Consider the following 55,732-nt stretch of genomic DNA (forward strand, 5'->3'; position numbering starts at 1 on the left):
AAGAACAGCCCCATGACGACGATCGCCGTGAGCACCCAGAAGAACAGGTAGCCATGCCTCCAGCCCAGCTCCGGCATATTGCCTGCCTCCCGGTCGAAGTTCATGCCGTAGACACCGGCGAGGAACGACAGCGGCATGAAGAAGACCGTGATCACCGCCAGCGTCTTCATCACTTCGGACATCCGGTTGGAGGCCTGCATCAGGTAGACTTCCATCAGGCCGTTGCACATCTCGCGGTAGCTTTCGAGCAGGTCGAGCACGGCGATGGAATGGTCGAAGCAGTCGCGCAGATAGGTGCGGGTGTCGGCGCTGATGACTGGCGTCTCGGGGCGCATCACCGCGAGGATGGTCTCGCGCTCCGCCCATTGCAGGCGGTGAAACGTCACGAGCGCGCGCCGGGCCTGATGGATATGGCTCAGCGTCGTCTTGGTCGGATGACCGAGCGCCTCGTCCTCCAGGAGCTCGAGGTGGTTGGCCAACGCTTCGATCAGCGGGAATTTGCGGTCCACGACAAGGTCGATCAGCGCATAGACAAGGTAGTCGATGTCCAGGGTGCGCAGCCGGGAGCCAGTCACCTGCAGGCGATCCCGCACCGGCTTGAAGATGTCGAGCTTGTGGTCGTGAAACGAGATGACGTAGTTGTCGCCAAAGAAGATGCTGACCTGACGCACCCGGATCTCGCCGTCCTCGTAGGCCGGGTCGTTGAGCACGATGAAGCCCTGGCCATCGTAGATGTCGAGCTTGCTCCTTTGGTGGGCATGGAACACGTCTTCCAGGGCGAGCGGATGCAGATTGAAGGCCGTGCCGAGGTCGTGCAGCATCTCCGAGCTGGCGCGGCCGGCGACATCGATCCAGGTGTGGCCGGGCGTGCCGAGATGAAACTGGCACTCGTCGACTTCGACGCCGTGCAGGACCTCGCATTCTTCCGGCGTGTATTCGACCAGCGTGAAATCGAGCGCCTCGTCGACGACAGGCGCACGCCCTGTCAAGAGGCCCGGCGCGGTCCCCGGAGGCGTATGACGGTGAACGAGGGCATCCATGGGGCTGCGCTTCCCGGAGGCGGTCAGACCTCCTTCATCACCTGCACCTCCGGGCGGCCGGCGAGATAGTCGCCGAGCTTGCGTCCCAGTTCCTTGAAATGCGGTGCTGCGCGATGAGCATCCAGCGCTGCCTGATCGGTGTAGCGCTCCAGCATGACATAGACGTTGACGTCGTCGGTCTTGTGCAGGGCATAGAGCTTGTTGCCCGGCTCGTCGGCCTGAACCTTGGCCTGCAACGCCTTCATGGTCGCCTCGAAGTCGGCGTTGGTCCCGGCCTTGACGGTGAGCTTCGCGATGACGCCGATCATGTGGCTTTCCCCTCTATTGCGGTCGTTTCCTCACAAGGTACTTGTGTTCGCCGTCACATACCAGCACACCGGCCTGATTGTGAATCGTGAGCTTCATGGTCACGACACCCGTCGCGCGACCCCCTTTCAGCTCGGTGACCTCCAGCATCGGATAAAGCGTGTCGCCACAATAGACGGCTTTCAGGAAACGTGAAGACTGCTCCAGGAATCCAACGAGCGAGTCGCCGATGAAATGCGGGAAGATGCCGCCGCCGGCGGCCCCCTGAATGGCCACCTGCAGGCCATGGGCCAACAGATCGCGGTGGCCACGGGCCTTGCAGTATTCGCGATCGTAGTGGATCGGATGATTGTCGCCACTCGCCGACTGGAAGGCAGCGAAAAGTGCTTCAGTCTGCGTGCGCGAGTTGATGTAGAACCTGCGCCCAACCTCGAGGTCCTCGAACCAGTGCGTCGGACCGAATCGATGTTCGGCGGGATCGAAAGGCTTGCCCGATTGCTCGCTCATGCTACGGCCGTCTTCGCCTTGCGTCCGAAGCCGTCGAACAGGTCGAGCATGCGCTCGCGCCAAGCCCAGACGATGTCCTCCTTGTCCAGGAGCTCGAGATCCCTCGCGAAGGAGCGCGGCCATAGAAGGCTGCCGAACAGGATGTAGTCGGCATAGGCCGGCGCAGTGCCGGAAAGGAACGGCTGCTCCTTCATCACACGGCGGACTGGCTCGAGCGCCTGCCGGAAAGCCACCACACCCTTCTCGCGGGCGTTCTTCTGGACGGTGGCAAAGTCGGTCGTGCCGAGCCGCTTGCCACGCGATTCGATGATGTAGTCTCTGTCCTGCGGTCGCACGGTCTGCGGCATGTCGCCCACGACCATTGGAAAGATCAGGATGTGAAGCGAGGTATCCGCCCAGCCGTTGACGAAGCGTGCATGAGCCTTGGCCGGATCGTCGGGGAACAGCGGCTTCCCGGGATAGGCCTTCTCGAGATGCAGGGCGATCGCCCAGCTATCCTTCACGACATGCGTGCCGTCATGGATCACCGGCACGGTCTGGGACTGCGCAAAGGCGATCTTGTCCTTCTCGGTGAAGCCCATCGGCTCGTCGCGCCAGACGAGCCCCTTGTGCTTGAGCGCAAGCTTGGTCCGCCAGCAGAAGGGACTGGGGCGAACGTCGTTGTCGAAGACCAGATCGTAGAGCGTGATCACGCCAACCTCACTTGCCGTCGAGCATCCTGACAATGCCGGAGAAGTCCTTGGCGCCGTTGCCGCCGTTCACGAACAGGCTGAAGAGCTGCGCTGCCTCGGCACCGAGCGGCGTCGTCGCGCCGGCGGCCGACGCCGCCTGCTGTGCGAGCATCAGGTCCTTCAGCATCATCGCTGCCGTGAAACCCGGCTGGTAGTCGCGATTGGCCGGTGACGTCGGCACCGGTCCTGGCACCGGGCAGTAATTGGTGAGCGACCAGCACTGGCCGGACGCCGTCGAGGCCACGTCGAACAGCTTCTGCGCATCGAGTCCGAGGCGCTTGGCCAGCATGAAACCCTCGCTGACGGCGATCATCGAGACGCCGAGGATCATGTTGTTGCAGATCTTGGCGGCCTGGCCGTTGCCGCTGCCGCCGGCATGGACGATGTTCTTGCCCATCTTCTCCAGGATCGGCCGCGCCTTGGCGAAGGACGAGTCGGAACCACCGACCATGAAGGTTAGTGTACCCGCGGTCGCGCCGCCTACGCCGCCCGACACCGGGGCATCGATCATCTCGTGGCCGCCTTTCCGGGCCAGCGCTCCGACATGACGCGCGCTTTCGACGTCGATGGTGGAGCAGTCGATCAGCAACACCCCCTTCTTGACATTGGGCAGCACATCCTTCTCGTAGACCTCGCGCACATGCTTGCCTGCCGGCAGCATGGTGACGACGATCTCCGCGTCCTTGACGGCTTCGGCGGCGCTCTTGGCTTTGTGCGCCCCCTTCTCGACCGCCGCTGCGACGGCCGCATCCGACAGATCGAACGCCGTCACCTGATGCTGGGCCTTGCAAAGATTGGCCGCCATCGGGCCACCCATGTTGCCGAGACCGATAAAGGCGATCTTCGCCATGGCTTCCTCCTCGTCCGCTAGTCGAAGAACAGGTCGTTCGACACCGGCTTGAAATGTTCGTCGACCATCGCCTGCGTGACGCCTTCGATGTTCGAAGGGTTCCATTTGGGCTTCTGGTCCTTGTCGATCAGCAGCGCGCGCACGCCTTCGAAGAAGTCATGCCCCTCCTGCATACAGCGCTGCGACATGCGGTATTCGATCGTCATGGTGTCCTCGAACGACCGGTTGGCGCAACGCCTGAGCTGCTCCAAAGTGATGGCCATCGAGGTCGGCGAAAGCTTCATCAGCGCGGCGAGTTGCCTGTCGGCCCATTCGCCGTGCCGCTTCTTCAGCTTGGCGACGATTTCAGACAGCGATTCGGCCGAAAAGCACCGGTCGATGTCCTGCATCAGCGCCGGCAGCGCCGGTACGCCGGGATCCTCGGCAAAGCGGCCAACAATCTTGTCGACCTTCCTGTTGCCATCGGGACCGGAAAGATCGGCCGCCGCCAGCGCCGCCTGCAGCTCGCCGAGCTTTGCGCTCGGCACATGAGCTTGGACGATGCCAGCCCACACGGCATCGGCGGCCTTCAGGCGATGGCTGGTGAGCGCCAGGAACGTTCCGAGCGCCCCCGGCAGGCGCGACAGGAAGTAGCCGCCGCCGACATCGGGAAAGAGTCCGATGGTGGTCTCGGGCATGGCGAACAGGAACTTCTCGGTGGCAATCGAATGCGTGCCATGCACCGAAAGGCCCACGCCTCCGCCCATGTCGATGCCGTCGATCATGGAGATCCACGGCTTGGCGAAGCGGTAGATGCGCCGGTTGACGATATATTCATCGCGAAAGAAATCGCGGCGCGTAGTGCCCGAGGGATTGTCGCGCATCTCGCGATAGAGGCCGGTGACGTCGCCGCCCGCGCAAAAGGCGCGATCGCCCGCCCCGCGCAGGATCACGGCCTTGATGGCGTCATCCTTCTCCCATCGCGGCAGGACCCTTTCCATTTCCAGGATCATGCGGTGCGACAGCGAGTTCAGCGCCTTCGGCCGGTTGAGCGTGATGACGCCCAGGCCGTCCTTTACCTCGAATAGTATTTCCGCTTCCGCCATTCCACTCGCTATCCCATCAACAGACGCCGCGAAATGATCACGCGCATGATCTCGTTGGTGCCCTCGAGGATCTGATGAACGCGCAAGTCACGCAGATAGCGCTCGATGGGAAAGTCCTTCAAGTAGCCGTAGCCGCCATGCAGTTGCAGCGCCTCGTTGACGACGCGGAACCCGACATCGGTCGCGAAGCGCTTCCCCATCGCGGCCGCCTGTGTCGCCTCGGGCGACTTGGCGTCGAGCAGCGCCGCCGCGCGCCAGATCAGGAGGCGCGCGGCATCGAGTTCGGTCGCCATGTCGGCGAGCTTGAACTGCGTCGCCTGGAAATCGGCGATCGGTTTGCCGAACTGCTTGCGCTCGACGACGTAGCGCGAGGCCGTCTCGAGGCAGGCGCGCGCACCGCCCAGCGAGCAGGCGCCGATATTGATGCGCCCGCCGTCGAGTCCCATCATCGCGATCTTGAAGCCATGCCCTTCCGGGCCAAGCCGATTGGCGACCGGCACTTTGCAATTCTCGAAGATCACCGATGCTGTCGGCTGACTGTTCCAGCCGAGCTTCTGCTCCTGCTTGCCGAACGAAAGACCCGGCGTGCCGTTCTCGACCACGAGCGTCGAGACACCACCCGCACCCGGTCCGCCGGTGCGCAGCATCACCACGTAGATGTCGCTGCGGCCGCCGCCCGAGATGAAGGCCTTGGTGCCGTTCAGGATGTAGTGACCGCCCTCGAGCTCGGCCCGCGTTGCGAGTGCCGCGGCATCGGAGCCGGCGCCCGGCTCGGTCAGGCAGTAACTCGCGAAATGCTCCATCGAGCAAAGCCTGGGCAGGAAGCGCCGGCGCTGCTCATCGTCGCCGAAACCGTCGATCATCCAGGCAGCCATGTTGTGGAGGGAGATGTAGGCCGCCGTGCTGGGGCAGGCGGCCGCCAGCTCTTCGATGATCAGCGCGGCATCGAGCCGGTCGAGCCCGCTGCCGCCGACATCCTCCTTCACATAGATGCCGCCGAAGCCCAGTGCCGCCGCCTCGCGCAAGACCGCGTCCGGGAAAATCTTCTCGGCATCCCAGCGCGCGGCCTGGGGCAGCATCCGCTCGGTCGCGAACTGGCGGGCGGTGTCGCGGAAGGCCTCCTGATCCGCGGAAAGTGTGAAATCCATGCGCGGCGGATCATATCGGGGGGCCCCCCCCTGTCAACGAACCCGCGGGACGCCTAAGGTTCCGCCATGAAATGGCAAAACCTGACCGAGAGCGAGGCGGCGGCGCTTCCGGAAGCACGGCTTGGCGGCGACCTTCTCGTCGTTCTGCTCCTGGCCGCCCTCCTTTTCGTGCTCGAACTTGCTGGTTGGCTCTTCGCTCTCGATCGGCTGCTCGGAATCGGCTCGCGGTACACCGTGGCGGTGAGTTTTGCCGGCCTGCTTTCGCTCGTGTTTGTCGTGATGACCCTGCTGCGTCTGCGCCAGACACCGGTCATCGTCTGCGCCGGCCTCGTCGTCTGGATCCTGTATCGAGGCGGCGTCGCCGTGAGCTACGGCGCGGTGGCGCACTGGCCGCTGTTCGTGGACATGACGGGCGAGCTCATCCTCGCGACGGGCTTCTGCGCCTACATGGCGACCGGCCTGCGACCCAATGCCTATTATCGGCGTCGCATCCGCGCCCTCTGAGCGGCTATAAGACCGGCCATGTCGAAACGTTTCACGACCCTCGGCCGATTCCCTACCACACGGCTGCGCCGCAACCGCCGTGAAGACTGGTCGCGTCGGCTGGTCGCCGAAACCAGGCTCTCGGTCGACGACCTGATCTGGCCGGCCTTCGTTCAGGAAGGCTGGAACCAGCGGACACCGGTCGAGTCCATGCCCGGCGTCGACCGCCTCAGCGTCGATCTTTTCGTCGAAGCCAGCAAGCAGGCCCGTGACCTCGGCATTCCGGCGCTTGCGATCTTTCCCGAGACCGACCCCAAGGCCAAGACCCCGGATGGCCGCGAGGCTTACAACCCGGGCAATCTCGTTTGCCGGGCCATCACCGCGGTCAAGAAGGCTGTTCCGGACATCGGCATCGTCTGCGACGTTGCGCTCGATCCCTTCAACAGCGACGGCCATGACGGCATCGTGCGCGACGGTTACGTGCAGAACGACGAAACGCTCGACGCGCTCGTCAAGCAGGCAATCGTACAGACCGAGGCCGGCGCCGACATCCAGGCGCCGTCCGACATGATGGACGGCCGGATCGGCGCGATCCGCAAGGCGCTCGACGACAAGGGCTACGTACATACCCGGATCATGTCCTATGCCGCCAAGTACGCCTCGGCGTTCTACAATCCTTTCCGCGATGCTATCGGCAGCTCGGGCGCGTTGAAGGGCGACAAGAAGACCTACCAGATGGACTATGCCAACTCCGACGAGGCGCTGCGCGAGGTCGGCTTCGATATCGAGGAAGGCGCCGACATGGTGATGGTGAAGCCCGGCTTGCCCTATCTCGATATCGTTCGCCGGGTGAAGGACGCCTTCGGCGTGCCGACCTACGCCTACCAGGTGAGCGGCGAGTACGCGATGCTGAAGGGCGCGGCCGAGCGCGGCTGGCTCGACTGGAACAAGGTGCTGATCGAGACGCTGACCGGTTTCAAGCGGGCTGGTTGCGACGGGATCCTCACCTACGGCGCGATCGACGCGGCGAAACTGCTCGAGAACCGATGAACGTTCGAGCATGATCGAGCGTCCATCGGCGCGGCTCATCCTGCTCGATCCGCAGGATCGCCTGTTCCTGTTCAAGGTCCACAATCCGGCCGTCTACGACCCGGCGGACCCGTTCCACGACCCGTTCTGGGTGATGATCGGCGGCATGGTCGATCCCGGCGAGGACTATGCCGAGGCGGCGGTGCGCGAGGCGCGGGAGGAAACCGGCCTCGTCGTCGAAGCCGACGTGCGCTGGGTCTGGTCGCGCGAGCGCGTCATGCAATGGCGCGAACGCAAGGTGCTCCATCGCGAACGGTTCTTCCTCGGTCGTGTGGAAACGACGGCCATCGACACGTCGGGCCTCGACGAGCGCGAGAAGAGCTGGACCCTCGCCCATCGCTGGTGGCCGCTCGACGAGATCGCGACGTCGCCCGAGCGTTTCGAGCCGACCGACCTCGGGCTGCGACTGAAGCGTCTGCTGCGCGACGGCCCGCCCGCCGAGCCGATCGTTCTCGAGTGAATGGCCGCGGCGAAATTCGTTAGACGGGCGCGCCTGTTTCGAACAGTCGGCGCAGATCGCCAACGCCTGCCATATCGCGCATCCAGGCGAATGAGCCCTGCTCCTTCATGGCGTGTCCGGCCTGGACGAACGTCGCGAGCGCCAGGCGCGAAAGCGCCCCGCCGACACTGATCCGCTTGGCACCGGCCTCGGCCAGATCCGCTGCAGTGACACCCGGATCGAGCCAGCCGGTCACCACATTGAACGGGCGTTTCACGGCCCCAACCATCTGGCGCACCTCCGCCAGGTTTCGCAGGCCGGGCGCGTAGAGCACGTCGGCGCCCGCCTCCTGATAGGCACGCAAGCGACGGATCGTGTCGCCGAAATCGTGGCGCCCGTGCAACAGATTTTCGGCACGCGCCGTGAGCATGAACGGCACCGGAAGCGAGTGTGCCACCTCGGCCGCGGCACGGACCCGCGCCACCGCCAAGTCGAAGTCATATATGCCGTCCTTTGGATCGCCGGTCGCGTCTTCGATCGATCCGCCGACGGCGCCCGCTTCGGCGGCGAGGCGGATCGCGCCGGCGGCCTCTGCCGGTGCATGGGCAAAGCAATTCTCGAGATCGACACTGACGGGAAGATCGGTCGCCTCGGCGATGGCGCGGCAGTTTGCGATCACCTCGTCTCGGGTCACCCTGCTGTCGGCACGGCCCAGGCCGTTGGCCACCCCCAAGCTCGTCGTCGCCAGAGCCTCGAACCCCAACGCCGCCAATATCCTGGCGGTGCCGGCGTCCCACGGATTGGGAATGATGAAGGCGCCCCGCCGTTCATGCAGGGTACGGAACATCGAGGCTTTCTCGGCCTGGCTGCGCATCGCGTCTCTCCATGCTTCTTGCATCGAGTTCAACATTCCTGCGCTGGCATGTTCCTGTAAAATGCATAGTACTTGCCATCAGGATCAGAAATACTGATCCAATGGACTTCGAAGAGATCTGCACCTTCACGACGATTGCCGCGCTCGGGAGCTTCACTGCCACCGGGCAGAGATTGCACCGCTCGCAGCCCGCCATCAGCCGGCGACTGGCGCTGCTCGAACAGGAGTTGGGCGCGCCCTTGCTCGAACGGATTCGCGGACGCGCGCAGCTCACGGAAGCGGGCCACGCCTTCCTCCCGCATGCGGAAGCAGCGCTCGCAGCGCTGCGGGACGGCCGCGACGCCGTGCGCGATCTCAGCTCCGGCCAATCGGGCGCAATCTCACTGGCTCTGGTGGGCACTCTTGCGGATACCCATATCATCGATGCCTTGCATCGCTTCGCACGTCGGTCGAAGGACGTCCGCCTCGAACTTCGCACCGCCTCGAGTACGGAGGTCACGGATCTGGTGCGTCGCGGCGAGGCCGATCTTGGATTGCGCTATTTCGCCATCGATCGGCCCGAACTCGTGTCATTGAACGCCGGGTCCGAAGAAATGCTGGTCGTCGCGGCGCCCACCCATTCTCTCGCCGGTTGCCGCATCCGCAATGCCCGCCCGCTCGCGCGCGAACGGTGGATCGGCTTTCCGCCGGCGGCTGGAGAGCGAGATTCGTCTGGCAATGTCCTGGTTCGCCAGTTGATCCGCGCCGGCCTCGACGCCACCGCAGTGACCTTGATCGACAGCCTCACCGCGCAGAAGCGGCTGGCGCAGGCCGGCTTCGGCTTGGCGCTCGTCCCCGAAAGCAGCGTCCGCGACGAATTGCGCCGAGGAGTTTTGGTCGCCCTCGACATTCCCGTGATGGCGACCTCCATTCCCATCACCGCGATCCATCGCCGCCGGGGCTATCTCAGTCGCGCCGCCAAGCTGTTGCTGTCGTTGCTGACGTCGCCAAGGCAACGCTCGAAGGTCTAACGCTCGGCTGCGAATCGGCGCACGCATAGGTGCCGAAGAAGGTCGCGACAACAAGGTCGCTCCAAGGGCGATGGTCGCCAGCGCCATGGAAGCCGACATGGCCGCCGCGGTCGGTCAGCACCGGGATGAGCGCCTTGTTCCCCGCCCAATCGTAGCTGCTGTAGAGCGGTCCCGGAATCCATGGGTCGTCGAGCGAGGCAAGCACCAGCGTCGGAACACGGATAGCAGGCATGAATCGCACCGGCTTGCAGCGTTCATAGTAGTCCTCGGCGCCGTCAAAGCCATGGCGTGGCGCGATGAAGCCTTCATCGTAGTGCCAGATCGTCTCGGCACCGAGGACGTTCGCGCGCTCCTTTCGCGAGAGCTGTGCCCCCTCGCCCGTCGCCTCGCGTTTCATCTCGGCAAGGATGTAGCGATGGTAGAGTCTATTGCGCGGCCGCATCATGTTCCGACAGGTGGCCGAGAGGTCGATGGGTGCCGACACGCTGGCGGCGGCGACGAACGGTGCGGCGGCACCTTCCTCACCGAGATACTTCAGCAGCATCGCGCCGCCCAGCGAATAGCCAACCACCGCCAGTCCTTGTCGGGTCAGCTCGGTCGGCAGCAACGACACGAGCTCGCGCAGATCCTGGCTGCGGCCGGCGTAGTAGTGGCCGCGGCACGTCGCCCGCGACGGCCCGGCTCCGCGAAGATTGAGACGCAGCACGCAGTAGCCGCGCTCCGTCAGCAGCCGTGCCTGACTCTGAACGTAGAGGCTCTGCTCCCAGCCGGTCAACCCATGGATCAGGAGGACGAGCGGTCGCGCCGGTTGCGCCGTCGCCGGACGATCGAGCGAGGCAAGCAGCACATCGCCGTCATGCAGGCGAAAGGAAAGCCGCTCGCTGCAGCATGAGTTCGGCGCAAACGGCGCGGCCCGCAAGCGGCCGGCCAGCGTTTGCAGGTCCGCACCCCACCAGGGAAAGCGCTGTCGAAAAGGCGGCAGATCGAAGCTCACGCCGCCATGCTATCAATTCGCTCGAGGAATTTCTCCAGCGCGAGGTCGCACCATGGGCGGTTGCTGGCGTCACCGTGGAATCCCACGTGACCGCCGGTCGGAGTCAGCACCGGCAGCAGCCAGCGATTGTCGTCCCACCTGAAGGCCTGATAGTGGGTAATCGGAATCCAGGGATCGTCGCAGGCCGCCAGGACCATGGTCGGGACGCGGATCTCCGGCATGTAGCGCAGCGGCGCACAGAGGTCGTAGTAATCGTTGCCGCCACGATAGCCGTAGCGCGGTGCGATGAAGCTGTCGTCGTATTCCGGCACGGTGCGCGCGTTGCGCACGGCCTCGCGCTCTTGAGCCGAGAGCCGTGCTCCTTCGCCCAGCGTCTCGGCCTTCACGCCATTCAGGATATAGGCGTGATAAAGCCGATTGCGCGGCCGCATCATTTGCTTGGCGGTCGCGATGAGGTCGATGGGCGCGCATACGCTGGCAGCCGCGCGCAGCGGCGCGAACGCACCTTCCTCGCCGAGATATTTGAGCAACATGGCTCCGCCCAGCGAATAGCCGATGGCGACGATGCCGTTCCTTGTCAGCTCCTCCGGGAGCTGCCACAGCACGCGACGAAAATCGGCAGTACGGCCGACGTGATAGATTTCGCTGCAATAGGGCCGCGACGGGCCTGCCCCTCTCACATTGAGGCGAAGCACGCGATAGCCACAATCGAGAAGATGGCGCGCCGCGCTCAGTACGTACACGCTGGTCTCGCAGCCTGTCATGCCGTGGATCAGGATGATGAGCGGATGGCCATCGATCGGCTCCGCCGGCTGGTCCAGCATGCCGAGGAGGATATCGCCGGTGCGATCGGCCATCGGAAAGCAGACACGCTCGCTCTGATGCGGCGACAGATCCGACAGCGACGTTCGCAGCAGTACAGAAAGCGTTTGCAGATCCGCACCCCACCATGGAAAGCGTGGCCTGAACGGCGGCAAATCCAGGGATTCGATAGACGGGGGCACGGCAGATCCGTATTCAGCTTTGTCAGTTATGAAAACGCGCTCTTCTTCGCAGAGTTCCGCCACGCTTGGCGTCGTCTACGCCGTCGGCGCGGCGATCGTCTTCAGCACTGCCGGAATCATCGTACGGCGTATCGCGTTGCCCGCATGGGATGTGTCGTTCTGGCGCTCTATCCTGCTGGTTGCCACGATATTGCCCCTGATCCTGCTGCAATGGCGCCGTGTTTTGATCGATATCCGCAGTGCCGGCTCCGCATTGGTGCTGAGCGCGTTCATGCTCGCGGGCAGCTTCATCGCCTTTATTCTTGCCCTCGGGCTCGCGCCGGTCGCCAATGTACTGATCGTCTTTGGCGCAACGCCTTTCGTCACGGCTCTGCTCGCCCGCCTGTTCCTCGGCGAACCGATCCACCGCCACACCATCGCGGCAATGACGGCGGCCGTTGTCGGCCTTGGCCTGAGCGTGGCCGGATCGCTGAAAGCGGGTGCCCTGCTCGGCATGACGGTGAGCGCCGGCGTGACTCTGTGCATGAGTTTCAACTATGTGATCGTGCGGCATCGTCGCGACATCGGCATGGTTCCCGCGCTGGCGCTGGCCGGCGCCATTTCGGCCATCGTGGCCTTCCCCTTTGCCGATCCTGCCGCTGCAACGGGCTCAGACCTTGCCTGGCTGGTGGCGCTCGGGCCGGGCCAGTTGGCTGCCGGGCTGCTTCTTTACCTGGCGAGCCTCAAGCGCATTCCAGCCGGGCGTGCGGCCCTCCTCGGTCTCCTCGAGCTGGTGCTGGGCCCGATCTGGGTGTGGGCAATCGAGGGCGAGCGGCCGAGCGACCTCACGCTTGCCGGCGGCGCCATCGTGATCGGCGCGGCCGCGGCAAACGTCTGGCTGGATTCGCGGCGGCCCACTGGCTAAGAACCCGCCATGACCCAGAAGACCAAAGGCCCGCTGTCGGGCATCACCGTCGTCGATCTCTCGCGCATTCTCGCCGGTCCCTACTGCACCTTGCTGATGGCCGAAATGGGCGCGCGGGTGATCAAGGTCGAATCGCCCAAAGGCGGCGACGACGCGCGTGCCTATGGGCCGTTCGTGAAAGGCAAGTCCACTTATTTCGCGTCCGTCAATCGCGGCAAGGAAAGTATCGCGCTCGACCTCAAGAGCGAGGCGGACCGCGCCATCTTCGAGAACCTCCTCGCCAAGGCCGACGTGGTGGTCGAGAATTTCCGGCCCGGAACGATGGAGAAGCTGGGCTATGGGTGGGATGCGCTGCATGCCAGGTACCGGCAGCTGATCTATGCCTCGGCGTCCGGCTTCGGTCACACGGGTCCCAATTCGCGGGATCCCGCCTACGACATGGTGGTTCAGGGCATCGGCGGCATCATGAGTATCACCGGCTCGGAAGGCGGCGAGCCGGTGCGGGTCGGCATGTCGATCGGCGACATCGGGGCCGGCCTCTATACGGCAGTTGCGGTCAATGCGGCGCTGGTCCATCGCCTGAAGACGGGCGAAGCGACCAAGGTCGATATCGGCATGTTCGACTGCCAGATCGCCCTCCTCGAGAACGCGGTCATGCGCTACACCGTCGAGGGCGAGGTACCGGGTCCGCTCGGTGCGCGCCATCCCACCATCGTGCCGTTCCAGGCATTCAAGACCGCCGACGGCGCCATCATCATCTCCGCCGGCAATGACGGCCTGTTCGCCAAGATGTGCAATGCGCTCGGTCTCCCGGCGATGGCGGCGGATCCCGAGTACAAGACCAATGCGTTGCGGCAGAAGAACCATGGCAGGCTGCAAGGCGAGATCGAAGGCCTGCTGCGAACGAAGCCCACAGCGCACTGGCTGTCGGTGCTGTCGAAGGCCGACATTCCCTGCGGTCCCATCAACAACGTCAGGCAGGCGCTGGCCCACCCGCAGGTGGCGGCACGCAACATGCTGGTCGAGGTGCCGGACGGCAGTGGCGGCATGCTGAGGCTCGCCGGCAACCCGCTCAAGATGTCGGCCTTCGACGATCCGACGACCCGGCCGCCGGCGCCCGATCTCGACGCCGACCGTGAGGCGATCCTCTCCTTCATCGGCCGCTAGACGTGGGGGCTTCCGCGGCCCGCAGACCGGCATCGTTTGCCGCGCGGCTCGGCGTCGGGTTTGCCAAGTTGCTGGGCGCGCTCGCGGTGGCGCTCGTCGTGTTCGCGGTCGGCATCTATTTCCAGGTGCGCGGCGCGCTGCCGCCTTACAGCGGCAAATTCCAGGTACAGGGACTAAGGGCCCCGGTCGAGATCCTGCGCGATAAGAACGCCGTGCCGCACATCATCGCCGGCTCGATCGAGGACGCCATCTTCGGGCTCGGCTTCGTGCATGCCCAGGATCGTTTCTGGCAGATGGAATTCATGCGCCGTCTGGGCCAGGGTCGTCTGTCGGAAATCCTGCCGCCTGCGCTCGTCGGACAGGGCATTGTCGCGACCGACCGCACCATGCGCGGCCTCGGCCTCTATCGGGCCGCGCAGGACAGTGTCGCCGCCTTATCGCCAAGTGCACGCGCCATCCTCGACTCCTATGCCGCCGGCGTGAATGCCTGGCTGGCTGACGACGATCGCCGGTTCGGCCTCGAGCTCACATTGGTGCACCTGCTTACCGCCGGCCGCTACGAGCCCGAAAAATGGCAGCCGGCTGATTCGATCGTCTGGCAGAAGTTGATGGCGCTGACGCTCGATGGCAACTGGCGCGCCGAACTCCTGCGGTCGCTGGAACTACGCAAGATCGGCGAGGACGGCGTGAAATTCCTGATCGAGCCGTCCGGCGAGAGCCGCGATGCAACGCTCTCACTGGTCAACGAGGCACTCCAGGGGCTCGACCTCGAGCGGCTCTACCGCGCCACCGACAACATTGCGACGCGCAAGCGCGAGGCCTCGAACGAATGGGTGCTGTCGGGCGCCCACTCCGTGTCGGGCAAACCCCTTCTGGCCAACGATCCGCATCTAGGCTTCGGCTTCCCGGGGCTCTGGTACCTTGCACGTCTGGTCGGACCCGGATTCGACATCCGCGGCGCTTCTGCCCCAGGCGGCCCGGGTATCGTGCTCGGCCACAACGCCAGCATCGGCTGGGGCTTCACCACGACCAATCTCGACAGCCAGGATCTCTTTATCGAGCGCATCGATCCGACCGATCCCAACCGCTACCTGACGCCGGACGGCGCGCGGCCGTTCGGCGGACGCGACGAGACGATCAACGTCCTCTGGGGCCAGCCCGTCCAGATGCACATCCGCAGCACGCGGCACGGCGTTGTGATCAACGACTTCATGAGTCGCTCCGACGAAATTGCCGCGCCGGGCCACGTGCTTGCGCTTCAGGCGACGGCGCTCGATGGCGCCGATACCTCGATCGAAGGCTTCATCCGGATCGGCCTTGCCCAGAACTGGGACGATTTCCTGACCGCGACACGCAAGATCATCACCCCGATGCAAAACATCGTCTATGCCGATACGTCGGGAAATATCGGCCTCGTGGCACCCGGCCGCGTGCCGATCCGGCGCAAGGGCGACGGCTCCCTGCCCTCGCCCGGCTGGGCCGGTGACTACGACTGGGCAAGCTTCGTGCCGTTCGACGAGCTGCCGCGCACCTTCAATCCCGCGAGCGGCATCATCGTCAACGCCAACGCACGCCTGGTGCCCGACGACTATCGCCATTTCATCAGCCGCGACTGGGCCGAACCCTATCGCCAGCGCCGCGCCAACCAGCTCCTGCGCGAGGTCGAACGCCATCCGGTCTACGGGATGATCGCGATCCAGGCGGACAACCTGTCGCCGGACGCCGCGGAGATCCTGCCCGTGCTGCTGAAGGTGCCGCCACGCAACGCACGTGCCGCCACGGTGCAGGACATGATGAGCCGCTGGAACCGGTTCATGCTGGCGGATCGGCCCGAGCCCCTGATCTATACTGCCTGGCTGTTCGAACTGCAGCGCGAGCTTCTGGCCGACGAACTGGGCGACGATCTTTATAGCGATATGGCCGCGCCGAACGTACCGCTGTTGCTACGGATCCTGCGCGATCGGCCGCAATGGTGCGACGATCGTAGCACCACGGCCGTCGAAACTTGCGGCGACATTATCGCGAGATCGCTCGATGCGGCGCTGAACGGCATCAGCGACCAGCAGGGCAACGACATCGATACGTGGCGATGGGGCCAAGCGCACGACGCCGCCCATAGGCACCCGCTGTTCGACGGGATACCCGTCCTGCGCGATCTCGCCTCGGTGCGCTATCCCGCGGACGGCGGCGCCCAGACCCTGAACCGCGCCACGCCCGCCTTCCGGGGCCCTCGACCGTTCGAGGCTATACACGGCGCGACCTATCGCGCGGTGTATGACTTCAGCGACCTCGACAATAGTCGCTTCGCCATTCCGCTCGGCCAGTCAGGCAACATGTTCTCCCGCTGGGCGCACAGCTTCCTCACGGGCTGGCGCAATTTCGGCTATGTCTCGATCGCTGGAACTCCGGCGGAACTCGAACGCAGCTCCGTCGGCACGATCAACCTCAGCCCGGCCCACTGATCCGACGACACCACGCCGGGCTGCTACCTCGGCTTGTCGCCGGCCAGCGTGATGCGATGCATCACGCGGCGGAAGCCGTGATAGTCGTTGATCGGATTGTGCATCGCGCATCGATTGTCCCAGAAGGCAAGCGAGCCGGGCTCCCAGCGGAAGCGGCAGGTGAATTCCGGCTGAACCTGGTGCTGCCACAAGAACCGCAATAGCGACAGGCTTTCCGCCTCGGTCCAACCCTTGATGCAGGCGGTGTGGGCGTCGCTCGTATAGAGCGCCCTGCGCCCCGTCTCGGGATGGGTGCGCACGATCGGATGCTCGGCTTGCAACATCTTGGGTGTCGCCCCGGCACCGGCTTGCCTGAGAGCATCCTCCCGCGTGCGTGTTACATCCGCCTTGGACGACGAGCTGATGCCGATGAGCCCCTCGAGCGTTCGCTTGAGTCCATCGGACAACGCCTCGAAAGCGAGATACTGGTTGGCGAACATCGTGTCTCCCCCATAGGGCGGCACTTCGCGCGCCAGCAGCATGCTGCCCATCGGCGGCTCGGGCAGATAGGTGGTGTCGGAATGCCAGATGCCGCCGAAATTGTTGCGCTCGTGCTCGAGCTTCACCACCGGCGTGACCATGGGCGCATCGGGTAGACCCTTGAGCTGCGGATACTCGATCGGCGTGCCGAAGCGGCGGGCAAAGGCAAGCTGCTGTTGCGGCGTCGCCTTCTGACCGCGCAGGAAGATGACGAGATGGTCGAGGAAGGCACGGCGGACCTCGGCAACCACATCGTCGTCGAGGTCGCGCACCATGTCGACGCCGGAAATCTCGGCGCCCAGTGCCCCCGCGATCGGCCTCACCTCGATATGCCGGTAATTGCGCATGGCCTTTACCCCTTCGTCCACGACGGCGCAGTCTTCCTCATGAAGGCCTCGATGCCCTCGCTCGCCTGCGGCCGGCGCAGCAGGGCGACCAGGCTGTGAGCGGCATCGTCCAGGACTGACCGATCGTCGGATGCAGCGGTCGAGAGCACCAGGCGTTTCACTGCCGCCAGCGCTTGAGGTTCGAGTTTCAGGGTGTCCTCTATCACGCCTTTCAACGTCCGATTGAGATCCGCCGTCGTCGTGCAGACATGCCGGCCGACGCCCAGCCGATGGGCTTCGGCGGCATCGATGACCCGTGCCGTCAGCGCGAGATCGCGGGTCGGGCCTTCGCCGATGCGGCGCACGATGAAGGGCAGAATCTGCGAGGGAATGAATCCGGCCTTCGGTTCGGGCAAGCCGAACCGGGCGCTCTCGTGCAGGATCACCACATCGGAACAGCAGACCATGCCGAAGCCTCCGCCGACTGCCGAACCCTCGACCACCGAGACCGTGGGCTGCGGCACGCGGTTCAGCGCCAACAAGGCATCGCCGAACTGGCGATAGCTTGCGACCAGCGGATCGACGACACCGTCGGCCGGCTCCGGCGGCATGTCCGCCATGACCGCGAGATCGCCGCCGGCCGAGAAATGGCCGCCTGCCCCGCGCAGTACCAATACGCGACATTCGCCGTCGCTTGCGACGCGCTTGAAGGCGTCTTCGAGCTCCAGCATCATCGCCTGCGTGAGCGCATTGCGCCGCTCCGGCCGGTTCAGCACCAGCCGTGCCACCGCGCCCTCGCGCGTCAAGGTGATGTTGGAGTAGTCGGCCATGGGCAAAGTGTCGACGAGCGACTATCCTTGCGCAAGATGAAGCGTCTCGTCATTTCGCTGATCGCGCTGCTGAACTGTGCCGCCTTCGACTGGTCCGACGTGAAGACACCGGCGCCGGGTCCGACGCAATCGATCGGCTTCTACTCGGCCGGCTGCATCCAGGGAGCCAGGCCTCTTCCCTTCGACGGCGTCGGCTACGAAGCGATCCGTATCAGCCGCAACCGCTACTGGGGCCAGCCCGTCACCCTGCAATTCATCGAGACTCTGGGCGCCAGGATGCACGCCGCCGGCCAGGCGCCACTTCTGATCGGCGACATCGGCCAGCCGCGCGGTGGGCCGGCGCCGACCGGCCATGCCAGCCACCAGGACGGCCTCGACGCCGACATCTGGTTCGAGCGCCAGGCGGGCCCGCGGCTGGCGCCGACCGAACGCGAGCATCCGCGTCTGCGGTCGCTGGTGCGCGACGACATGAGCATCGACGACGGGGTTTTCGGCCCGCAGCATGTGCAGCTCCTGAAAGTTGCCGCCGAGATGCCTCATCTTGACCGCCTGTTCGTGAACCGGTGGATCAAGGCCAGGCTTTGCCACACCGTCACCGGCGACCGCAGCTGGCTGCGCAAGCTCGTGCCCTGGTACGGGCACGATGCCCACTTCCATGTGCGGCTTTACTGCCCGCCTGGCAATCCGCAATGCCAGCCGCAGGCCGACTATGCCCGCGATGACGGGTGCGGTGCCGCCCTCGACTGGTGGCTCCAACAGCCGCCCGTCGTGTTCCCTGCCGACGACGTTCCGCCGACCAAGCCCTATCGCCCGAAGCTGCCGGCCGCATGCGCCGCCATCTTGCATGCACCCTCGCAAGACCTCCCCGTCACGATGACGGGCAAGTAGCGACGAGCCCGGAGGGTCTTTACAAATCGATATCGACGATGACCGGCGCATGGTCGCTGAGACCGGCGGTACACCAGCTTTCAAACGTGCCGATGTCGACCCGGGCCTTGCCGATCCAGTCCGCCGGCAGGAACACATAGTCGATGTGATAGGTCGGCCCAGCCTTGGTGCGGTCGCGCCAGTACAGTGTCGGGACGCTTTCCTGGCCATGCAACTCACCGCGCACGGCGTGCCAGGCACTCACCAGACCGAATTTTTCTTCCAGGATCTTCACCTTTGTCGAGTGGTTGATGCGCCAACCGGGTTTGTCCCAGATCGTATTGCTATTGAGGTCTCCCGCGACGATCGCAGGCCGGACGGTCAGAAAATCCCGGTAACGTGACAGGCTTCGGCGCAAGGGCCCGGACTGATGTTTGCGAATGCTGCCCGCGCTGGCGTTCTGCGCCCACACCGCCAGAAGATTGCATTCCCTCGGGCCGTCGACGTGCACCGGAGCGATGTAGCGCAGCGCCGGATGATAGCCATCGGCGAGCCGAACGGCGTAGCCATTGAAAGCGAACACCGCCAGTCCCTTGTGCGGATTGCTGCCGATCCATACCGGCGCGCTCTCGATCCATATCGCCTTCGACCGCAGGCGCAGCCGCTCGGGCTCGGCGCATTCGCAAATCACCGCGATGTCGGGCCGCAACGCCAGCAGTCCCTCGACCTTGCGATCGAATGCCATGTTGCAATTCCAGGCGACGATCCTCATCGCCCGCCACTCTAGCGAACTACTCGCCCTGGCTCAGCAGGCTGCCGGCGCGGCGTGAGGCGCGGAAGAACCAGAGGAAGATCTGGAAGCCGACGACCAGATAGACCACGGACAAGGCGAAGGCGAAGCCCAGGAGGTGCCAGAGCACCGCCTTTTGCAACAGGATCGACCGCATGCCCTCGAACACGTAGGACGTCGGCAAGATGTAGGCAAAGGGCTGCAGCCAATGCGGGAGAACAGAAATCGGGTAGTAGACGCCGCTGATCGGCATCAGGATGAAGACGGCGGCCCAGGCGAAGCTTTCCGCACTCTGTCCGACGCGCATGATCATGCCCGACATCGCAAGGCCGATCGACCAGGAGAACATCTGCAGAATGAGGAAGAACGCGATGAGCGGGACGCCGAGGGAATAGATCGAGAAGCCGAAGAAGGCCCAAGCCATCAACGATACCGGGATCAGGCCGAGCAAGGTGCGCAAAAGGGCGGTGATGATGATGCCGGTCGCCATCTCCCACGACCGGATCGGACTCACGAAGAGGTGGCCGAGATTGCGCGACCACATCTCTTCGAGGAAGGCGATGGAAAGCGAGAGATTGCCGCGCACCACCACTTCCCACAGCAGCAAGCCCGACAGCAGTACCCCCGCCGCCTGGGCTACAAACGAGGACTGTGGCAGCAGGAACTGGGTCATGAACCCCCACATGACCATCTGTACGGCGGGCCAATAGATCGAATCGACCAAGCGCATCACCGAGCTGCGCCAGATATGGATGTGGCGCAGAACCAGAGCATAGATACGACTGATGGAGCCGTTCATTTTGCCGCCTCGTTCTTGCGCAGAGATTCGAGCCCGCGGCCGCGGCCGCGCGCCATATCGAGAAAAACCTGTTCCATGTCCTCGCGGCCGAAGCGCTCGATCAGTTCGCGCGGGCTGCCGCGGTCGAACATCCGGCCCGACTGCAGCAGGACCACGTCGTCGCACAACCGCTCGACCTCGGACATGTTGTGCGAGGCGAGAAGGATCGTGGCACGGGTGTCCGCCTGATAGTCCTTGAGATAGGTACGCACCCAGTCGGCCGTATCGGGGTCGAGCGACGCGGTCGGCTCGTCGAGCAACAGCACGTCGGGCTTGTTGATCAGCGCCTTGGCGAGCGCCACGCGCGTCTTCTGCCCGGCCGAAAGCTTGCCGGTCTGGCGATCGAGGAACTGCGCCACCTGCATGTGCTCGGCGATCTCCTCGATGCGCCGGCCCAGCGCCACAACGCCATAGAGCCGGCCATAGAACTGGAGGTTCTGGCGCACGGTCAGCCGGTGTGGCAGGTCGACGTAAGGCGACGAGAAGTTCATGCGCGGCAGCGCCGCGTAGCGATGGCGGCGCATGTCGACACCAAGCACGTGGATTTCGCCGGCCGTCGGCTCGAGGAGCCCGAGCAGCATCGCTATCGTCGTCGTCTTGCCCGCACCATTGCCGCCCAGAAGGCCCAGCACGGCGCCGCGCGGCACAGTGAAGGTCAGGTTGTCGACGGCGACGACCTCGCCATAGACCTTGCGCAGATGCCGAACATCGATGGAAGGGGATGCGAGCATCTTTCATCCAGCACCAGAGCCCCGGGCGCCGCTACGCGCCGCTCGAGGCACGGGCCTTCGCCGCTGCCTCGATGCGGTCGAGGCCTTTGCTGAGGCGCTCGGCGCTCGACGCGAAGCAGAGCCGGATATTGCCCTGCCCGCCCGGGCCGAACGCCTCGCCCGGCGCCAGGCCGACCTTGTAGTTCTTCGCGAGCTTCTTGCAGAAGGCGAGCGTGTCCTTGACGCCGTCGATACTGAAGAAGGCGTAGAACGCCGCCTCGGGCCGGGCGATGGTGACAGCCGGCAGGGCCGACAGCCGCTGGAACACCAGCTCGCGACCGGCCTGGCAACGCTCCACCATCTCGATGATGAAGGAGTCGCCCTTCTCGAGCGCCGCGATCGCACCGCGCTGCAGGAAGGCCGGCAGGCCCGACGTATTGATCTGTACCAGCTTGGCGAACTGATCGCCCAGCGCCGAGGGATGGGTGAGCCAGCCGATGCGCCAGCCCGTCATCGCCCACGGCTTGGAAAAGCTGTTGAGCACGATGAGCGGATCGTCCGGCCGTGCGAGCTCGAGGAACGAAGGCGCCACCTGCCGTCCGTCAGCCCGTCGCACATAGGTGAGCCGCGCATAGACCTCGTCGGCCATGATCCAGAGGCGACGCCTTCGGGCAAAGTCGAGCACCGCGCCCTGCTCGTCGGATGTCATCATCCAGCCGGTCGGATTGCCCGGTGAATTGACGAAGATCGCGCGTGTGCGATCGTCGACCGTGTCGAACAGCCGCTGCAGGTCGAGCTTCCAGCCGCCGCCGGCGATGCGGTCGAGCGCCACGTACTTGGGCTCGCCGTGCACCAGCTTCACCGCCGAGGTGATGTTGGGCCAGATCGGCGACACGATGACGACGTTGTCACCCGGATCGAGCAGGAGCTGGCAAGCGAGCAGGATTGCCTGCATGCCGCCGGTCGTGACGCTGATGCGATCGACCGGGCACTCGACACCGTAGATTCGCCCGGTATAGGCCGAAAGCGCCGCGCGAAGCTCGGGCACGCCGCGTTGCCAGGTGTAGAAGGTTTCGCCCGCCTGCAGGCCGCGGGCGGCGGCGGCGCGGATGAAGTCCGGCGTGACGAGATCGCTCTCGCCGAACCACAGCGGCACCACGTCGGGATCGCCGAACACGGACATGGCTACTTCGGCAATCGGCGTCTCGGGAAGCCCGGCGATGGCGCCGCTCAGCCCGGCACCAAGGCCGGGCGACGAGAAACGGGAGTCGGTCAGCATGATTGGACCTAGCCCATCGGCCGGCTTTCCGCCACCCGGCCGGCCCTGACTATTCTTGGCGGGCAGGCCAAGTCTGGCTTATCGTCTTTGTCTATCGTTTGGAGTTCACCCGATGGAGCGCTCCGCTCTTGCCCTGCTGATCGCCTTGTTCGCTGCCGGCTGTGTCCACGGCTCGGGCATGGATCAGGTGCATGCCGGCATGACGCGCGAACAGGTGTCGGCCGCGATCGGCCCGCCCGACCTGACGACCAACACCGCTGGCCGGGAATGCGCCCGATATACCGTGCTGAAGGACTTCTGGAGTCGCGTCCCGTGGGACATGTCCGACCCCTATTACGTCTGCTACACCGACGGCAAGGTGGATACCTTCGGACGGGCCACTGTCGCACATCCGAGTTGAGCGAAGATGTCAGACGACTACCAACGGCGCAGCTACGGCGCCATCCCGGTCGGCACCGGCCAGAAGCCGGGCGTCGTCGTGGTCGATTTCCAGCTCGGCTTCACCGATGCGCAATACCCGCTGGGCGGCGCACCGCTGGTGATGCGCGCGCTCGAGAACACAGCAAGACTGCTCGAAGTCGCGCGCCGGCATGGCGTGCCGGTGGCGGTCTGCAACACTGCCTACCTCAACGAACGTGAGATGCCCTACTGGAAGATCACGGCGGTGCGGGAGACTTTCCTGCACAGCCATCCCAGCACCAGGCTCGATCCGCGCATCCATGATCCTGCTTACGACCTGCAGGTAACCAAGAAAGGCCCTTCGATCTTCTTCGAAACCGGCGTCGCCAACTATTTCACCAAAGAGCGGGTCGACACCGTGATCGTCACGGGCTGCAATACGTCCGGCTGCATCCGCGGCACCGCGCTCGACAGCTTCAGCCTGCGCTATCGCACCTTGGTGCCCGAGGATTGCGTCGGCGACATCGAAGAGCAGCCGCACCGCGACAACCTGCGCGATATCGGCCGGCGCTATGTCGATGTCGTCGACCTCGCCTTCTGCACCGACTTCATTGAACGCTGGGCTCGGCGCAACAGCGGCTGACGGACCTAGAAAGATCCGGGCTGCGGCCGGTCCAAGGAAGCCGAGATGCCACCGCCGCACGATCTGCGCGGCACGTTGATGGCGACCACGCGGCCAGCCTTCCGGAAACAACCCTTGTGCCAGACGCCGGCGAACAGCTCGCCGGCAATGCTCGCCGTGCCAAAACCCTGCGGCCGATCGTTGGCGTACGAGCCTTCATAGCGATCGGTCGCGTTCCAGTCGTAGCGGCCGAAGCCTTCGCGGCGATTGTTGACGTAGGTCCCCTCGAAACGGTCGATCCGCTGGCCGTGCTCGAACCATTGGAGGACGCCGTAACCCTGCTTCTGCCCGTGTGGACAGACGCCGCTCCAGATCGCCCTGTCGTTGGGGTCGGGATGCCAGTCCCACATTCGGCAGCCCGTTTCCGTATCGAGCAGCCACGTCCCTTGCTCGCACGGCGAGACCCAACTTATCTGGACTGAATCGGGTTCGTCGTAGGGGCAATCGGTGTCCAGGATCACGGCACGTTCCTGGGCCCCGGCCGCGAGCGGAAACGCGGCGAGTACCAAAGCCGAAATATATGTCGAGAACCGCATATGCCCCTCGCCCGCCCTTGGGCGGACTTGCATAAATAACGCTGACTGCTGCAAAAGGTTGCGACAATCCTGGGTCAGGGACCGGTCATCGGAATATCGGAGCCGTTCATGGTGTTGCTGATCGTCGGTCTCGTAGTCTTCCTGGGCATCCATACCCTCACGACCTTGCGAGGACCGCGCGCGGCGCTGATGGAGCGGCTGGGCGAAGGCGGCTACAAAGGTCTCTACTCCGTTGTTGCTGCGGTCGGTCTGGCCCTGATCATCTGGGGATTTAGCCGCTATCGTGACAGCGGCTACGTCCAGATCTGGAGCCCGCCGGAAGAGCTGCGGCCGGTCACGTTCGTGCTGATGTGGCTAGCCTTCGTCGCCCTCGCCGCCGCCTACAGCCCGGCCGGCAAGATAAAGGGCACGCTGCGCCATCCCATGCTGGTGGCGGTCAAGGCCTGGGCGCTGGCGCACCTTCTGGCAAACGGCGATCTCGGCGCGCTGGTTCTTTTCGGCGCTTTCCTTGCCTGGGCCGTCTACGACCGGATCGCCGTCAAGCGCCGCGGCGATACCGGTGCACGGACCATGGAGGTCACCTGGGGTGACGGTATGGCGCTCGGAATCGGCACCGCCGTCTTTGTCGCGATGTTCTGGCTCCATCCCTTGCTGTTCGGCCTGCCAATCGTCTGACGGCCCCGCTACGGCGCCGGCGTGACACGGTGGACGGCAAGGCGGGGCCCATACCGCAGTCGCCCGTCCCGCAGGCCGCCGCCTTCCAGCGCCGCCAGGCTGCTTGCGAAGGCGCCAAACAACAGCGAGCCTGCCAGCCACAGGGCGAAGTTGCGCGCCGCACGCCGCGCCGCCTCGGCCGCCGCCCTCATCCGCTCCGTCGCCTCGGAGACCCGCTGATTCGCCTCGGTCGGATTAAGACCGGTATAGGCGGTCACGATCTGGGCCATATAGGTCCGGTCCTCGGCTGCAAGCCCGTGCGTGTCAGTGGGGTCACGGCTCGGAAGGCTCTGCGACAGCAACCTGCCAAGCATCGTCCGCGTCTCGACCAGCGCCGGACCCCCGAGAATCACAGGACGGACCTGAGCTGCTTCACCAGACGTGCCGGGGGCGGGCGCCGTGCCCGCCGGGGCGGCTGGCGGGCTGAGCTGCGGCCGCAGCAGGCGATCGACGTAGGACGCCGCATCCAAGCTCTGCCCCGCCTGGCCAGCCGCATTCACCGCGAGGGCCGATCCGACCATTGCGGTTGCCGCCGGACCAAGCACGGCGGCGCTCAGCACCGTCGCGAACGCCCAGGCGAGCAGGCCGTGCGCCGTATCCCGGAAATAGACCTCATGCTCTTCGATGCCGAGCCAGCGTCGGCGCAAACGGCCCGCCAGATAGCCGCCGATCGCCGAGGCGATGATGGTCGCGAGCAGCAGATAGATGCCCGCCCCCAACGCGGCGTGAGTCGTGGTCAGGCCCGGATGACTCCAGGGGGAGACGACCGAAAGGCCGATACCCGCGCCGAGCGCCAGCAAAAAGAGCATGAGAGCTGCGGCCGCCAAGCCACCGGCAATGACGGCTGCCCACGATACGATCGACAAAGAAGCATCCTTGATGGTCACATCGGTCGTGGCGGCCATAGGCTTCTCCGTGGTTTGTCGGGGGAAAACGCCAACGGTGACGGGGAGTTCCGCAAGGCCATGGGCTATTGCCGTCAACCCGCTCCACGAGTGGCGAGGTGACGTCGCCTCAGGCGGCTCGCGCGGACGCTTCGGTCAGGCAGCGGTCGAGATAGGCGAGCATGTTTGCGACTTCCGCCTTGACGTCGCGCTTGAAATGATGCGCTGCGACCCCGTCCTCGTGCATGTACCAGTCGATCTCCCGCATGGTGAGATAGACCCGCGCGACGCCGACAGCGAGCACCTCGCGCAGTTCCGCACGCCCCGGTTCCGCCAGCGCGGCCGCATGCTTCGTCTCCTCGTGGCAGATCGCCTCCAGGAATGGTTCGATGTAATTGCTCTCCCACATGGCCTGACGCGGCGCGCCATCCATCGAGGCAGGCGCAAAGGACAGCGGACTGCCGTCGAAGCGCTTCAAGTCCAGGCCGTCGGTATCCATGTACGCCCAGGGCCGCACCTGGTCCCAGATCAGCGCGAAGAAGCGCTGGCGCAGGCGGTGGCGCTCGGCCGGATCGAGCGACAGGACGGGTTGGCGAGCCATGTGCCCTTATCGCCGTCGCGGCGGCGTTCGTCCACCTTGCCGAGCGAGAGGACTACGCCCTGCCATCCGAGATCTTCCCCAGGATCGGAAGCAAATACTTCCGGAACTGCGCCGGATTCTCACTCATAGGGAAATGGCCGAGTCCCTCCATCACCTTGAACGAGGTGGCCTTCACGATCTCGGCGAGCTCGGCCGTGAGCGCAGGAGTTGCGGAGATGTCGTACTCGCCCGTCAGCAGATGCAACGGGCAGCGCCTGGTATCGAGGCCGGCCAGCGGGCTGTTCCGCAAGTCGCCGTCGGTGAAATAGTAATGTAGGTCGCCGAGGAAGACGCCTGGTCCGCCTTGCATGTAGTGCCACAGCGTTTCCCACTTCTCTGCCTCGGGCGAGGTCGGCGCGATCAGGCAGGCAACCGAGCCCGCCGCCGCCTCCTGTCCGTGCACGTCGGGCCGATGCAGCACGCCGAGATCGCGCAGCCGCGTGTCGGCGCCGGGATCGGCATGGGTGGCCGACTGCAGGCCGATCGCGGCCCGGAAATAGTCGCCATGGCGCAACGCCAGATGCAGCACGGCGCGGCCGCCGATCGAGCAGCCCATCACCACCGGGCGCTCGAGCCCGAGTGCGCGACAGACGGCCATCACCGTATCGACATAGAGATCGGTCGTGAGCCGGTAGCGCTCGCGCTCGAAGCCCGGCGGCGGCGAGCTCTTGCCGTGCCACGGCAGATCGAAGGCGATGACGCGAAAGCGCGCGGTGATCTCGTGGTCGTTCAACAACGCGCGATACTGGCGCCCGTCGGCCCCGGCGGTATGCAGGCAGACCAGCGGGATGCCGTGCCCGGCCTCCTCGAAATAGATGCGATGCGGCCGGCCGTTGAGATCGAGCCGCAGATACCGCCCGACGATTTCCTCGATCATGGGCGCGCCAGACTCTTTCGGACCGCGAGCATCCTGCTCGCTCTTCGCCCTCAACGACGCGAACAGCTGCTCGAGAAACAGCAGATGCCGCCCGAACTCCAGCACATCGCCCTCGACCCGCAGATGCCCCATGCGGACCATGGCGACGATGCTCTGGTACCCCACCGCCGGCACCGGCTTGGCAAACTCCTCCCACGCCTCGGGACTTGCGGCGAGGGTGAAGGCAGCGTCGGAGGAGGCGCCCGGGGTGACGGTGAGGCCGTCGGCGATCCGCACTGCCAGACTTTCCCTGCCATTGCGAACCGCGAAGCACCAGGAACCCAAATGACTCAAGGCCGAATTGCCTCTGAACGCCTGAACCAACGGGTCAAATTTCACGATCGGCCCTTCCCGCAGGAATTCTCCTACCTGAATGAATCGCTCCGAATCGATACAAGATCTGCTTCGACATTCTGAATGCCATCAATGCCATTGAAACAGGCAACATTGGAAGGAATTCAAGGTCGAACATCTGCTGTGAGCAGGGCTCGAATGGCCCAAATGAGGTAAACCGCTTGTCATTTTGCGTTAGTCCTGGCTGGCATGGAACCGTCGGACTGATGACTCGGTTCTTGGCATAGCGCTTCAATAGGCACGCGAGGTCGACCCATGCCACAGATCCGAACCGGCAATCAGCCCGTCACCCAGATCACGATCATCGAGGCCGAGCCGGACAAGCAGGCGGAGGCTCTGTCGGTGATGACCGAGCGCGCCCGCTTCATGGCGGGCCAACCGGGCTTCGTGTCGATCAGCCTCCACCGCAGTCTCGATGGGCGGCGCATCGTCAACTACATCCAGTGGAGCAGTCGCGAGCAGTTGCAGGCGGCTCACAAGTCGCCGCAGTTCCGCAAGGAGTGGGATCGCTTCGGCCGGACGACGGACGAGATCGATCCGCACCTTTACGAGGTCTGCGAGATCATGGACGGCGGCCGGTAGCCCGGCGAGGGACCGGCTCAGCCGTCCGAAGCCGCGAACGTGGCGTCGGCGCGCGCCTTTGCCACGTCAATGCGCGACTGCCACCAGCCCTGCAGAGCCATGCCGCCGCTCATCGCGAGGACGAACAGGATCACGCGCGGCGACAGAGTAGCGAGGTTCTCGATCGCCGGTCCAGGGCAAAGCCCGACGAGGCCCCAGCCGATGCCGAACAGGATCGCACCCACGACCAGCGGACGGTCGATGTCCTTGCGTGTGGGCCAGAGATGGCGCGCGGCGAACACGGGCGCGCTGGCGCGGCGCGCGAGCGCGAAGCCGGGCACCGAGATCAGAAGGGCGCCGCCCATGACGAACGCGAGCGTCGGGTCCCACCGGCCCAAGATATCGAGGAAGCCCAGCACCTTCGCCGGTTGCACCATGCCGGAGATCAGGAGGCCCGCGCCGAAGATCAGGCCACATACCAGGCTGGCGACGGCGGTCATGGCTCAGCCTCCGATGGCGTGGCGGGCGATCGCGACGGTGATCACGGCAGCGGCCATGAAGATCGCGGTCGCGACCAGCGAGCGCAGCGACAAGCGTGCAATTCCGCAGACGCTGTGGCCCGACGTGCAGCCGCCACCAAGCCTTGTGCCGAAGCCCACCAGTAACCCCGCGGCCACGATCACGAACCAGCTCGCGGGCATGTCCGGCACACGCGACGGTCGGCCCATCGCAGCGAAGATCAGCGGCACGCCGATCAGGCCCGCGAAAAAGGCGATGCGCCAGGCCTTGTCGCCGCCGCCCACCGACAGCAAGCCGCCCGCAATGCCGCTGATCCCGGCAATGCGACCGGTCAGAACCATCAGGAGCACGGAGGCGATCCCGATCAGGACGCCACCCAGCAATGCCGACAGCGGATCGAATGGAGCCATGGCCTTCCCTCCCGGGCCTTTTCGCCGGCTGGGAGCGTAGCGCATCGTGCGGGCCGGCGCCTCGGGCCTGCCCGAGGGGCGGGCGAGAAAATGAGAAAATGGCTCGAAGTGCCCGTACCATCGGCACCGGAGGTTTCTCACACCGTGCAAACCCGTGAGCAATCGGGGCCTTCCGGACGCCCCTACTCTGCTGCCCTGGCTGTCGCCGTGGGACCCCAGGACTTCAGCACCGGCAGCACCTCCTTGGCAAAGAGTCTCAGGCCGCGCTCGGAGACTTCGTAGGGCGTGCCGCCGAAGCGGAAGGCGATGTTCAGTTCGAAGTCGCCCAAAAGTCCACGCCGCGCCTCGAGGCCGCGCAGGATCTTGTCGGGCGTGCCCCAGCTTGCCGCTTGCATGAAGCCCGCCACCGCACCATCGAGGCCGCTCTTGCGGGCGATCTCGGCCTTCTGCTGATAGGCATCGTAGCCCTTCACCGTCCTGAAGTGCTCGCCCAGGAACTCGTAGTGGTGGAAGTTGCTCTCCACGAACTTGCCCTGGTACTGGCGCGCCTCCTCCTCGGTCTTCGCGAGGTCGCTGCCGCAGACGCAGAACTCGGTCAGCATGAGGCGCGGCGGCTCGGTGCCGTGGTACCTGCGGTGCAGCTCCCGCCCGCGCTCGATGACCGGCAACCGCATGTCCCACGGCCGGTCGGCGAACATCACCTGGTGCGCGCCGAGCTTGGCGGCCGAATCGACCGAGTCCTCGCTCGAGGCCACGGCGTAGATGCGGCCGTCGAATGAATATTTCGGCCGCGGCCGGATCTCGGTGCGCGGCTGCTTGTAGTATCTTCCGTTGCCCTCGATGAAGCCGGTGCGCAGCGCTTCGACGATCATGGGCGCCGCCTCGTCGAAGCGGGCGCGCGACTCGTCCATGGCGGCGCGAAACGCCGCGAACTCCCGCCGCGCCAGTCCGCGGCCCATGCCGAAACGCAGCCGGCCCTTGCTCAGAAGGTCGATCACCGAGGCGTTCTCGGCCACCCGCAGCGGATCGTGCCAGGGCAGGATCACCGCCGCGGTGCCGACATCGATGTTCGGGCAGAGCGCGGTCAGGTGCGCCATCAGCGCGAGATTGTCCGGCACGAAGGAATAGTCGTTGAAGTGATGCTCGGCCGACCACAGGCAGTCGAACCCCGAATCCGCCGCGATGCGGGCGAGCCGGATCTCCTCGTTCCAGACGCGATCGTCGGGGCAGTGCTCCCAGCCGTAGCTGGCGAACACCATCATCATGCCAACATCCATGACGTCCTCCGCGCCTCGTTCGTGCCTATGGCTCGCGACGAAATGCTTTCACGGACAGCCGGCGGCTACAAGGTCGCCTCTTGCGCGGCGAGCGACGCGCCCGCGGCCCACGACACCATGAAGCTACTCCGCCGCCTGCTTGGCCTGCGCCTCCTGCTGCATCTGTAGTATCTGTTCCCAGCCGCGATAGCCGGTGAAACTGTCCTTGTCGAAGAACAGCACCGGCCCGTCGCAGAAGAAGAGATATTCGGTATCCTCCAGCGCTTCGGTGGCACCGTGCACCATGCCGTTCGTCTCGTGCAGGAAGTCGCCCGGCCCGTAGACGTTGTTTCGCACCTTGAGCCTGCCCGAGAGCACGAAGGCAAAAGCGGCGCTCAGATGTTTGTGCGGCGGTGCGACATAGCCCTTCTTCCATTTCAGCAGCACCGCCCACCGGCCCGACTCCTGGCCGACCCACAGGATCTTGGTCCAGGCCTGGCCGGGTCTGCTCTCGATCCACGGAATCTCGGCCGAGCGGGTAATGGAATCGGCCAGCTCGCTGTTGAGCGGGCGAATATCCTGCGGCAACGCCATCTGATCCTCCCTTCGCTCGTTGTGAAGCGATCATGCCATTGCGGACGCGCCAGCGACGCCCCCGCCCCAAATTGATCACGCCCGGCTGCCTTGCCGCAAATCCGATGACGCCCAAAATTGCGGCTTCGCGGCATGCCGCCCGGATTGCGAAATGTGACGCATTTGAACGACGGATTGCCCCTCACGCGCTCTTGCCACCTCTTGCCGCCAGCGGTAGCGAATCGCCGGACGACAAGGCGGGGAAACGCTCAGGCAATCGGACCGGTCCCTAGAGGGACCCGTCAACTCTCTTTCATGAAACAAGACGCAGGGAGCTGAACGTGCAGCAGACGGGCTTCATCATCCCCAGGGCGGGACTCAAGTCGTTGGGGCTGAAAAACCTCGCGAACGTCCACTGGAACCTGTCGGTACCGTCCCTCTATGAGGAAGCGGTGCGCCGGCATGAAGGCTCAATCGCCAATGGCGGCGCGCTGGTGGTGCGCACCGGCGTGCACACCGGCCGCTCGCCCAACGACAAGTTTTTCGTCGAGGATGCGCAAACAAAGGGCCGCATCGACTGGGGCAAGACCAACAAGCCGATGGCGCCCGAGCGTTATCGTGCGCTCTACAACCGCATGACGGCCTATGCCCAGCGCCGCGAGCTGTTCGCACGCGACTGCTGGGCCGGCGCCGATCCCGAGCATCGCATCGGCGTGCGCGTCGTGACGGAGACCGCCTGGCACAATCTGTTCGCCCGCAACATGTTCCTGCGGCCAAGGTCGGAGGAATTGCCCGATTTCAACCCCGACTTCACCATCCTGAACCTGCCGGGCTTCCAGGCCGATCCGGCACTCGACGGCACGGCGTCGGACTGCGCCGTGCTCGTCAATTTCAGCGACCGGGTCGTGGCGATCTGCGGCACCTGGTACGCGGGCGAGATCAAGAAATCGGTATTCACCCTCCTGAATTACCTCCTGCCGGACAAGAACGTGCTGCCCATGCATGCGTCGGCCAACGTGGGGCCGAAGGGCGATGTCGCGGTCTTCTTCGGACTGAGCGGAACCGGCAAGACGACCTTGTCGGCCGATGCCTCGCGTACGCTGCTCGGCGACGACGAACACGGTTGGGGAGAGACCAGCCTGTTCAACTTCGAGGGCGGCTGCTACGCCAAGGTGATCAAGCTCAGCCGCCAGGCCGAGCCCGAGATCTATGCCACCACAGAGCGCTTCGGCACGGTGCTCGAGAACGTCGTGCACGATCCGGCAAGCGGCGCGCTCGATCTGGATGATGGGCGGTATACCGAGAACACGCGTGCCTGCTACCCGCTCGACTTCATCCCCAATGCGAGCGAATCGGGCATCACCGGCACACCGGAGAACATCATCATGCTGACGGCCGATGCGTTCGGCGTGTTGCCGCCGATCTCGCGACTCAGCCCCGAGCAGGCGATGTATCACTTCCTGTCGGGCTATACGGCGCGCGTGGCCGGCACCGAGAAGGGCGTGACCGAGCCGCAGGCCACGTTTTCGACCTGCTTCGGCGCACCCTTCATGCCGCGCCATCCGACGATCTACGCCAAGATGCTGGGCGAGAAGATGGCGCGCCAGAACGTGAAGTGCTGGCTGGTGAACACCGGCTGGTCGGGTGGTGGCTTCGGCGTCGGCGAGCGCATGTCGATCCGGCACACGCGCGCCATGGTGCGGGCGGCGCTCGACGGCACTCTTGCGTCCGTCGCCTCCTCGCCCGATCCGCACTTCGGCCTGCAGGTCCCGAGCGCCTGTCCCGACGTGCCCGGCGACGTGCTCAACCCGCGCAACACCTGGCGGGACAAGAAGGCCTACGAGCGCGCCGCCCGCGACGTCGCACATCGCTTCGAGAAGAACTTCCAGCAGTTCGAAAGTCATGTCGACAGCAAGGTGAAGCAGGCTGCCATTCACGCGGCGGCCTGAAGCAGCGATCAGGCCGTGTAGAGCGCGACCGGCTGATCGAAGCCTTTGAGGGTGTAGTCCCGGGCGGTGCTGCCCTGCAACTCCGCTTGCGCCTGATCGTGCACAGCCTGGGTCACCACGATCTGCCCGGGCCGGGCGACCGACTGCGCACGCGCTGCCACGTTCACTACTGTGCCGATCGCCGTCAGATCCCGGTGCGAGTGGCCAAACTCGCCAAAGCTTACCTCGCCGGTATGGATCCCGACGCCGATGCCGAATTCGTCGCCTTCCGCACCAAGCGCGCCGACGAACCGGGTCCGCTGCGCGGCGAAGGATCTCTGCATCTCGCGTGCCGCCAGCACAGCCTGCCGCGGATGATCGCCATGAGCCATCGGGAAGTTGAAGATCGCCATCACGGCATCGCCAATGGTCTTGTTGAGGAGCCCGTCATGCTCCCAGATGGCCGCGGCGCAACGGTCGTAGAAATCATCGAGAAGGGTCGCGACCTCCGCCGCCGGCACCGATTGGGAAAGCTTCGTATAGCCTCTCAGGTCCGCGAACAGAATGGTCGCGTCGATCGTCACCGTACGCGCCTTCATCATGCGCGTGAACATCATCTCGCAGATGGTGCAGATGTTCGGGTTCATCTTGCTGGGACGGATGCCGACGACGCGAAACGGCAGCGAGAAGCCGCCGCGCAACGGAATCGGCATGTGCATCTGTTGCCAGCATCCCTTGCAGAGGGCGGAATATTGCAGCGCCATGGCCTCTCTTCCCGTCGGACCAAGCGCAGCATGCGCGCAAAGCGCCTGCGCTTCCACTGGTGCATCGCTAGACGATGCGGCTCGTCTTGTTGCCCCAATAGCGGTCGCGCAGCAAGCGCTTGTAGAGCTTGCCTGTCGGCAGCCGTGGCAATTCGTGCTCGAAGTCGATCGAGCGTGGCACCTTCTGCCGTGCCAGGTGCCGGGTGCAGAAAGCGATCAGCTCGTCGGCGATCTCCGCCCCGGGGTGGACGTCCGGCATGAGCTGGACCACCGCCTTCACTTCTTCGCCGAGATCGACGTTGGGCACCCCGAACACAGCGGCGTCGGCGACCTTGGGATGGGTGATCAGCAGATTCTCGCATTCCTGCGGGTAGATGTTCACGCCGCCGGAGATGATCATGAAGGTCGCGCGGTCGGTGAGATAGAGATAGCCGTCCTCGTCGACATAGCCGACATCGCCCACCGTGCTCATCGTGCCGTCGGGCGAGCGAGCCTCCCTGGTCTTGCCGGGATCATTGAAATATTCGAAGGGTGTCGCGGTTTTGAACCACAAGGTGCCCGGGGTGCCGACCGGCAGCTCCTTCATCTGGTCGTCCAGCACGTGCAGCTCGCCCAGCAGCACCCGGCCGACCGTGCCGCGGTGGGCCAGCCACTCCTGCGAGTTGCAGGCCGTGAAGCCCAACCCCTCGGTGGCGCCGTAGTATTCATGGATGATCGGACCCCACCATTCGATCATCTGCTCCTTGACTTGCACCGGACAGGGCGCGGCCGCATGGATGGCGATCTCGAGCGAGGAAAGGTCGTGGTGCGTGCGCGCAGCCGCGGGCAGCTTGAGCATGCGCGAAAACATGGTCGGTACGAGCTGGCTGTGGCTGACGCGGTGCGTCTCGATCAACTGCAGGTACTGCTCGGCGTCGAAACGCTCCATGATGATAGCGGTACCGCCGACGCGGATCGTCAGGTTGACGGCCGCCTGAGGCGCGGAGTGATAAAGCGGCGCCGGCGACAGGTAGATCATATCCGGCCGGTACTGCCAGAGCTTCTCCAGGAAGGTGAAGATCGGAAGCTGCTGCGCCGGCGGCTGCTCGGGCAACGGCCGCAGGATGCCCTTCGGCCTGCCCGTGGTGCCCGACGAATAGAGCATGGCAGTGCCGAGCGATTCATCCGCAATCGGTGTCGCGGGAAGGCCTGAGGTCGCCTGCTCGAGATTGAGGACATGGTCACCCTCGCCAGGCCCGTCGACCACCAGGCAGAGCTCGATCCCGGGGCAAAGAGGCAAGGCCGCCAGCGCCACCTCGCGCTTGGCCTGCGACGTGATCAACACCTTCGATTCGCTGTTGTTCAGGATATAGGCCAGCTCCTCGACCGTGAGATAGGAGTTGACGCAGGTATAGTAGTGACCCGAGCGCTCGCCCACGGCGCAGCATTCCACGTAACGCGCGTTGTTCTCCATGTAGATCGAGTAGTGGTCGAGCCGTCCCAGGCCCCGGGCACGCAGCAGATGCGCAAGCCGGTTGCTGCGCGCTTCGAGCTCGCCATAGGTGATCGTCTCGCCGGTGCCAGCCATGACGACAGCGGGCTGCGCGGCGCGGCGGGCAACGTGCTGGCCCGGATACATGTGCGTTTCCTCCTTGCTCGATGGACAAACGTTGGCCCAGTCCCGGTCCTCAGATCAAGCACGGCCTCGACGCCGCCGGTCGCCATGGCATACTCGGCGGCGACGACAGCCAGGGGAGAATGCGATGAGCACCAGCAGGCGCAAGTTCGTGGGCGGCGTGTCGGCGGCTGCCCTGCTTTCCCGCGTGAGCGTTGCGTCCGCACAGAACAAGTACGACGAAGGTGCGAGCGACGCCGAGATCAAGATCGGCAACACCAATCCGTACAGCGGTCCGGCCTCGTCCTATGCCGTCATCGCCAAGACCATCGGAGCCTACTTCAAGAGCGTCAACGAGGGTGGCGGGATCAATGGCCGCAAGGTGAACTTCATCTCCATGGACGACGGCTACAACCCGGCCAAGACCGTGGAGGTCGTGCGCCAGATGGTCGAGCAGGAGAAGATCTTCGCCCTCTTCCAGTCGCTCGGCACGCCGTGCAACACCGCGATCCACAAATACATGAACCAGAAGAAGGTGCCTCAGCTCTACGTGGCGACGGGCGCCTCGAAATGGGGCGACCCGCAGCACTTTCCCTGGACCATGGGCTTCCAGCCCGACTATCACACTGAGGCCGTGATCTACGGCAAGCACATCCTCGCCAACGTCAAGGACGCCAAGATCGCCGTCCTGATGCAGAACGACGACTATGGCCGGGACTACTTCGGCGGACTGAAGGAGGGGCTGGGCAAGGAGGTCGGCCGTATCGTGAAGACGGTCACCTACGAAGCGACCGATCCCACGGTTGACAGCCAGGTGATCCAGCTCAAGGACTCGGGCGCCAATGTCTTCATGGACATCTCGGGCCCGAAGTCAGCCGCACAGGCGATCCGCAAGATGGCCGACATCAACTGGAAGCCGGCGCACTATCTCAACAACGTCTCGGCCTCGGTGGCCGCGGTCATGAAGCCGGCAGGCTACGAGAACGCCCAGGGTATCGTCACGGCCGCCTACATCATGGACGCCACCGACAAGCAGTGGGACGAGAATCCCGAGATGAAGACATGGAAGAGCTGGATGGACAAATGGATGCCGGACTTCAACAAGGCCGATGCCAGCCATATCTACGCTTACGCCGTCTCGTCCCTGATGCACGAGACACTGAAGCGCTGCGGCAACGAGCTGACACGGGCCAATCTCATGAAGCAGGCGGCGAGCTTCAAGAACTTCCGTGTTCCGCTTCTGCTGCCGGGCATCACCGTCAATACCAGCCCCACTGACTTCTATCCGATCCAGGCTGTCCAGCTCGCACGGTTCAAGGGCCAAACCTGGGAGCTGTTTGGCGACATCATGCACGCCGAGAGCAGCTGAAGACGGCAGCCGACACGGCAAAGAAAACCCCGCTGCCGGTTGGCTGCGGGGCGAAATCCTCGGCCGCCGGTACATCCGCGGTCGGCCTCGGCAAGGGAGATACCTGGCTCAGCCGATCGCCTTGAGGTTGTCGGCCGACATCTTGCCGCTGCGGCGGTCGGAGACGAGTTCGTACTCGACCTTCTGGCCCTCGCGCAGGCCATCGAGGCCGGCGCGCTCGACCGCGCTGATGTGCACGAAGGCGTCGGCGCCGCCCTTGTCCGGCTGGATGAATCCGAAGCCTTTGGTGGCGTTGAACCACTTCACGGTTCCCGTAGTCATGGGAATGGTAGCCTTTCACGACGTGGATATGCTGCCCGCCCTCCATCGAAGAGGGCTGGCCGTCGAATGCGCACTGGTGTTCGGGATCAGTCGATGGCGCTGCGTTGACCATGTCGCGCATCGCCAAAAGTCGTCCGTCTATCGACGGCGCAGATATGGACGCTTTTGCCCATCGTTTCAAGAGCAGGCCGCAGTGACGCTCATCGGGATCCACGGCCCGGCCACCGGCAGAAGCCTGACTGCCGGACGGATCTATCCCCGGCCGGCCAGCGCCCTGTTTTCCAACCGACTGAGAAGCCGCACCACAGGCCATAGGATCAGGAAATAGATCAGCGCCGCCATGACGATGGGCGTGGGATTGAAGGTAACGCTTTGCGCCTGGCGCGCCTGGAACAAAAGCTCCGGCACCGCCACCACGCTGCCGAGCGAGGTGAGCTTCACCACCTCCAGCGTGTTGGACAGCAAGTCCGGCAGCACGTTGCGAACCGCCTGTGGCAGCACGACCCATACCATGGTCTGCAACCCGGACAGGCCGGTCGAACGGGCCGCCTCGATCTGCCCGCGCGGGATGGAATCGATGCCGGCCCGCAGGATCTCGCCATAGTAGGCCCCGGTGTTCAGGAAGAAGGCGATGGCGACGCAAGCGAACCCGCCGAGCTCCAGGCCGGCGAACGGCAGGCCCGCAAACAGCAGGATCAGCAGGACGAGGGGCGGAAAGGCGCGGAAGAAGTCCACCCAGGCCATCAGGGACCATCGTACCGCGGTACTCCTGAGCTGAGCGAGCAGCGCCAGAATCAGTCCGCCGGCCAGTCCGAGCGGCACGACGAGCAGCGAGAGCAGCACCGTGTTAAGGAGTCCGGCAAGGACGATCGGCATCGCCGCCTGGGCGATTTCGGCGTTGAAGAAGGACTGGACTATCTCTTCCATGCGAACCGGGTCTCGATCCAGCGCGCCGCCACCACGACCGGGAGGAAGAGGACGAGATAGGCGGCCGCTCCCATCATCAGCGGCGAAGGGTTGTAGGAGTTCGATACAGCCGAACTCGCCATGCCCAGGATCTCATGCAATGCCACGACGGTGCCGAGCGCCGTGCCCTTGGTGATGGCGATGGTGCGATTGGTGAGCGGCGCAATCGTCAACCGCAGCGCCTGGGGCAGCACGACATTGATCAAGGTCTGGCCGAAGGAAAGCCCGGTCGATCGCGCGGCCTCCCACTGTCCCTTGGCGACCGAGGTGATGCCGGCCCAGAAGATCTCCTCGGCGAAGGCCATCAGGACAAGCGACAGCGAAAGCCAGGTCGAGACGAAGCTCGAGGCCGAGATACCGGCCGAGGGCAGGCCGAAATAGATCAGGACGATGATCACCAGTGGCGGCAGCGACCGGAACAGATCGACGACGAAGATGATCAGCCAGTTGAGCGGCCGGATGGCGAGGCTTCTGATCAACGCCAGCAGCAGTCCCACAACCAGCCCGCTGGCGACGATCAGTGCCGCCAGCTCGATCGTGACCAGCGTGCCGTGCAGGATGTCCGGCAGATACTTCGCCATGACCTCCGCGTTGAAGAAGGTCTCGAGGAAGCGATTCCAGGCGCTCATGGCTCGGAGCGACTCTCGGCGGTGGCCCAATCATGTGCAGCGCTGCGGCACGGCACTTCGGCTGAGGAGGTCATCAATGCTGCCGGATCTGGCCGATGAAGGCCCGGGTGCGCTCGTGCGCCGGGCTCTCGAAGATCTGCGCCGGCGATCCCTGCTCCACGATCGATCCATGGTCCATGAACACGACGCGGTCGGCCGCAGCACGCGCGAAGCCCATCTCGTGACTCACGACGATCATGGTCATGCCGGACTCACGCAGGGATCGCATGACGGCCAGCACAGAGCCCACAAGTTCAGGATCGAGCGCGCTCGTGGGCTCGTCGAACAGCATGACCTTGGGCTCGAGTGCAATGGCCCGGGCGATGGCAACGCGCTGCTGCTGGCCGCCCGACAGCTCGGCAGGCCGATGGTTCGCGCGATCGGCAAGTCCCACCCGATCGAGCGCCGCCTGCCCGATCATTTCGGCTTCGGCCCGCGACTTCCCGGCCACCTTGCGCAGGGCCAGCGTCACGTTGCCGAGCGCCGTCATATGCGGATAGAGGTTGAAGGACTGGAACACCATGCCGATGTGCTGCCGGGCATGGTTGATGTCAGTGCGCGGATCGAGCATGTCGATCCCTGCCACCGTAATGCTCCCCGAACTCGGCTCCTCCAGCCTGTTGAGGCAGCGCAGCAGCGTCGACTTGCCGGAGCCCGAGGGACCGATAACGAACACCAGCTCGCGCTCGGCTACCTCCAGATCAACGCCCTTCAGGACGTGCAGATGGCCGAAATGTTTGTGGATGCCGCGGGCGACGACGATGCTCATCGGAGCGGGCCACTCCAGTGGCGCTGATCATGAGGCGCCGCTGGAGGGGCGCGCTCCCCCGACTCAACCGCAATGCAGTTCATGCGGCGTCGGATCGTAGCCCGGCATGCCCGGCACGCCATAGCCGGGCGTGATCGTGCGCTCCAGGGCATCGGGCGGCGGCACGCGGCCGAACCACTTCTCGGAAAGCTTCACCAGCGAGCCATCCTTCTTCATGCAATCGAGCGCATCCTGAAGCTGCGCCCTGAGCTTGGGATTGGTTTTTGGCGTTGGTGCCGCCCAATGGGCACGCGTGTCCTTGAGTTCGAGGTCGGCCACGAACATCGGGCTCTTCGAGGCGGTGTAGACGATGGTGGTGTTGCCGCCGAGCGTGGCATAAGCGCGGCCCGAGAGCACGGCCTGGGTGGCGTCCGGCTGCGTGTCGTAGGCCTGCACCTCGAAGCCGATCTCCTGGCCCATCTTCTTGCTGAGCGTCTCGTAGGGCGTGCCCTTGTTCACGGCGACCGCCTTCCCCTTGAGATCCTCCCAGCCCTTGATCGGCACGCTGCCCTTCTTGATGCCGAACTGGTAAGCGGTCCAGATGTAGCCGGCGGTGAACAGCATCTTCTCGGCGCGCTCCTTGGTCACGGTCGTGGGCGCTGCAATGAAATCGTACCGGCCGGACTCCATGCCCGGAATCAGCGTCGAGAAGCTCACCGAATCGATGGTGATGTCCCGGTGCATCCGCTTGGCGACCTCGGTGAACAGGTCGACATTGAAGCCCTGAATGCCGCCACCCAGCTTCGGAAAGGCGTGCGGCGCGAACGTGCCGTCGACGCCGGTCCGCAGCGGCGGCAGCTTGTCCTGCGCGTTCGCCGGCACCAGGGCTGCGGCGCCCATCAAGACTGCGGCCACGGCGACGGCCCATCCACGGTTCGACATGCGGTTTGCCTCCCTGAAATCCCCAGGCGCAGACGTTAGAACAGCCATTGTTGGATAGCAATTTGAAGGCCATCCTTGCCGCATGTCCCAGAATCGCGACTGCATCCTCGTCATCAATCCAAATTCGACCGAGGCCGTCACCGCCGGCATCGACAAGGCGATGGAGCCGCTTCGCATGCCCGGCGGCCCGGCCATCGAATGCGTAACCCTGAAGGAAGGGCCGCCAGGAATCGAGACGCAGGCCCATGTCGAGAGCGTCGTGGCACCGATTGCGGCTGCAGTGCGAAGCCACGACAATGACTGTTCGGCCTTCGTGATCGCCTGCTATTCCGACCCCGGCCTGCACGCCGCGCGCGAAGCGACTTCGAAGCCCGTCCTGGGCATCGCCGAATGCGGCATCCTGACGGCCCTCACGCTCGGCCAGCGCTTTGGCGTGATCTCGATCCTGCGGAAATCGATCCCGCGTCATCTGCGCTATGTCGGCCAGATGGGTCTCAACGACCGTATGGCGGGCGACCGCGCGATCGGCCTCGGGGTGGTCGAGCTCGCCGACGAAGCCCGCACCTTCAGCCGCATGGCCGAGGTAGCTGCCGAGCTGCGCGACGAGGACGGCGCGGACGTGCTGATCATGGGCTGCGCAGGCATGGCGCGCTACCGCGACCGGCTGCAGCGCCACGTCGGTCTGCCCGTCGTCGAACCCAGCCAGGCGGCCGTCTCGATGGCAATCGGCCGCACGAGGTTGAACTGGTCTTGAGCTGGAAGATCGGTCGCAAATGCTCACCCCTAAAAGGGGTGGTCCTTCATTCCGCCGCCTTCGCCTTCACGACGGGGGCTGCGGGGAATTCCATGCGGTCATCGGTCCGGCAGTAGCGGTCGGCGAACATGCGGCCGACCGGATGGTATCTGTCCATGCGGACGCGCATCGCCTTTGGATCCCAGAGCGCGTCGCGGATATGGAAGCGCAGGCCCTCGCCGATCACCAGCTGGCGGTCGTCCTTGACGTTGATTGTCCGCCAGACTTTGCATTCCATCGACCACGGCGCCTCGGCAAGCCGCGGCGGCACCACGTCGACCGAAGGCGCGAGCCCGAGGCCGAGATAGGCCGGCTCGCCGACATCGGGCGGGAAGTCGCCGCTCGACTCGTGCATCTTGCGCGCCAGCGGCTCGTCCGTGAGGTTGACCACGAACTGGCCCGATCGCTCGATGTTGGTCCAGGTGTCCTTGATACGCCCGTCCGGCCGCCTGTTGATGGCGACCATGCAGAGCGGCGGATCCTCGGCGAAGACATTGAAGAAGCTGAAGGGCGCCGCGTTCACCACGCCCGTCGGGCCGATCGTCGTCACCCAGGCGATCGGGCGCGGCAGCACGAAGGCCGTCAGGATCTTGTAGCGCTCGTGCGCCGTCACCTCGGAAGCGGCATACTGCATCGGCAGACTCTCAATTCGAGGGCTCGACCTTCACGCCCGTGCGTTCCGAGATCAGCTTGTAGTGCTCGGGCCGCCGGTGCTTGGCGAAGTTGAACGTGGTGTTGCGGATGTACTCGCCGAGTCCCATGTCGCAATCGTACGAAATGACCTCGTCCTCCTCGGTCGTGCTCTTGGCGACAATCTCGCCGGTCGGCGCGACGATCGCGGAGCCGCCATGCAGCCAGAAGCCGTCTTCCTTGCCGGCCTTGGCCGTGGCGACGACCCAGATGCCGTTCTGGTAGGCCGCGGCCTGGATCGACAGGTTGTGATGGAACACGCGCAGATAGGGCGGCTCCTTGGGTGCATAGACGTTGTCGGTCGGCGTGTTGTAGCCCAGCACCACCATCTCCGCGCCCTTCAGTCCCATGACGCGGAACGTCTCGGGCCACCGCCGGTCGTTGCAAATGCACTGCCCGACGATCACGTCGTCCTTGAACATCTTCCACACGTTGAAGCCGAGATCGCCGACCTCGAAATATTTCTTCTCGAGATGCTGGTAGGGAACCGTCGGCCGATGCTCGGCATGGCCCGGCAGATGAATTTTGCGATATTTGCCGATGATGCGGCCGTCCGGCCCGACCAGGACCGAGGTATTGAAGCGGCGGGTCCTGCCCTCCTCCTCCGCAAGCTCGGCGTAACCGAGATAGAAGCCGATGCCCCTCGAGCGCGCCAGCTCGAACAGCGGCAGTGTCTCGGGGCTCGGCATCTGCGCCTCGAAGTACTTGTCGACTTCCGCCTGGTTCTCCATCCACCAGCGCGGAAAGAAGGTCGTGAGCGCGAGCTCGGGAAACACCACGAATTTCGAGCCGCGTGAATCGGCTTCTTTCAGCATCCCCACCAGCCGCTTCACCACACCCTTGCGGCCGTCGGCGCGATGGATGGGCCCGAGCTGGGCGGCCGATACTTTCAGACGACGGGACATGTCTTTTACCTCAAAACAGCGGCTTCGCACCAAAGCGCGACATCGCCCGCAACTCCGGTGCCGAGCGTCCGAGCGGTTTCGCCGAGTCGGGCGAAGCGCAGGGCAGGAACTGACCGGAGCCGCGCTCGGCGTCGAGCTTTCCATTCTCGACAACCACCCGCCCGCGACTCACGACGACGACCGGCCAGCCCCTGATTTCGCGGCCCTCGTACGGCGTATAGCCGACATTGTCGTGTAGGTCCTTCCAGCGGATCGTGACATCCTTGTCGGGGTCCCAGATCGCGAAGTCGGCGTCCGAGCCCACGGCGATCGTGCCCTTGCGGGGATAGAGACCATAGAGCCGCGCGTGATTGGTCGAGCTGAGCGCCACGAACTGCTGCAGGCTGATGCGACCCTTCTGCACGCCCTCGGAGAACAGCAGCGGCAGGCGGATCTCGAGCCCCGGCACGCCGTTCGCCATCTCCTTGAACGTCGTCTTGTCGCCCTTGGGAATCTTGCCCTTCTCGTTGAACTGGTAAGGCGCGTGATCGGAGGAGAAGGTCTGGAGCGTGCCGTCCTTCAGTGCCGCCCATACCGCCTCCTGGGCGGCCGAATCACGAGGCGGCGGGCTGCAGCACCACATCGCGCCTTCGACTCCGGGCTTGTCCATGTCGTCGGCTGTAAGGCCGATATATTGCGGGCAGGTCTCGCCGAAGATCTTCAGCCCCTTTTTCTGTGCCTGCCGCAGCGTCTCGATGGCCTCGATCTCCGACATGTGCACGATCAGCATCGGCGCATCGACGAGCCGCGCCAGCGAGATGGCACGGTTGGTCGCCTCGGCTTCGGCGATGCGCGCATGGGCAATGGCATGAAACTTGGGCGCGACATGACCCTGGTCGACCAAATGGTGCGCCAGCCACTGGATCATGTCGTGGTTCTCCGCATGCACCATCAGCAGCGCGCCTTCGCGGCGGGCCAGCGCCAGGATATCGAGGATCTGATAGTCGCTGAGCTTGAGCGCATCGTAGGTCATGTAGATCTTGAACGAGGTGTAGCCATCCTTTATCAGCGCCGGCAGCTCCTGCCCCAGCGCCTGCGGCGTCGGATCGGATACGATCAGGTGGAAGGCGTAGTCGATCACCGCCTTGGGCGTCGCCGCCTCGTGATAGTCCTGCACCACCTTGCGCAGCGACATGCCGCGATGCTGCGCGGCGAAGGGAATGATGGTCGTGGTCCCGCCAAACGCCGCGGAGACGGTGCCGGTATAGAAATCGTCGGCGCACATGATGCCGAAGCCCGACTTCTGCTCGACATGGACATGGCTGTCGATGCCGCCCGGCAGGACGAACTTCCGGCCGGCGTCGATTTCACGGGTGCCCGTGCCCTTGAAATCGGGCTCGATGGCGGCGATGCGACCGCTCCTTACAGCGATGTCCCCTTCGGTCTGGCGATCCTCGGTAACGATGCGGGCGTTGCGAACGATCAAATCGTAATCGGACATCTCCTTACTCCGCCGCCACCTTGTGCCCCCGGCCGGAGGCCGCCAGCCGTCGCTCGAAACGCGCGATCAGCGAATCGAGCTCAGCGCGGTCGGTCGCAGTGAGCGGCGAACCCGGCGCACGTTGCTTCGGACTCTTGATGGCGCCGCGGCGGAACAGCACCTCCTTGCGCAGCGCAAGCCCGATCGCGGGCTGCACCTCGTGCCGCACCAGCGGCAGATAGACGTCGAACAGATCCTCCGCCTCCTCGACCCTGCCCGACATGAAATGGTCGTAGACCTCGACCAGCATCTCCGGCCAGGCAAAGCCGGTCATGGCGCCGTCGGCGCCGCGCCGCAATTCCTGCGGATAATAGAGCCCGCCATTGCCGACCAGGATCGAGACGCGGCGGCGGCCGGGCTTCTGTTCGCCCTCGCGGATGCGTGTCAGCTTGGCAAGGCCCGGGGCGTCCTCGTGCTTCAGCATCACGAGCTGCCTGAAGTCGTCGACCAGACGCTCGAACACCTGATGCGGCAGATAGACGCCGGTCGCTTGCGGATAGTCCTGATAGACCACCGGAATATCGGGCCCAAGTGCGGCGAATACCTGGGCGTAGTAGTTGTAGATGCCGTCATCGCCCTTCAGACCCGGTGGCGGGGCGACCATCACGCCTGAAGCGCCTGCGATCATCGCTTCGTGAGCGAGGCGACGGACGTTCTCGATGCCGGCGTGACTGACGCCGACGATGACCTGCCGGTCGCCGGCACGGCCGATCACGCGTTTCACGACATCGATTGATTCCTCGGTCGTGAGCTTGTGCGCCTCGCCCATCATTCCCAGCAGCGTGAAGCCATGCACGCCGCAGCGCAGGTAGAAATCGGTCAGCGTATCCACGCTCTGCAAATCGAGCGCGCCCTCATCGGTGAACGGCGTGGCGGCAATGATGTAGACGCCCTTGGCGGCTTCGGTGAGTTTTGCGGTCATGGCCCGATCATGCCAGTCTCACGCGCCAAGGGTAAGGACCGATGGACACGAAGACCACTCGCATCGCGAACCTCGATCACATCGTCGCCTGGGATGATGCGGAGCAACGCCATGTCTATCTCGACTCCGCCGACCTCGTGTTCAAGGGCAACGAGATCGTGCATGTCGGGCCGGACTATGTCCGCCCCGTCGATGCGACCGTCGACGGCAAGGGCTTCATGGCGATCCCGGGCTTCGTCAATGTCCACAGCCATCCGTTCTCCGAACCGGCAAACAAGGGCCTGACGGAGGAATATGGCAGCGACAAGCTTGGCCAGAGCTCTCTCTACGAATATCTCACCGTATTCGGCCTTGCACCCGAGGATGCCGGGCCCGCGATGCAGGTCGCGATGTCGGAGCTCCTGAAAAGCGGTGTCACCACTCTCACCGATCTTTCCATCGCGCGCGCGGGATGGGTCGACGAACTCGCTCGAACCGGCATCCGCGCGGTCATCTGTCCGATGATGCGCCAGGCCGTCTGGTTCACGAAGAACGGCCATACCGTCGAGTACGCCTGGGACGAAAAGGCGGGCCAAAGGGCCTTCGAGATGTCGATGAAGACCATCGACGAGGCGATCGGCCATCCGAGCGGTCGCATCGGCGCCATGGCCGGCCCCGCCCAGATCGATACCTGCAGCGAGGGCTTCTTCCGTGAGGCGCTGCAGGAGGCGCGGCGACGCGGCATCCCGATGCAGACCCATGCCTGCCAGGCCGTGGTCGAATTCCACGAGATCGTGCGCCGCCACGGCAAGACGCCGATCGAATGGCTCGAGTCGATCGGCGTGCTGGGTCCCGACCTCGTGATCGGCCATGGCATCTTCCTGAACGACCATCCCCAGATCCACTATCCGCACGGCCACGACTTCGAGCGGCTGCGCGACTCGGGCGCCGCGGTGGCGCACTGTCCGACCGTGTTCGCGCGCCGCGCCATGGTGATGAACTCGCTCGGCCGCTACATGAACGCCGGCATCACCGTCGGCATCGGCACCGACACCTTCCCGCACAACATGGTCGATGAAATCCGTCTGGCCTGCTACGTCGCCCGCGCCTTCACCGGCAACTACAAGATGGGGACCACGCGGCACGCCTTCGAGGCGGCGACAATCGGTGGCGCCAAAATGCTGCGCCGACCCGATCTCGGCCGGCTGGCGCCCGGCTGCAAGGCGGATTTCTCGCTGGTGGACATGAGCCATCCCTACATGCAGCCGAGCCACGAGCCGGTGCGCAGCCTGATCTATTCGGCGAGCGAGCGTGCCATTCGCCACGTCTACGTCGACGGCACGCAAGTCGTGAAGGACGGCAAGGTCCTCACGATCGACGTCGAGGCCGCGACAGCCGGCTTGATCGAAGGCCAGCGCAGGCGCCTCGAGACCGTCAGTGAACGCGACTGGGCCGGCCGCGACGCCGACGACCTGTCGCCGCCCGTCTATGCCACAAAGGAGCGCCTGCCGCAGTCCCGGCCGGTGTCGTGATCCCCCTCTCACATGGTCACGCTATGAATGCGCCACTGAAGTGCGCACGCCTTTGAGAGCGTCTGCGGCAGCCGGGCCTACTTGACGGTGATCTCGGCGCTGCCGAGGCCGACGAATTCCGCCTTGACCTTCCCCGGCCCCGCCAGGAACTGCGGCGGGTGGACGGAGCCCGTCAGCACCACGTCGCCGGCCTGCAGGTGCTTGCCATGCGAGATCAGCTTGTTCGCGAGCCAGGCGAGCGAGATCAAGGCGCCGCCCATGACATTGGCGCCCGGTCCGGCGCCGATCTCCCTGCCCTCGAACTCGGTGCGCCCCTGCACCTTGGCGAAGTCGAGCTTCTGCCAGTCCTTGATCTCCGTGCCGACGATGCACGCGGCCTGCAGGACGTCGTCGGCGATGCGGCCGGGGCCACCCAGTTGAGAGACGTCGCCGTAGCGATTCTCGACCACTTCCATGCCGCAATAGAGATTGGCGACGCAGGGCTTGATGCTGTCGGCGGTGTAAGGCGCATTGCCGGCGGCCACGTCGCGCGCGATCCGCACCACCATCTCGCACTCCACGCCGGCCTTGATTGGCCAGCCGGGCTGAAACACCTCGCCGCTTTGGCGGACGCCATCCTGATAGATGCCGGCGAAGGCCGGCCCCGAGAGCTTCAGCGGCTCGTATTGCGCCGGCACGGCGAAGGCCACCTTCCATCCTGCCAGACGGTTCTGCCCTCTGTCGGTGAGCCGGTCATGCACCGCGAACTGGACCTTGTAGGCTTCCTCCTCCGAAAGCCCGGCGGTCGCGCCGGCAAGGAAGTCCATCGGGACCCGCGCGCGGCGGAACTCGGCGATACGATCGGCCAGCGCTTCGATTTCCTGGATGTTCACGAGGAGTCCCTCCCGATTTCGGATCGGGAGGGATATTTGCCGCGACCTTACGTCGACGCAAGCGGGCGTGGCGCCTTGGCGAAATTGCCGCGCTATGCCGCCTTAGCAACTTGCTGGCCGTAGAAGCTCTCACCCTTCGCCGCCATGTCGCGCAAGAGCTTCGGCACCTTGAATTGCGGACCGTACTTCCTGGCGAGCTGGCCGCACTCGGCAACGAACTGCTGCACGCCGACCTGGTCGATCAGGCTGATCGCGCCGCCAGTCTGCGGTGCGAAGCCGAGCCCCATGATCGAGCCGACATCGCCGTCCTGTGGCGCCGTCAGCACCTTGGCTTCGAGGCAGCGTGCGGTGTCGACTGCCTGAACGTAGAGCAGGCGCTTCTTGATCTCGGTCTCCTTGGCGCGCTTTGCCTCGCCCTCGCCATAGAGCAGCTCGGGGTTGGGCGGAAAGTGCTTGGCGAGGTCCGGCCACAGGCGCTTCTTGCCATCGGCCGGATAGTCGTAGAACCCCTTGCCGTTCTTGCGGCCGAAGCGCTCCAGCTTCTTCACCATCAGCTCGAGAACGTCCTCGGTGCCGGAGGCGTCGTACTTCTTGCCGGCCGCTTCGGCATCGCGCCGTGTCTGGTCCATGATCTTCCATGAAAGATCGATCGCGACCTCGTCGTTCAGCGCCAGCGGGCCCACCGGCATGCCGGCCAGACGCGCGCAGTTCTCGATCATCGCCGCGGGCACGCCCTCCTTCAGCAACCGATGGCCCTCGCTGATGAAGGCGCCGCAGACGCGCGACGTGAAGAAGCCGCGGCTGTCGTTCACCACGATCGGGGTCTTTCGGATCTTCTGTACGAAGTCCATCGAGCGCGCGAGCGTCTCGGGCGAGGTCTTCTTGCCGACGATGATCTCCACCAGCGGCATCTTCTCGACGGGCGAGAAGAAATGCAGGCCGATGAAGTTCTTGGGCCGCGCCGACGCCTCGGCGAGACCGGTGATCGGCAGCGTCGAGGTGTTCGAGGCGAAGATGGCATCCGTCGCGAGCTCGGCCTCGGCCTTCCTGGTCGCTTCGGCCTTCACTTCGCGATTCTCGAACACCGCTTCGATCACGAGCTGACAGCCCTTGAGCGCGGCGAAGTCCGGCGTTGCTGTCACCTTGGCCAGCAGTGAGTCCCGCCTGGTCTGGTCCATGTGCCCGCGCTTCACAAGCTTGTCGAGCTCGGAAGCAATATGCGCCTTGCCCTTGTCGGCCGAGGACTGGTCGCGGTCGACGAGCACGATCTCGAGGCCTGCCTTCACCGAGACCGCCGCGATGCCCGCCCCCATCAAGCCGGCGCCGAGGATGCCGATCCTGCTGTATTCCTGCTTCGGCACGTCCTTGGGACGGCGGGCGAGCTTGTTCGCTTCCTGCAGGCCGAAGAACAGCGTGCGGATCATGCTCTTGGCCACGGGATCGCGCAGCAGCGACACGAAATAGCGTGTCTCGACCCTGAGCGCCGCATCGAAGGGAAGCTGCAGACCCTCGTAAACGCAGCTCATGATCGCCTTGGGCGCGGGATAGACGCCGTTGGTCTTGCCCGCAATCATGGCATTGCCGCCGATGAAGGTCTGGACGCCGACGGGGCTCCACACCTGACCGCCGGGGAAGCCCGGTACCTTGAAGCCCTTGCGGTCCCAAGGCTGCACCGCGCGGCCGTCGATTGCCTTGGCGCCCTTGCCGGCATATTCCGGCACGACCTGCTCCGACGCCGGCGCCACCAGCCACTCCTTGGCCTTGGCCAGAAGTTGATCCGCCGGCACGACCTCATGGATCAGCCCCATGCCTTTGGCGGTCTCGACCGGCAGGTCCTTGCCCTCGAGCAGGATGGGCGCGGCGTTCATCACGCCGATCAGCCGCGGGATCCGCTGCGTGCCGCCACCGCCCGGCAGCAGGCCGATCTTCACCTCGGGCTGTCCAACCTTGGCTTTCGGGTTGGCCGCCGCGATGCGATGGTGGCAGGCGAGGCAGATCTCGAATCCGCCGCCCAGCGCCGTGCCGTTGATCGCCGCCACCATCGGCTTGCCGCCGGTCTCCTGGCGACGGAACATCTTCTGGAGCTGGCTGAACTGGTCCATCAGCTTCGTCGCATCGGACGTGTCGACGTTCAGCAGCATGTCGAGATCGGCACCGGCGATGAAGTCGGCCTTGCCCGAGGTGAGGATGATCCCCTTCACCTTCTCGTCCTTGAGCGCCTTCTCCAGCGCCTCGGCATAAGCCGCCAGCGAGGCCTCGTTCAGCACGTTCATCGTGCGTCCCGGCATGTCCCACGTGATGGTGGCGATGCCGTCACTGTCGACGTTGTAATTGATCATTGGTCGAATCCCTATTGCTGGAGCAGCGGTCATCGTCTTCCGGACCCGGAGCCTCTGGCTCGCTCACGATCATGAGCGAGCGGGACGCTCGCGGTCCGGAAGAGTCTGATCACACGCGTTCGATGATCGTGGCGGTGCCCATGCCGGCGCCGACGCAGAGTGTGGCCAGGCCGGTCGAGAGGTCGCGTCGCTCCATCTCGTCGAGCAACGTTCCCAGGATCATGGCGCCGGTCGCACCAAGCGGATGGCCCATGGCGATGGCGCCGCCGTTCACGTTGATCTTGTCGTGCGGCATCTTGAGGATCTGCAGGTAGCGCAGCACGACCGCGGCAAAGGCCTCGTTCAGCTCGAACAGATCGATGTCCTTCACCTCCATGCGGGCGCGCTTCAGCGCCCGCTCGGAAGCCGGCGCCGGTCCGGTCAGCATGATCGCGGGCTCCGAGCCGATCGAGGCGAAGGAGCGGATACGAGCGCGCGGCTTCAGGCCAGCCTTCTGACCGAACTTCTTGGTGCCGATCAGGATCGCGGCGGCGCCATCGACGATGCCCGACGAGTTGCCGGCGTGATGGACGTGATTTACCTTTTCGATCTCGGGATAACGCTGCAGCGCCACGGCGTCGAAGCCGGGCATGGCCTCGCCCTGCATCTTGAAGCTGGGCTCGAGCGCCGCCAGCGTCTGCATGGTCGTATTGGGCCGCATCAGCTCGTCGTGGTTCAGGAGTTCGATGCCGTTCCGGTCCTTCACCGGCACGATCGACTTCTTGAAGTAGCCATTGTCCCAGGCGTGCTTGGCACGCTTCTGCGACTCAACAGCGTAGGCGTCGACATCGTCGCGGCTCATGCCGTATTTGGTCGCGATCACGTCGGCCGAGATCCCCTGAGGCAGGAAGTACATCGGGATCGCCACCGCCGGATCGACCGGCCAGGCGCCGCCGTCGGAGCCCATCGGGACGCGGCTCATGCTCTCCACGCCGCCGCCGATCGTGGCCTGGCTCTGGCCCGACATCACCTGAGCGGCAGCCATGTTGGTGGCTTCGAGACCCGAGGCGCAGAAGCGGTTGATCTGCACGCCTGGTACGCTCTCGTCGAAACCGGCGCGGACGGCGGCCACGCGGGCGATGTCCGCGCCCTGCTCGCCGATCGGCATGACACAGCCCAGCACCACATCGTCGACCAGCTTCGTGTCGAGCCGGTTGCGGTCGCGAATCGCCTCGAGCGCCGTCGTCGCGAGTCGGATCGGCGTCACCTCGTGCAGCGCGCCGTCCTTGCGGCCTTTGCCGCGCGGCGTGCGGACGGCGTCGTAGATATATGCGTCGGTCATGGTGCTTCTCCTTGAATCCCTATCTTCCTCCTCTCCCCCGCGAGGGGGAGAGGGCGGGTGAGGGGGTGGCACACACCCCCTTCAACCCCCTCACCTGACCTCTTCCCCTATCGGGGGAGAGGAATTCAAAGCGTCCTTCCGATCAGTTCCTTCATGATCTCGTTGGTGCCGCCGTAGATCTTCTGCACGCGGCTGTCGGCGTAGAGTCGCGCGATCGGATATTCCCACATGTAGCCGTAGCCGCCGAAGAACTGCAGGCACTGGTCCATCACCTCGCACTGGAGGTCGGTTGTCCAGTACTTGGCCATGGCGGCCGTCGCGACGTCGAGTTCGCCCTCGAGATGGCGTGCTACGCAGTCGTCGACGAAGACGCGCGCTATATGCGCCTTGGTCTTGATCTCGGCCAGCGTGAAACGCGTGTTCTGGAAGTCGACGATCGCCTTGCCGAAGGCTTTGCGTTCCTTCACGTAGGCGAGCGTATGCGACAGCGCCGCGTCAATGGCAGCGATCGCCTGGATGGCGATCACCAGTCGCTCCTGCGGAAGCTGCTGCATGAGCTGGATGAAGCCCATGCCCGGGCCGCCCAGCACGTGATCGGCGGGCACGCGGACATTGTCGAAGAAAAGCTCCGACGTATCCTGCGCCTTCATGCCGATCTTTTCGAGATTGCGGCCGCGCCTGAAGCCCGGCGTATCGGTCTCGACCGCGATCAGCGAAGTGCCCTTGGCGCCGAGCTTGGGATCGGTCTTGGCGACCACGATCACGAGATCGGCCAGCTGGCCGTTGCTGATGAAGGTCTTGGAGCCGTTGATCACCCAGTGATTGCCGTCCATCACCGCGTTGGTCCTGACCGACTGCAGATCGGAGCCCGTGCCGGGCTCGGTCATGGCAATAGCCGTCACCAGCTCGCCTGAGCAAGCCTTTGGAATCCACCTCTTCTTCTGCTCCTCGCTGCCGTAGTACAGCAGGTAGGGAACGACGATATCGTTGTGCAGCGAGAAGGCGGGGCCGGAGGCGATTGCCCGACCCTGTTCCTCGATAAGAATGGCGCTGTACAGGAAGTCCACGCCGGCCCCGCCGTACTGCTCCGGCATCGTCATGCCCAAGAGTCCCTGCGCACCGGCCTTGCGCCACAGCTCGCGCGGCACCATGCCCTCCTGCTCCCATTTCATATGGAAGGGGACGACTTCCTTCTCGAAGAACCGCCGGCAGGTCTCGCGAAAAAGCTCATGCTCGGGCGTGTAATGCGCGGCCAAGGCGGTCACGGCGGATTCCTCTGCTGTTGTTGGGGCCTGTCTTGCCGCCGACTCTGGTCTTCCGGCGGGGAGCGCGCCAGTGATGGCTTAGCTAGTTTACCTTTACGTAAACGTCAACCTTGGAATGCTTCCGGGCGACCCTGTCGCAGAGGGATCTCATTCCACTGTCGTCGCGCTGAGACCGAGCATGGCGCGGCGGCGCAGCCACTGGCTGGGGCGATAGCGGTCGTCGCCGGTGATGGCCTGCATCTGGACGAGGATCTCGTGGCAATCCTTGACGCCCAGCCAATCGGCCAGCGCCAGCGGGCCGCGCGGATAGTTGAGGCCGAGCGTCATGGCGGTGTCGACGTCGGCGGCCGAGGCGATCCCGATCATCGCCATCTCGCAGCCAAGATTTGCGATCATCGCGCACATGCGCTGGGCGATGAAGCCCGGTGAATCCTTGATCAAGGTCACCTTGGCGCCGGAGCGGGCCAGGATCGCGGCCGCGGCATCGCGCACCAGATCGTCGGCGCCGGGGGCGGTCATGATGGTGAGGCGCTTGGCAATGTCCCCCGTCAGATCGATCGCAACGGTGCGCCGCGGATCGAGGCCGCGCTCGACGACGACGGTGGTGCAGTCCTTGCCGATCGGCGCCACCAGGATCGGACTCCGCCCGTCGTCGGCCGCGAGCGGCTTGGCGCCAGACGACATCACGAGGCCGACGAGCTTGTCGTTGTGGCTGTCGATCACCACGACGCTCGTCGCCGGCACGACCGACGGCACGTGATCGGCGCGGGGATCGATCTTCGCGCCCTTGGCGTCGTAGTTGTACCAGCCCGCGCCGGTCTTGCGGCCGAACTTGCCGGCCGCATAGAGACTCTCGTGATAGGGGCTCGGCGTCATGCGCCGGTCGTGGAAGAAGCCCTCGTAGATGATGTTGCGCGCGGGAAAGTTCACATCGATACCGGTCAAGTCCATCAGTTCGAACGGCCCCATGCGGAAGCCGCAGCTGTCGCGCATCACGGCATCGATCTCGCTGACCGTCGCCCGGCCTTCCTGATAGATGCGCAGGCCTTCGGTGCCGATCGCCGTGCCGCCGAGATTGACCAGGAAGCCCGGCGTATCGCCCACCACGACAGGCACGCGGGTCTGGCGCTTGCCCAGCGCCACCATGGCATCGATCGCCCATTGCGCGGTGTCGGCGGCGCGGATCACCTCGACGAGCTTCATCAGCGGCACGGGATTGAAATAGTGCATGCCGCAGACGCGATCGCGGCGCTTCAGGGAACTTGCGATCGAGGCGATGCGGATCGACGAGGTGTTGGAGGCGAGAATCGTTTCCGGTGCCACCACCGCTTCCAGTTCGCCGAACAGCTTCCGCTTCACGTCGAGATTCTCGAACACGGCTTCAACGACGATGTGGCAGGCCTTCAGATCTTCGAGCTTGCCGGCGACGGCGAGATGGCCCTCGGTCTTGGCGACGTCCGCATCCGTCAGCCGTCCCTTGACGACCAGCCCCTTGAGCGTCTCGACGATCCCTGCTCTCGCCTTGGCCGCGCCACCCTCGGCGGCGTCGAACATGATCGCCTTCATGCCGCCCTGCGCCGTCACCTGCGCGATCCCTCGCCCCATCGCGCCAGCGCCCACGATGCCGACGACGAGATCCGGGCGGCTGATATCGAGAGTCATACCCACGTTCCTTCTCTACTCGCTCAAGTTCTTTTGGACCGCGAGCGTCTCGCTCGGCTCAGACGCATGTGAACGCGCAAACGAGCGAGCCGGAGGCTCGCGGTCCTGAAGATATCACCCCTTCGCCGCGAACCCCGCAGCCTTCAGGCCATCCTTGATCTCGTCCAGCACGACCGGATCCTCGATCGTTGCCGGCATGGTCCAGGGCTGGTTGTCGGCCATCTTCTGGATGGTGCCGCGCAGTATCTTGCCTGAGCGCGTCTTGGGCAGCCGTTGCACGACCAGCGCACTCTTGAAGAAGGCGACAGGGCCGATGCGGTCACGCACCATCTGCACGATCTCGCTCGTGATCTCCTGGTCCGGTCGGCTGACGCCCGCCTTCAATACGACAAAGCCCAGCGGCACCTGTCCCTTCAGCTCATCGGCCACCCCGATCACCGCGCATTCGGCGACGTCGTCGTGTGCGCCCAGCACCTCCTCGATCTGCCCGGTCGAAAGCCGATGGCCCGCAACATTGATCACGTCGTCGACGCGCGTCATCACCGAGACATAGCCGTCGTGGTCGATGAAGCCCGCATCGCCCGTCTTGTAGTAGCCCGGAAACTCCGTGAGATAGCCCTGCTTGTAACGCTCGTCGGCGTTCCACAACGTCGGAAAGGTGCCCGGTGGCAGCGGCAGCCTGGCGGCAATCGCACCTACCTCGCCGCGCTTCACCGGATGGCCGGTCTCATCGAGCACCTCGAGGTGCCAGCCGGGCGCCGGCACCGAGCAGGATCCCGGCTTGATCGGCATGGGATCGAGGCCGACGAAATTGCCGCAGATCACCCATCCGGTCTCGGTCTGCCACCAGTGATCGACCACCGGCACGCCCAGCAGCCGCTGCGCCCATTCGATGGTCGGCGGATCGCCGCGCTCGCCGGCGAGAAAGAGCGTGCGGAACTTCGAGAGATCGTACTTCCTGAGAAGCTTGCCCTCGGGATCCTCACGCTTGATCGCGCGAAAGGCGGTCGGCGCGGTGAACAGGGCCACCGCCTTGTGCTCGGAGATCACGCGCCAGAAGGCGCCAGCGTCGGGCGTGCCCACGGGCTTGCCCTCGTAAAGGATCGAGGTCGCGCCGTAGATCAGCGGACCGTAGACGATGTAGCTGTGCCCCACGACCCAGCCCACGTCCGAGGCGCACCACCACACCTCGCCCGGCTCGACGCCGTAGAGGTTCTTCATCGACCAGTGGAGCGCCACGCAATAGCCGCCGGTGTCGCGCACCACTCCCTTGGGGAAGCCGGTCGTGCCGGATGTATAGAGGATGTAGAGCGGATCGGTCGCCTTCACCGGCACGCAGCCATGCGGAACGGACGCCGCGACAGTCTCCGTCCAGTCGAGATCCCGGCCCTTCACCATCGTTGCCGGCCCCTGCGGCCGCTGCAAGACGATGACCTTGGGCACCTTGTGCTTCGCGTGCTCGATCGCCTCGTCGAGCATGGGCTTGTAGTGCACCACACGCGCCGGCTCGACGCCGCACGAGGCCGTCAGCACCAGCTTGGGCTGGCAGTCGTCGATGCGGCTCGCGAGCTCCTTGGCCGCGAAGCCGCCGAACACCACCGAATGGATGGCGCCCAGCCGCGCGCAGGCGAGCATCGCCATCACCGCCTCCGGAATCATCGGCATGTAGATGACGACACGGTCGCCCTTGCCCACACCCAGGGTGGCGATGGCGCCGGCGAGCCTGGCGACATGGTCGCGCAGCTCGCGATAGGTGAAGGTCTTCCTGCTGCCGGTGACGGGAGAATCGTAGATCAGCGCCGCTTGGTCGGCGCGGCCACGCTCGACATGGCGGTCGAGCGCGTTATGGCAGGCATTGAGCTCGCCGCCCGCGTACCAGCGGTAGAACGGCGCCTGCGACGAATCGAGCACCTTGTCCCAGCGCTTCGTCCAGTCGA

57 protein-coding genes (1 of these 57 cut by a window edge) are annotated in these 55,732 nt (G+C 64.9%); 16 read left to right on the top strand and 41 right to left on the bottom strand.

The genetic code is table 11. The annotated features are described in order from the left end of the window. The 7 genes from corA to VH499_RS11225 all read right to left on the bottom strand — a co-directional run. Window positions 1–1,040 (bottom strand): magnesium/cobalt transporter CorA (gene corA / locus VH499_RS11195; RefSeq protein WP_332052810.1); only part of this gene is annotated, 1,040 nt, incomplete at its 3' end. A gap of 23 nt (window positions 1,041–1,063) precedes the next feature. Further along, on the bottom strand, window positions 1,064–1,348 hold the full coding sequence (locus VH499_RS11200) for a putative quinol monooxygenase (RefSeq protein WP_332052811.1): 285 nt from the start codon (window positions 1,346–1,348) through the stop codon (window positions 1,064–1,066). Between the two features lie 13 nt (window positions 1,349–1,361). Beyond that, window positions 1,362–1,853: a MaoC family dehydratase gene (locus tag VH499_RS11205; RefSeq protein ID WP_332052812.1), complete on the bottom strand. Its 492-nt coding sequence runs from the start codon at window positions 1,851–1,853 to the stop codon at window positions 1,362–1,364. Continuing rightward, window positions 1,850–2,545 (bottom strand): glutathione S-transferase N-terminal domain-containing protein, encoded by a 696-nt coding sequence (locus VH499_RS11210; RefSeq protein WP_332052813.1) that lies wholly within the window; start codon window positions 2,543–2,545, stop codon window positions 1,850–1,852. Before VH499_RS11210 ends, VH499_RS11205 begins: the two co-directional genes overlap by 4 nt. 7 nt (window positions 2,546–2,552) lie before the next feature. Then, complete coding sequence (gene mmsB, locus VH499_RS11215) at window positions 2,553–3,434, bottom strand: 3-hydroxyisobutyrate dehydrogenase (RefSeq protein WP_332052814.1); 882 nt, start codon at window positions 3,432–3,434, stop codon at window positions 2,553–2,555. 17 nt (window positions 3,435–3,451) lie between these two features. Then, window positions 3,452–4,519, bottom strand: a complete 1,068-nt coding sequence (locus VH499_RS11220) for an enoyl-CoA hydratase/isomerase family protein (RefSeq protein ID WP_332052815.1) — start codon at window positions 4,517–4,519, stop codon at window positions 3,452–3,454. An 8-nt stretch (window positions 4,520–4,527) separates the two neighbouring features. Next, a complete protein-coding gene (locus VH499_RS11225) occupies window positions 4,528–5,667 on the bottom strand; it encodes an acyl-CoA dehydrogenase family protein (RefSeq protein ID WP_332052816.1) in 1,140 nt (379 codons plus the stop codon). Between the two features lie 66 nt (window positions 5,668–5,733). Here VH499_RS11225 and VH499_RS11230 point away from each other — a divergent pair, with 66 nt between their 5' ends. From VH499_RS11230 to VH499_RS11240, 3 genes are read left to right on the top strand one after another with little or no spacing between them, the layout of a single operon-like run. Then, window positions 5,734–6,171, top strand: coding sequence for a hypothetical protein (locus VH499_RS11230; protein ID WP_332052817.1), 438 nt, complete (start codon window positions 5,734–5,736; stop codon window positions 6,169–6,171). Between the two features lie 18 nt (window positions 6,172–6,189). After that, window positions 6,190–7,200 (top strand): porphobilinogen synthase, encoded by a 1,011-nt coding sequence (gene hemB, locus VH499_RS11235; RefSeq protein WP_332052818.1) that lies wholly within the window; start codon window positions 6,190–6,192, stop codon window positions 7,198–7,200. Between the two features lie 10 nt (window positions 7,201–7,210). Continuing rightward, window positions 7,211–7,699 carry an NUDIX hydrolase gene (locus VH499_RS11240; RefSeq protein ID WP_332052819.1) on the top strand — a complete coding sequence of 163 codons (489 nt, stop codon included), beginning with the start codon at window positions 7,211–7,213 and terminating at the stop codon, window positions 7,697–7,699. Between the two features lie 19 nt (window positions 7,700–7,718). Here the strand turns inward: VH499_RS11240 and VH499_RS11245 are convergent, their stop codons facing one another. Further along, a complete protein-coding gene (locus VH499_RS11245) occupies window positions 7,719–8,552 on the bottom strand; it encodes an isocitrate lyase/phosphoenolpyruvate mutase family protein (RefSeq protein ID WP_332052820.1) in 834 nt (277 codons plus the stop codon). A gap of 101 nt (window positions 8,553–8,653) precedes the next feature. Here VH499_RS11245 and VH499_RS11250 point away from each other — a divergent pair, with 101 nt between their 5' ends. After that, window positions 8,654–9,562 carry a LysR family transcriptional regulator gene (locus VH499_RS11250; RefSeq protein ID WP_332052821.1) on the top strand — a complete coding sequence of 303 codons (909 nt, stop codon included), beginning with the start codon at window positions 8,654–8,656 and terminating at the stop codon, window positions 9,560–9,562. Here the strand turns inward: VH499_RS11250 and VH499_RS11255 are convergent. Together VH499_RS11255 and VH499_RS11260 are read right to left on the bottom strand one after the other, a co-directional pair. Continuing rightward, entirely contained in the window at window positions 9,498–10,556 is a 1,059-nt protein-coding gene (locus tag VH499_RS11255; RefSeq protein ID WP_332052822.1) for a YheT family hydrolase, read from the bottom strand. The two genes, VH499_RS11250 and VH499_RS11255, sit on opposite strands and share 65 nt — an antisense overlap. Next, window positions 10,553–11,413 (bottom strand): YheT family hydrolase, encoded by an 861-nt coding sequence (locus VH499_RS11260; protein WP_332052823.1) that lies wholly within the window; start codon window positions 11,411–11,413, stop codon window positions 10,553–10,555. The genes VH499_RS11255 and VH499_RS11260 overlap by 4 nt, the downstream gene beginning before the upstream one ends. 175 nt (window positions 11,414–11,588) lie before the next feature. Here VH499_RS11260 and VH499_RS11265 point away from each other — a divergent pair, with 175 nt between their 5' ends. From VH499_RS11265 to VH499_RS11275, 3 genes are read left to right on the top strand one after another with little or no spacing between them, the layout of a single operon-like run. Further along, window positions 11,589–12,464, top strand: a complete 876-nt coding sequence (locus VH499_RS11265; RefSeq protein WP_332052824.1) for a DMT family transporter — start codon at window positions 11,589–11,591, stop codon at window positions 12,462–12,464. A 9-nt stretch (window positions 12,465–12,473) separates the two neighbouring features. Then, a complete protein-coding gene (locus VH499_RS11270) occupies window positions 12,474–13,631 on the top strand; it encodes a CoA transferase (RefSeq protein ID WP_332052825.1) in 1,158 nt (385 codons plus the stop codon). 2 nt (window positions 13,632–13,633) lie between these two features. After that, the gene (locus VH499_RS11275; protein WP_332052826.1) at window positions 13,634–16,093 is read left to right on the top strand and encodes a penicillin acylase family protein; all 2,460 of its coding nucleotides are present in this window, start codon (window positions 13,634–13,636) and stop codon (window positions 16,091–16,093) included. Window positions 16,094–16,116: 23 nt separating this feature from the next. On the opposite strand, the gene VH499_RS11280 is transcribed toward VH499_RS11275, so the two are convergent. Together VH499_RS11280 and VH499_RS11285 are read right to left on the bottom strand one after the other, a co-directional pair. Then, complete coding sequence (locus VH499_RS11280) at window positions 16,117–16,959, bottom strand: TauD/TfdA dioxygenase family protein (RefSeq protein WP_332052827.1); 843 nt, start codon at window positions 16,957–16,959, stop codon at window positions 16,117–16,119. Window positions 16,960–16,964: 5 nt separating this feature from the next. Next, window positions 16,965–17,768: an enoyl-CoA hydratase/isomerase family protein gene (locus VH499_RS11285; protein ID WP_332052828.1), complete on the bottom strand. Its 804-nt coding sequence runs from the start codon at window positions 17,766–17,768 to the stop codon at window positions 16,965–16,967. 36 nt (window positions 17,769–17,804) lie between these two features. Between VH499_RS11285 and mepA the strand changes: the two genes are divergently transcribed. Continuing rightward, window positions 17,805–18,656, top strand: a complete 852-nt coding sequence (gene mepA, locus VH499_RS11290; protein WP_332052829.1) for a penicillin-insensitive murein endopeptidase — start codon at window positions 17,805–17,807, stop codon at window positions 18,654–18,656. A 19-nt stretch (window positions 18,657–18,675) separates the two neighbouring features. Here the strand turns inward: mepA and VH499_RS11295 are convergent, their stop codons facing one another. From VH499_RS11295 to VH499_RS11310, 4 genes are read right to left on the bottom strand one after another with little or no spacing between them, the layout of a single operon-like run. Continuing rightward, on the bottom strand, window positions 18,676–19,407 hold the full coding sequence (locus tag VH499_RS11295) for a hypothetical protein (RefSeq protein WP_332052830.1): 732 nt from the start codon (window positions 19,405–19,407) through the stop codon (window positions 18,676–18,678). Between the two features lie 19 nt (window positions 19,408–19,426). Further along, window positions 19,427–20,224 carry an ABC transporter permease gene (locus VH499_RS11300; protein WP_332052831.1) on the bottom strand — a complete coding sequence of 266 codons (798 nt, stop codon included), beginning with the start codon at window positions 20,222–20,224 and terminating at the stop codon, window positions 19,427–19,429. Beyond that, window positions 20,221–20,994, bottom strand: coding sequence for an ABC transporter ATP-binding protein (locus VH499_RS11305; protein WP_332052832.1), 774 nt, complete (start codon window positions 20,992–20,994; stop codon window positions 20,221–20,223). The genes VH499_RS11300 and VH499_RS11305 overlap by 4 nt, the downstream gene beginning before the upstream one ends. 31 nt (window positions 20,995–21,025) lie before the next feature. After that, on the bottom strand, window positions 21,026–22,252 hold the full coding sequence (locus VH499_RS11310) for a pyridoxal phosphate-dependent aminotransferase (protein WP_332052833.1): 1,227 nt from the start codon (window positions 22,250–22,252) through the stop codon (window positions 21,026–21,028). A gap of 112 nt (window positions 22,253–22,364) precedes the next feature. Between VH499_RS11310 and bamE the strand changes: the two genes are divergently transcribed. Continuing rightward, window positions 22,365–22,652 (top strand): outer membrane protein assembly factor BamE domain-containing protein, encoded by a 288-nt coding sequence (bamE, locus tag VH499_RS11315; protein WP_332052834.1) that lies wholly within the window; start codon window positions 22,365–22,367, stop codon window positions 22,650–22,652. A 6-nt stretch (window positions 22,653–22,658) separates the two neighbouring features. Next, window positions 22,659–23,294, top strand: a complete 636-nt coding sequence (locus VH499_RS11320) for an isochorismatase family protein (RefSeq protein WP_332052835.1) — start codon at window positions 22,659–22,661, stop codon at window positions 23,292–23,294. A 5-nt stretch (window positions 23,295–23,299) separates the two neighbouring features. Here VH499_RS11320 and VH499_RS11325 read toward each other — a convergent pair whose 3' ends face one another. After that, on the bottom strand, window positions 23,300–23,794 hold the full coding sequence (locus VH499_RS11325; protein ID WP_332052836.1) for a hypothetical protein: 495 nt from the start codon (window positions 23,792–23,794) through the stop codon (window positions 23,300–23,302). A gap of 183 nt (window positions 23,795–23,977) precedes the next feature. Between VH499_RS11325 and VH499_RS11330 the strand changes: the two genes are divergently transcribed. Continuing rightward, complete coding sequence (locus tag VH499_RS11330; RefSeq protein WP_332052837.1) at window positions 23,978–24,544, top strand: NnrU family protein; 567 nt, start codon at window positions 23,978–23,980, stop codon at window positions 24,542–24,544. 8 nt (window positions 24,545–24,552) lie between these two features. On the opposite strand, the gene VH499_RS11335 is transcribed toward VH499_RS11330, so the two are convergent. From VH499_RS11335 to VH499_RS11345, 3 genes are all read right to left on the bottom strand, one after another. Continuing rightward, on the bottom strand, window positions 24,553–25,488 hold the full coding sequence (locus VH499_RS11335) for a hypothetical protein (protein WP_332052838.1): 936 nt from the start codon (window positions 25,486–25,488) through the stop codon (window positions 24,553–24,555). 109 nt (window positions 25,489–25,597) lie between these two features. Further along, a complete protein-coding gene (locus tag VH499_RS11340) occupies window positions 25,598–26,068 on the bottom strand; it encodes a hypothetical protein (protein ID WP_332052839.1) in 471 nt (156 codons plus the stop codon). Between the two features lie 52 nt (window positions 26,069–26,120). After that, window positions 26,121–27,260 (bottom strand): alpha/beta hydrolase, encoded by a 1,140-nt coding sequence (locus tag VH499_RS11345; RefSeq protein ID WP_332052840.1) that lies wholly within the window; start codon window positions 27,258–27,260, stop codon window positions 26,121–26,123. Window positions 27,261–27,632: 372 nt separating this feature from the next. On the opposite strand from VH499_RS11345, the gene VH499_RS11350 reads away from it, so the two are divergent. Beyond that, window positions 27,633–27,959 (top strand): antibiotic biosynthesis monooxygenase family protein, encoded by a 327-nt coding sequence (locus tag VH499_RS11350; protein WP_332052841.1) that lies wholly within the window; start codon window positions 27,633–27,635, stop codon window positions 27,957–27,959. Window positions 27,960–27,976: 17 nt separating this feature from the next. Here the strand turns inward: VH499_RS11350 and VH499_RS11355 are convergent, their stop codons facing one another. From VH499_RS11355 to VH499_RS11370, 4 genes are all read right to left on the bottom strand, one after another. Beyond that, window positions 27,977–28,438: a YeeE/YedE family protein gene (locus VH499_RS11355; RefSeq protein WP_332052842.1), complete on the bottom strand. Its 462-nt coding sequence runs from the start codon at window positions 28,436–28,438 to the stop codon at window positions 27,977–27,979. A 3-nt stretch (window positions 28,439–28,441) separates the two neighbouring features. Next, window positions 28,442–28,867 carry a YeeE/YedE family protein gene (locus VH499_RS11360; RefSeq protein WP_332052843.1) on the bottom strand — a complete coding sequence of 142 codons (426 nt, stop codon included), beginning with the start codon at window positions 28,865–28,867 and terminating at the stop codon, window positions 28,442–28,444. Window positions 28,868–29,049: 182 nt separating this feature from the next. Then, complete coding sequence (locus tag VH499_RS11365) at window positions 29,050–30,144, bottom strand: LLM class flavin-dependent oxidoreductase (RefSeq protein WP_332052844.1); 1,095 nt, start codon at window positions 30,142–30,144, stop codon at window positions 29,050–29,052. Between the two features lie 123 nt (window positions 30,145–30,267). After that, window positions 30,268–30,717: a cupin domain-containing protein gene (locus tag VH499_RS11370; protein ID WP_332052845.1), complete on the bottom strand. Its 450-nt coding sequence runs from the start codon at window positions 30,715–30,717 to the stop codon at window positions 30,268–30,270. Window positions 30,718–31,037: 320 nt separating this feature from the next. Between VH499_RS11370 and VH499_RS11375 the strand changes: the two genes are divergently transcribed. Next, window positions 31,038–32,645, top strand: coding sequence for a phosphoenolpyruvate carboxykinase (locus tag VH499_RS11375; protein ID WP_332052846.1), 1,608 nt, complete (start codon window positions 31,038–31,040; stop codon window positions 32,643–32,645). A gap of 8 nt (window positions 32,646–32,653) precedes the next feature. Here the strand turns inward: VH499_RS11375 and VH499_RS11380 are convergent, their stop codons facing one another. Together VH499_RS11380 and VH499_RS11385 are read right to left on the bottom strand one after the other, a co-directional pair. Continuing rightward, complete coding sequence (locus VH499_RS11380) at window positions 32,654–33,382, bottom strand: adenylate/guanylate cyclase domain-containing protein (protein ID WP_332052893.1); 729 nt, start codon at window positions 33,380–33,382, stop codon at window positions 32,654–32,656. 73 nt (window positions 33,383–33,455) lie between these two features. Next, window positions 33,456–35,006, bottom strand: a complete 1,551-nt coding sequence (locus tag VH499_RS11385; RefSeq protein ID WP_332052847.1) for an AMP-binding protein — start codon at window positions 35,004–35,006, stop codon at window positions 33,456–33,458. 124 nt (window positions 35,007–35,130) lie between these two features. Here VH499_RS11385 and VH499_RS11390 point away from each other — a divergent pair, with 124 nt between their 5' ends. Further along, a complete protein-coding gene (locus tag VH499_RS11390) occupies window positions 35,131–36,351 on the top strand; it encodes an ABC transporter substrate-binding protein (RefSeq protein WP_332052848.1) in 1,221 nt (406 codons plus the stop codon). A gap of 108 nt (window positions 36,352–36,459) precedes the next feature. Here the strand turns inward: VH499_RS11390 and VH499_RS11395 are convergent, their stop codons facing one another. The 5 genes from VH499_RS11395 to VH499_RS11415 all read right to left on the bottom strand — a co-directional run bounded on the left by VH499_RS11395 (window position 36,460) and on the right by VH499_RS11415 (window position 39,996). After that, window positions 36,460–36,672, bottom strand: coding sequence for a cold-shock protein (locus VH499_RS11395; RefSeq protein ID WP_332052849.1), 213 nt, complete (start codon window positions 36,670–36,672; stop codon window positions 36,460–36,462). A 252-nt stretch (window positions 36,673–36,924) separates the two neighbouring features. Continuing rightward, a complete protein-coding gene (locus tag VH499_RS11400; protein ID WP_332052850.1) occupies window positions 36,925–37,599 on the bottom strand; it encodes an amino acid ABC transporter permease in 675 nt (224 codons plus the stop codon). After that, window positions 37,587–38,267, bottom strand: a complete 681-nt coding sequence (locus VH499_RS11405; protein ID WP_332052851.1) for an amino acid ABC transporter permease — start codon at window positions 38,265–38,267, stop codon at window positions 37,587–37,589. Before VH499_RS11405 ends, VH499_RS11400 begins: the two co-directional genes overlap by 13 nt. 73 nt (window positions 38,268–38,340) lie before the next feature. Then, window positions 38,341–39,075, bottom strand: coding sequence for an amino acid ABC transporter ATP-binding protein (locus VH499_RS11410; RefSeq protein WP_332052852.1), 735 nt, complete (start codon window positions 39,073–39,075; stop codon window positions 38,341–38,343). Between the two features lie 63 nt (window positions 39,076–39,138). Next, a complete protein-coding gene (locus tag VH499_RS11415) occupies window positions 39,139–39,996 on the bottom strand; it encodes a transporter substrate-binding domain-containing protein (protein ID WP_332052853.1) in 858 nt (285 codons plus the stop codon). An 82-nt stretch (window positions 39,997–40,078) separates the two neighbouring features. Here VH499_RS11415 and VH499_RS11420 point away from each other — a divergent pair, with 82 nt between their 5' ends. Beyond that, window positions 40,079–40,750 (top strand): aspartate/glutamate racemase family protein, encoded by a 672-nt coding sequence (locus VH499_RS11420; RefSeq protein ID WP_332052854.1) that lies wholly within the window; start codon window positions 40,079–40,081, stop codon window positions 40,748–40,750. Window positions 40,751–40,796: 46 nt separating this feature from the next. Here the strand turns inward: VH499_RS11420 and VH499_RS11425 are convergent, their stop codons facing one another. From VH499_RS11425 to VH499_RS11440, 4 genes are read right to left on the bottom strand one after another with little or no spacing between them, the layout of a single operon-like run. Then, the gene (locus tag VH499_RS11425; protein WP_332052855.1) at window positions 40,797–41,423 is read right to left on the bottom strand and encodes a flavin reductase family protein; all 627 of its coding nucleotides are present in this window, start codon (window positions 41,421–41,423) and stop codon (window positions 40,797–40,799) included. A gap of 10 nt (window positions 41,424–41,433) precedes the next feature. Next, window positions 41,434–42,384 (bottom strand): N-carbamoyl-D-amino-acid hydrolase, encoded by a 951-nt coding sequence (locus VH499_RS11430; protein ID WP_332052856.1) that lies wholly within the window; start codon window positions 42,382–42,384, stop codon window positions 41,434–41,436. 10 nt (window positions 42,385–42,394) lie between these two features. Continuing rightward, window positions 42,395–43,864 (bottom strand): dihydropyrimidinase, encoded by a 1,470-nt coding sequence (gene hydA, locus VH499_RS11435; protein ID WP_332052857.1) that lies wholly within the window; start codon window positions 43,862–43,864, stop codon window positions 42,395–42,397. Window positions 43,865–43,868: 4 nt separating this feature from the next. Continuing rightward, on the bottom strand, window positions 43,869–44,825 hold the full coding sequence (locus VH499_RS11440) for a dihydrodipicolinate synthase family protein (protein ID WP_332052858.1): 957 nt from the start codon (window positions 44,823–44,825) through the stop codon (window positions 43,869–43,871). Between the two features lie 41 nt (window positions 44,826–44,866). Between VH499_RS11440 and VH499_RS11445 the strand changes: the two genes are divergently transcribed. Then, entirely contained in the window at window positions 44,867–46,336 is a 1,470-nt protein-coding gene (locus VH499_RS11445; RefSeq protein WP_332052859.1) for an amidohydrolase family protein, read from the top strand. Window positions 46,337–46,413: 77 nt separating this feature from the next. Here VH499_RS11445 and VH499_RS11450 read toward each other — a convergent pair whose 3' ends face one another. The 6 genes from VH499_RS11450 to VH499_RS11475 form a co-directional block, all read right to left on the bottom strand. Beyond that, on the bottom strand, window positions 46,414–47,208 hold the full coding sequence (locus VH499_RS11450; protein ID WP_332052860.1) for a 2-keto-4-pentenoate hydratase: 795 nt from the start codon (window positions 47,206–47,208) through the stop codon (window positions 46,414–46,416). 92 nt (window positions 47,209–47,300) lie between these two features. After that, entirely contained in the window at window positions 47,301–49,547 is a 2,247-nt protein-coding gene (locus VH499_RS11455) for a 3-hydroxyacyl-CoA dehydrogenase NAD-binding domain-containing protein (RefSeq protein WP_332052861.1), read from the bottom strand. 109 nt (window positions 49,548–49,656) lie between these two features. After that, entirely contained in the window at window positions 49,657–50,868 is a 1,212-nt protein-coding gene (locus tag VH499_RS11460; RefSeq protein ID WP_332052862.1) for an acetyl-CoA C-acetyltransferase, read from the bottom strand. Between the two features lie 125 nt (window positions 50,869–50,993). Next, on the bottom strand, window positions 50,994–52,133 hold the full coding sequence (locus tag VH499_RS11465) for an acyl-CoA dehydrogenase family protein (protein ID WP_332052863.1): 1,140 nt from the start codon (window positions 52,131–52,133) through the stop codon (window positions 50,994–50,996). Window positions 52,134–52,280: 147 nt separating this feature from the next. Continuing rightward, window positions 52,281–53,795 carry a 3-hydroxyacyl-CoA dehydrogenase gene (locus VH499_RS11470; protein WP_332052864.1) on the bottom strand — a complete coding sequence of 505 codons (1,515 nt, stop codon included), beginning with the start codon at window positions 53,793–53,795 and terminating at the stop codon, window positions 52,281–52,283. A gap of 114 nt (window positions 53,796–53,909) precedes the next feature. After that, window positions 53,910–55,732, bottom strand: partial view of a propionyl-CoA synthetase gene (locus VH499_RS11475; RefSeq protein ID WP_332052865.1) — the 3' portion only. 85 nt of this gene lie beyond the right edge of the window; 1,823 of the gene's 1,908 nt are visible here — the last part of the coding sequence; its start codon lies beyond the right edge, outside the window; its stop codon occupies window positions 53,910–53,912.

The organism is Reyranella sp., assembly GCF_036558665.1.
GTDB lineage: Bacteria > Pseudomonadota > Alphaproteobacteria > Reyranellales > Reyranellaceae > Reyranella.

What these genes read in the sequence shown, in the direction of transcription:
- VH499_RS11200 (WP_332052811.1), bottom strand. Translation starts at nt 1,348, where the DNA reads ATGATCGGCGTCATCGCGAAGCTCACCGTCAAGGCCGGGACCAACGCC.
- VH499_RS11205 (WP_332052812.1), bottom strand. Translation starts at nt 1,853, where the DNA reads ATGAGCGAGCAATCGGGCAAGCCTTTCGATCCCGCCGAACATCGATTC.
- mmsB (WP_332052814.1), bottom strand. Translation starts at nt 3,434, where the DNA reads ATGGCGAAGATCGCCTTTATCGGTCTCGGCAACATGGGTGGCCCGATG.
- VH499_RS11220 (WP_332052815.1), bottom strand. Translation starts at nt 4,519, where the DNA reads ATGGCGGAAGCGGAAATACTATTCGAGGTAAAGGACGGCCTGGGCGTC.
- VH499_RS11225 (WP_332052816.1), bottom strand. Translation starts at nt 5,667, where the DNA reads ATGGATTTCACACTTTCCGCGGATCAGGAGGCCTTCCGCGACACCGCC.
- VH499_RS11230 (WP_332052817.1), top strand. Translation starts at nt 5,734, where the DNA reads ATGAAATGGCAAAACCTGACCGAGAGCGAGGCGGCGGCGCTTCCGGAA.
- hemB (WP_332052818.1), top strand. Translation starts at nt 6,190, where the DNA reads ATGTCGAAACGTTTCACGACCCTCGGCCGATTCCCTACCACACGGCTG.
- VH499_RS11240 (WP_332052819.1), top strand. Translation starts at nt 7,211, where the DNA reads ATGATCGAGCGTCCATCGGCGCGGCTCATCCTGCTCGATCCGCAGGAT.
- VH499_RS11245 (WP_332052820.1), bottom strand. Translation starts at nt 8,552, where the DNA reads ATGCGCAGCCAGGCCGAGAAAGCCTCGATGTTCCGTACCCTGCATGAA.
- VH499_RS11250 (WP_332052821.1), top strand. Translation starts at nt 8,654, where the DNA reads ATGGACTTCGAAGAGATCTGCACCTTCACGACGATTGCCGCGCTCGGG.
- VH499_RS11260 (WP_332052823.1), bottom strand. Translation starts at nt 11,413, where the DNA reads ATGGCCGATCGCACCGGCGATATCCTCCTCGGCATGCTGGACCAGCCG.
- VH499_RS11265 (WP_332052824.1), top strand. Translation starts at nt 11,589, where the DNA reads ATGAAAACGCGCTCTTCTTCGCAGAGTTCCGCCACGCTTGGCGTCGTC.
- VH499_RS11270 (WP_332052825.1), top strand. Translation starts at nt 12,474, where the DNA reads ATGACCCAGAAGACCAAAGGCCCGCTGTCGGGCATCACCGTCGTCGAT.
- VH499_RS11280 (WP_332052827.1), bottom strand. Translation starts at nt 16,959, where the DNA reads ATGCGCAATTACCGGCATATCGAGGTGAGGCCGATCGCGGGGGCACTG.
- VH499_RS11285 (WP_332052828.1), bottom strand. Translation starts at nt 17,768, where the DNA reads ATGGCCGACTACTCCAACATCACCTTGACGCGCGAGGGCGCGGTGGCA.
- mepA (WP_332052829.1), top strand. Translation starts at nt 17,805, where the DNA reads ATGAAGCGTCTCGTCATTTCGCTGATCGCGCTGCTGAACTGTGCCGCC.
- VH499_RS11295 (WP_332052830.1), bottom strand. Translation starts at nt 19,407, where the DNA reads ATGAGGATCGTCGCCTGGAATTGCAACATGGCATTCGATCGCAAGGTC.
- VH499_RS11300 (WP_332052831.1), bottom strand. Translation starts at nt 20,224, where the DNA reads ATGAACGGCTCCATCAGTCGTATCTATGCTCTGGTTCTGCGCCACATC.
- VH499_RS11305 (WP_332052832.1), bottom strand. Translation starts at nt 20,994, where the DNA reads ATGCTCGCATCCCCTTCCATCGATGTTCGGCATCTGCGCAAGGTCTAT.
- VH499_RS11310 (WP_332052833.1), bottom strand. Translation starts at nt 22,252, where the DNA reads ATGCTGACCGACTCCCGTTTCTCGTCGCCCGGCCTTGGTGCCGGGCTG.
- bamE (WP_332052834.1), top strand. Translation starts at nt 22,365, where the DNA reads ATGGAGCGCTCCGCTCTTGCCCTGCTGATCGCCTTGTTCGCTGCCGGC.
- VH499_RS11320 (WP_332052835.1), top strand. Translation starts at nt 22,659, where the DNA reads ATGTCAGACGACTACCAACGGCGCAGCTACGGCGCCATCCCGGTCGGC.
- VH499_RS11330 (WP_332052837.1), top strand. Translation starts at nt 23,978, where the DNA reads ATGGTGTTGCTGATCGTCGGTCTCGTAGTCTTCCTGGGCATCCATACC.
- VH499_RS11335 (WP_332052838.1), bottom strand. Translation starts at nt 25,488, where the DNA reads ATGGCCGCCACGACCGATGTGACCATCAAGGATGCTTCTTTGTCGATC.
- VH499_RS11340 (WP_332052839.1), bottom strand. Translation starts at nt 26,068, where the DNA reads ATGGCTCGCCAACCCGTCCTGTCGCTCGATCCGGCCGAGCGCCACCGC.
- VH499_RS11350 (WP_332052841.1), top strand. Translation starts at nt 27,633, where the DNA reads ATGCCACAGATCCGAACCGGCAATCAGCCCGTCACCCAGATCACGATC.
- VH499_RS11355 (WP_332052842.1), bottom strand. Translation starts at nt 28,438, where the DNA reads ATGACCGCCGTCGCCAGCCTGGTATGTGGCCTGATCTTCGGCGCGGGC.
- VH499_RS11360 (WP_332052843.1), bottom strand. Translation starts at nt 28,867, where the DNA reads ATGGCTCCATTCGATCCGCTGTCGGCATTGCTGGGTGGCGTCCTGATC.
- VH499_RS11365 (WP_332052844.1), bottom strand. Translation starts at nt 30,144, where the DNA reads ATGGATGTTGGCATGATGATGGTGTTCGCCAGCTACGGCTGGGAGCAC.
- VH499_RS11370 (WP_332052845.1), bottom strand. Translation starts at nt 30,717, where the DNA reads ATGGCGTTGCCGCAGGATATTCGCCCGCTCAACAGCGAGCTGGCCGAT.
- VH499_RS11385 (WP_332052847.1), bottom strand. Translation starts at nt 35,006, where the DNA reads ATGTATCCGGGCCAGCACGTTGCCCGCCGCGCCGCGCAGCCCGCTGTC.
- VH499_RS11390 (WP_332052848.1), top strand. Translation starts at nt 35,131, where the DNA reads ATGAGCACCAGCAGGCGCAAGTTCGTGGGCGGCGTGTCGGCGGCTGCC.
- VH499_RS11395 (WP_332052849.1), bottom strand. Translation starts at nt 36,672, where the DNA reads ATGACTACGGGAACCGTGAAGTGGTTCAACGCCACCAAAGGCTTCGGA.
- VH499_RS11400 (WP_332052850.1), bottom strand. Translation starts at nt 37,599, where the DNA reads ATGGAAGAGATAGTCCAGTCCTTCTTCAACGCCGAAATCGCCCAGGCG.
- VH499_RS11405 (WP_332052851.1), bottom strand. Translation starts at nt 38,267, where the DNA reads ATGAGCGCCTGGAATCGCTTCCTCGAGACCTTCTTCAACGCGGAGGTC.
- VH499_RS11410 (WP_332052852.1), bottom strand. Translation starts at nt 39,075, where the DNA reads ATGAGCATCGTCGTCGCCCGCGGCATCCACAAACATTTCGGCCATCTG.
- VH499_RS11415 (WP_332052853.1), bottom strand. Translation starts at nt 39,996, where the DNA reads ATGTCGAACCGTGGATGGGCCGTCGCCGTGGCCGCAGTCTTGATGGGC.
- VH499_RS11420 (WP_332052854.1), top strand. Translation starts at nt 40,079, where the DNA reads ATGTCCCAGAATCGCGACTGCATCCTCGTCATCAATCCAAATTCGACC.
- VH499_RS11425 (WP_332052855.1), bottom strand. Translation starts at nt 41,423, where the DNA reads ATGCAGTATGCCGCTTCCGAGGTGACGGCGCACGAGCGCTACAAGATC.
- VH499_RS11430 (WP_332052856.1), bottom strand. Translation starts at nt 42,384, where the DNA reads ATGTCCCGTCGTCTGAAAGTATCGGCCGCCCAGCTCGGGCCCATCCAT.
- hydA (WP_332052857.1), bottom strand. Translation starts at nt 43,864, where the DNA reads ATGTCCGATTACGATTTGATCGTTCGCAACGCCCGCATCGTTACCGAG.
- VH499_RS11440 (WP_332052858.1), bottom strand. Translation starts at nt 44,825, where the DNA reads ATGACCGCAAAACTCACCGAAGCCGCCAAGGGCGTCTACATCATTGCC.
- VH499_RS11445 (WP_332052859.1), top strand. Translation starts at nt 44,867, where the DNA reads ATGGACACGAAGACCACTCGCATCGCGAACCTCGATCACATCGTCGCC.
- VH499_RS11455 (WP_332052861.1), bottom strand. Translation starts at nt 49,547, where the DNA reads ATGATCAATTACAACGTCGACAGTGACGGCATCGCCACCATCACGTGG.
- VH499_RS11460 (WP_332052862.1), bottom strand. Translation starts at nt 50,868, where the DNA reads ATGACCGACGCATATATCTACGACGCCGTCCGCACGCCGCGCGGCAAA.
- VH499_RS11470 (WP_332052864.1), bottom strand. Translation starts at nt 53,795, where the DNA reads ATGACTCTCGATATCAGCCGCCCGGATCTCGTCGTCGGCATCGTGGGC.